This is a genomic window from Campylobacter concisus (assembly GCF_002913745.1).
In the GTDB taxonomy this organism is placed as follows: Bacteria; Campylobacterota; Campylobacteria; order Campylobacterales; family Campylobacteraceae; genus Campylobacter_A; species Campylobacter_A concisus_R.
In genome coordinates this window covers 1-56,707 of the sequence record NZ_PPCG01000073.1, presented here as the reverse complement: position 1 = coordinate 56,707, position 56,707 = coordinate 1, and the positions used below count along the sequence as shown (strand labels likewise).

Sequence of the window (56,707 nt, the reverse complement as noted above, 5' to 3'; positions counted from 1 at the left end):
ATTTTGCATTTACGATAGATACAAAGCCTGAGCAGTCGCCCCCTGCTCTAGTATTTAAGTATTTTTTAAAAAATGAACCAAATTCTTTATCTGCTCTGCCGTCATCTTCGTCTAAAAGCTCACTTGAAGTTTGTCTGCTAAAGTCACCATTTGTAGAGGCGGTTTGATTGTAGTCATTTTGTGGGATTTTAGGCTCGTTTGAAGTGAAAGAACAACCTGTAAAAAGTGCAACGCATAGTGCAAAAAATATTCTTTTGTTTATTAAACTTAACATATTTTTATCCAAAATAATTAATTTTCGTAATTTTAACTCTTAAATGTAAATAGAGCGAAAATAGCGCCCTGTTTTCTTTACTCTAAGTTTAAAAACAATATAATCGGCAAAAAATATATTTTCTTAAGGCAAAAAATAATGATGCACTATCTAAAAATAGAAGGCAATGCCAAATTAAGCGGCGAAGTAAAGATCAGCGGAGCCAAAAATGCCGCCCTACCTATCATCGCCCTAACCCTACTTGCTAAAAATAAGATAAATTTAACAAATATCCCAAATGTCGCTGACATAAAGACGCTTTGCCAGTTGCTTGTTAATCTTGGAGCAAAGTGCGAATTTAAAGATGAAAACTCACTAAGTATCGACACAAGCAGCGTAAATTCAACCACGGCAAACTACGACATCGTTAGAAAGATGCGCGCTTCTATCTTGACGCTTGGTCCGCTTTTAGCGCGCTTTGGACACTGTGAAGTGAGCCTTCCTGGAGGCTGTGCGATCGGACAAAGACCAATAGATCTACATCTAAGCGCACTTGAGAAAATGGGCGCAAATATCGAGATAAAGCAAGGCTACGTTGTCGCAACCGCGCCAAATGGACTAAAAGGTGCAAAGATAGTTTTTGACAAGATCACCGTAACTGGCAGCGAAAACATCATCATGGCAGCAGCGCTAGCGCACGGCACGACAGAGCTTTTTAATGTCGCGCTTGAGCCTGAAGTGGTGCAAATTTGTGAAATTTTGGCTCAAAGTGGCGTTAAGATCGAAGGCATAGGCACGAGCGAGCTAAAGATCACTGGTAGTGGTCAAAAACTACTTGAAATTTGCGATATCGAAGTCATCCCTGATAGGATCGAGGCTGGCACATACCTTTGCGCTGGAGCTATCACAAATAGCAAAATTTCAGTCACAAGGGCGAATGCTGCGCACATGACAGCCATTTTAAATAAATTTGAAGAGATGGGCTTTGGCATCGAAATAGACGGCGATAAGATCACGATTTTGCCGACAAATGAGATAAAACCAGTCGAGATAAGAACGACTGAATATCCAGGCTTTCCAACCGATATGCAGGCTCAGTTTATGGCACTTTGTCTAGCAGCAAACGGCGTTAGCACGATAGATGAGAGGCTTTTTGAAAACCGATTTATGCACGTTAGTGAGCTAGCTAGAATGGGCGCTGATATCCGCCTAAACGGCCATATCGCAAGCGTTTATGCCCCTGCAAATTTAAATGCAGCTGATGTCATGGCGACTGACCTTAGAGCAAGCTCAGCGCTGATACTAGCCGCTCTCATCGCAAATGGCGAGAGCTTAGTGCATAGAATTTACCACCTTGATAGAGGTTATGAGAGGCTGGAGGAGAAATTTAAAAGCCTTGGGGCGAAAATAGTTAGGCTTGAGGAGTAAAAATGCTAGTAAATGACGCACTTGAGGCTTTAAAAGCTAAATTTAAACCAAAAAATGAGAGTGAAATTTTACCCATTAGTGAGGCTCTTGGCAAAACCTTGGCAAATGACGTGATAGCGGTCAAAGACCTGCCCTGCTTTGATAACTCAGCGCTTGATGGATTTGCGGTTAAATTTGATGAAAAAGATGAGCCTTATAAGATCATCGCAAGTGCCTTTGCAGGCGATAAAGAGCAGCTAGCTATCGGCAAAAACGAATGCGTGAAGATAATGACTGGCGCAAAGATGCCAAAGGGTGCTGACACGGTCATGAGATTTGAAGACTGCGTCGTTGAGGGTGAGTTTGTAAAAGCGCCAGCTAAGCTTAAAAAAGGCGAAGCTTACCGCTTTAAAGGCGAAGAGACAAAAGTTGGTGAAATTTTACTAAAAAGTGGCGAAATTTTAAACACAAGAAGTGTGATGATGCTTGCAGCTCAGGGCATAAGCTTTATAGAAGTTAAAAAGCAGCCTAGTGTTGGAATTTACTCGAGCGGAAACGAGATCATCGAGCCTTGGCAAAGAGCGAGCGAGGATGAAATTTACAATGCAAATGCACTTGGCATCACCGCACTTTTAAGCTCAATCGGTCAAAAAAGCTCATATCTTGGCATCATAAAAGATGAGCTAAGCGCTGTAAAACAGGCATTTTTAAACGCTGCAAACTACGACATTGTTATCTGCTCTGGTGGAGCAAGCGCTGGTGAGGCTGACTTTATGAAGATAGCCCTAAGCGAGCTTGGATACAACGAAATTTTCTCGCACCTTGACATAAGACCTGGCAGACCTTGCAAGGCTTATGAAAAAGATGGCAGGCTTGTTTTTATCTTGCCTGGCAACCCTATGGCTGCTTATCTTTGCACGATGATGCTTGTTTTGCCACTTCTAAAAAGTGAGTGTTTTGTGACGCAAAAAGCTATAAATAGCGAAAATTTAAAGGTAAAATCAGGCAGAGCAAATGCGGTATTTGGCAATGTAGCTAATGGCAAATTTATAGCAACTGACGGCGGAAAATATGGCTCAGGCATGATAAATCATATATTAAAGAGTGATTTTGTGCTGATAACTAGCCCTGATCAAGGTGAAATTTTACAAAATAGTGAAATTTCACTTATAAAACTTCCATAATCCTTGACAAATGAAAAACAATCTGATAAAATGCGGACTTCATTTTGATTGCGGGAATAGCTCAGGGGTAGAGCACAACCTTGCCAAGGTTGGGGTCGCGAGTTCGAATCTCGTTTCCCGCTCCATCTTTTTTATACTCATTTTTTTATTTTCCACAAAACTTTTTGCAAATGAAGTCAGCATCTATCCGATGTATTGCGTCGTAAATGATCAAATTTCACTCAGCACTTTTGGCTTTGAAGGCGAAGACAATGAAATTTTAAACTTAGAGGGCAAAAGAGCTGCCAAGATAGATAGCAAAAAACTCTATGAAATTCTAACAGCAAATTTTAAAACATATAATGACAAAAGCGGCGGCAGCGTAGCTTTTGTGAAAAACTGCTCTATCATGGATGAAATTCAGATGCAGTTTCTAAGAGAGATCAGCAACGAGTATCCAGGCATCAGCGTGAGCGATCTTAGCATCAGCCCGCAAAACAAACTACCTGCAAATTTTAAAGACTTAGTTTTTAAAAATATCTTTCTAAACGATCAAAATAGCCAAAAAGGCGTCTTTAGAGCCTCATTTGAGGACGTTGATCTAAGCTTAAAAAGTCTTTATTTTAAATTTAGCTTTAACGCCAAAATGCCAGTTTTTATCGCTATAAATTCAATGAATACAAATCACATTTTAAGCTTGCTTGACTACCAACCAACGATGATCGAGTTTAGCAAATGGCCGCGTGACGCACTCTTTGGACTTAGCGCCTCAACTCTTGTCACAAAAGTGCAGATAAGAAGCGGTGAAATTTTAACCAAACGTCAGTTTAATGCCATTAGTTTAGTCAAAAAAGGTCAAATGCTAAATGCGGTTTTAAGCGAAGGTGGTGTCAAGATAATCGCTGAAGTAAAGGCGCTTGAAGATGGAAATTTAGGCGATATGATAAAGATAAGAACGAGAGAAAATAAAATTTTACAGGCCACAGTTTCAGGCAAAGACGAGGCAGTTATTAGATGAAAAAGGTAGTTTTTGCAGCCACTGGAGCAAGCGGGGCTGGGCTTTTTCTAAAGCTAGTAAGTGCCGCCAAAGATAGCTGTGAGGCGCATGTCATAGTTAGTAAAAATGCTATGAAAGTTTTAGAGGCTGAAGAAAATTTGAGGCTAAATTTAGATGAGCTTGGCGTAAAAATTTATGATGATCAAGACCTTAGCGCTGGCCCAGCCTCAGGCTCGTTTGGCACGGATGCTATGATCATAGCACCCTGCTCTACTAATACTTTGGCAAAAGTTGCAAACGGCATAAGCGACACGCTCATCACAAGAGCTGCAAGTGTCGCGCTAAAAGAGAGACAAGCCCTAGTTTTGGGCGTTAGAGAGATGCCATTTTCTGCGATCACACTCTCTCAGATGCAGCTGCTCTCATCTCTTGGAGCCATCATCGCACCACCAGTTTTAGGCTACTACGCAGGCATAAAGAGCCTTCTTGATATGGAAAATTTCATCATCGGCAAGTGGCTTGATGCCTTAAAAATCCAAAATAATCTTTACAAAAGGTGGCAAATTTGAAAAAATCTTGCATCTATCCAGGGACCTTTGACCCCATAACAAACGGCCATTTAGACGTCATCATAAGAGCTACAAAAATTTTTGACAAGGTAATCGTCGCAGTTGCAAAAAGTGATAGCAAGCAGCCAATGTTCGCACATGAAAAGCGCATAGAGATGGCAAAAGAGGCAGTTTGTGAGCTAAAAAATGTAAGCGTTCTTGGCTTTGATAACTTGCTTGTTGATTTTGCTAAATCGCACGGCATAAACACCGTCATCAGGGGGCTTCGCGCGGTTAGTGACTTCGAGTATGAGCTACAAATCGGCTACGCAAACGCCGCACTTTGGGACGAATTTGAGACGGTTTATCTTATGCCAAGCTTAAATAACGCCTTCATCTCAAGCTCGATCGTCCGCTCAGTCTTGCGCCACGACGGCGACGTGAGCAACCTAGTGCCAGCAAAAATTCTTAAAAATTTAAAGGCGTAAAATGTATGTTTTGTTTGAAGGCATTGACGGCGTTGGCAAGAGCACGCAGATAGAAATTTTAGCTTCTAAATTTAGTGATGCCATCGTCACAAAAGAGCCAGGCGGCACGCAGCTTGGTGTAAATTTACGAGAAATTTTACTAAGCTCAAGCATAAAAATAGGCAAAAGGGCTGAAATTTTACTCTTTTTAGCTGATAGGGCTGAGCATTTTGAAAAGCTAGTCGCTCCAAATTTAAGTAAGCTCATTTTAAGCGACAGAGGCTTTATCTCAGGCATCGCCTACGCTTTGGCAAATGATGAAAACTTAGATGAAAACGTGCTTTTAGAACTTAATAAATTTGCACTAAATGATAAATTTGCAGATAAGATAGTCTTTTTTGAAGCAAGCCGTGAGCTTATAAGCTCGCGCCTAAAAGCAAGAGGCACAAGCGATAAGATCGAGGCTCGTGGGCTAGAGTATCTTTTAAAAGTGCAAAGTTTGATGAAGCAAATTCTTATCAAAAATGGCTTTGAAACGCTTTTTATAGACGCATCTAAAAGCATAGAGCTAATTTCAAAAGAGATAGAAAATTTTATAAATTTTAAGTAAAATCACAAAAAATAAAAAGGATAATGCGATGATAACGGCACTTCGTGGCATGAAAGATATGCTTCCAGCTCGCGCAAAACTTTACGCACAGATAATCAAAACCTGCGAGGAAGTCGCAAAAAACTACGGATATGAGCAAATTTTAACCCCGCACCTCGAGGAGACGGCGCTTTTTAAAAGAAGTGTCGGCGAGAGCAGTGACATCGTGGGCAAGGAGATGTATCAGTTTGAAGACAAGGGCGGTAATGACGTTTGTTTGCGTCCTGAGGGCACGGCTGGCGTGGTTAGAGCCTTTATCGAGGCAAAGCTTGACAGGGCAAACGTGACAAAGCGCTGCTTTTATCATGGCTCGATGTTTCGCTACGAGCGCCCACAAAAAGGCCGCTTGAGAGAATTTCACCAGTTTGGCTGTGAGTGCTTTGGCGAGGGCAGTGTCTATGAGGATGCGAGCATTATCTTGATGGTGAGCGAAATTTTTAACAGACTAAATATAAAAACAACCCTAAAAATAAACTCACTTGGCGACGAGAGCTCGATGAAGTCTTACAAAGAAAAACTTGTTAAATTTCTAGATGAAAATGACGATAAAATTTGCGAAGACTGCAAAAGACGCAAGCTTTTAAACCCTATCCGCGTGCTTGACTGCAAGGTCGAGAGCTGTCAAGAAATTTACAAAAATGCTCCAGTTATCACTGATAGCTTAAGCGATGAGGCGCAGGCTGATTTTGCAAAACTGCAAGAAATTTTAACGGCAAATGGCGTTAAATTTGAGATAGACACCAAGCTCGTTCGTGGGCTGGACTACTACTGCAAGACGGCGTTTGAGTTTATCAGCAACGAGATCGGCTCACAAAGCGCAGTCGCTGGTGGCGGCAGATACGATAGGCTCGTTGAATATCTTGGCGGTAGAGCCAGTTACGGCGTTGGCTTTGCGATGGGCGTTGAGAGGATAATGGAAATTTTAGGTGAAGCTGGAGATGAGCGAAACGGAGTTTATCTTTGTGCGCTTGATGCGACGAATGTTGATTTTATCTATAATCTTGGCTCAAAACTTCGCAAAAAATATCAGGTTGAAATTTCTTATGAAGCTAAAAAACTTCAAAAACATCTGCAAAATGCCGACAATAAAAATGCAAAAATTTTCCTTTGCGTGGGCGAAAATGAGATGAAAGAGAATAAAATTTGGTATAAAAATTTAGAAACCAAAGACGAAAAAACGATAAATTTAGATGAGCTTGAAAAGGAGCTGGGATGAATGATTTTGGACTTAGCATTTGGGGCAATTCAAATTTTGTGATAGAAGATGGCAAAGTCTGCATAAACGAAGCTAGCAAGCCAGCGATCATAGACATCGTAAAAGAGATAAGAGACGATGGCTACAGAGGGCCGCTACTACTTCGCTTTCCGCACCTTATCCAAAAGCAGATCGAGCAGATCCACGCAAGCTTTGCAAAGGCAAAGAAAGAGTTTGCCTACAAAGGCAGCTTTAATGCTGTTTTTCCGCTTAAGGTCAATCAATATCCAGGCTTTGTAAAAAACCTAGTACGCCTTGGCAAGCCCTACAACTACGGCCTCGAGGCTGGTAGCAAGGCTGAGCTACTTCTAACTATGGCTTACAACAACGATAAAGCGCCTATAACGGTAAATGGCTTTAAAGACAAAGAGATGATAAACATAGGCTTTATCGCTGCTGAAATGGGGCATAACATCACGCTAACTATCGAGGGCTTAAACGAGCTTGAAGCAATAATCGCCATCGCAAAAGAGCGCTTTAAACCAAAGCCAAAGATCGGACTTAGGGTAAGACTGCACTCGACAGGCTCGGGACTCTGGGCAAAAAGTGGAGGCATACACTCTAAATTTGGCCTAACATCAACCGAGCTAATAGAAGCTGTAAAGATGCTAAAAAAGGCAAATTTACTTGAAAACTTCACGATGATACACTTTCACATCGGCTCTCAAATAAGCGAGATCCATCCGCTCAAAAAAGCACTCATCGAGGCTGGCAACATCTACGCTGAGCTTAGAAAAATGGGCGCCTCAAATTTAAAAGCTATAAATTTAGGTGGCGGCCTTGCGATCGAGTACTCGCAGTTTAAAGAAGAGAGCAGCAGAAATTATACATTAAACGAATACGCAAACGACGTTGTTTATATGCTTAAAACCATAAGCGAGCAAAAAAAGGAGATCGAGCCAGATATCTTCATAGAGTCAGGTCGCTACATCGCCGCTTCTCACGCGCTTTTGGTCGCTCCTGTGCTTGAGCTATTTTCTCAAGAATACACCGAAGAGAAGCTAAATTTAAAAAAAAACAATCCAAATTTAATAACCGAGCTAGTTGATCTTTATAAGTCAATCAAGCCTTCAAACGCCCTAGAATACCTGCACGACGCCATCCACCACACCGAGAGCATCCTCACGCTTTTTGATCTAGGTTATGTCGATCTACAAGATAGGTCAAACGCAGAGGTGCTTTTAAGGCTCATTAGTAAAAAGGCTGTCGTGATGCTTGGCAACAAGAGCAACTCAAGCGATCTAACTAAAATTCAAAAAGAGGTTCAAGAGAGATACCTGCTAAATTTCTCGATCTTTCAAAGCTTGCCAGACTTTTGGGGACTAAAGCAAAATTTCCCTATCATGCCGCTTGACAGGCTAGATGAGCGCCCTACTCTGCCAGCTTCGATCTGGGACATCACCTGCGATAGTGACGGCGAAATCAGCTATGATGACGAGAAAAACCCACTGCTTTTGCACGACGTGGATGTGGAGAAGGAGGATTATTTCTTGGGATTTTTCCTAGTTGGCGCATATCAAGAGGTGATCGGCATGAAGCATAATCTCTTTACTCATCCAACAGAAGCCACGATAGAAATAACAAGCGATGGCTACAAGGTTACAAATTTACTAGAGAGCCAGTCTATCCTTGATATCATGGAGGATATGGACTACGATATCTACGAGATCCAAGACACTCTAAATGAGCGCTTAGAAAAATCAACTCTGATAAACGAAACACAAAAGAAGCAAATTTTGGGCGAACTTTATCTATTTTTAAATGATAATAGCTACTTAAAGACAATCAACTAAAAAGGACGAAAATGCAACTAGCAAACAGAATGCAAACATTGAGCGAATCAATCACAATCGCGATCAGCACAAAGGCCAAAGAGATGAAGGCTGCTGGCATCGACGTGATCTCACTTTCAGCTGGTGAGCCTGACTTTATGACTCCAAAAAAGATAAGAGAAACTGTAAAAAACGCACTTGATAACGATAGCAAAAGTGGCAAATACACGCCAGTGCCGGGCCTGCCTGAGGTCATAGAGGCCATTAGAGCAAAGCTAAAAAGAGATAACGGACTTGACTACAAAGCAAATCAAATCGTCACAAATATCGGCGCAAAACACTCACTTTTTAATGTATTTCAAGCGCTTATCAACCCAGGCGACGAGGTCATCATCCCATCTCCATACTGGGTGAGCTACCCTGAGATCGTTAAATTTTGTGGTGGCGTGCCTATCTTTATCGAGGCGGATGAGAGCACAAATTTCAAAGTCACAGCCGAACAGCTAAAAAAAGCGATCACACCAAAAACAAAAGTCTTTTCGCTAAATCATCCGACAAACCCAACTGGAGCCGTATATACAAAAGAGGAGATCGCGGCATTTGGCGAGGTTTTAAAGGACACTGACATCATCATTACAAGCGATGAAATTTATGAAAAAGTGATCTACGGCAAGAAATTTCACGCAGTAGCCTCAGTGAGCGAGGATCTTTTTAAAAGAACGGTCACGATAAATGGCCTAAGCAAGTGCGGCGCGATGCCTGGCTGGAGATTTGGCTATATCGCAAGCTCGATGGACTGGCTAATTGCTGGTATCAAAAAGCTTCAAAGCCAAAGCACAAGTAACATTAGCTCAATCGTGCAAATAGGCGCTATCCCGTCACTTCTTGGAGAAACCGACGACGATATCGAAAACATGAGAAAAGAGTATGAGAGAAGACGCGACGTGGCAGTTGAGATGATAAACGCTATCCCTGGGCTAAGCGTAGTTAAGCCTGATGGCGCGTTTTATCTATTTGTAAAATGCAAAGATGTAGATAGCGACTCACTTAGATTTTGTAAAAAAATGCTTGAAGAGGCGAACGTAGCGACCGTGCCAGGTATGGGCTTTGGCATGGATGGATATTTTAGAATTTCTTTTGCGACAGACATCGAGAGCATAAAAAAAGCGATCGAGAGGATCGCAAATTTTGTAAAAAGCTACAAAATTTAATGATCAAATTTAGAGTAAATGGCAAAATTTTCGAGCTTGAAAACGATATAAATGTTTATGAATTTTTAGCTCAAAATGGCTATGAGCTTAAATTTATAGCCCTTGAGCGAGACGGAGAAATTTTGCCAAAAAAGCTTTGGAGTGAGCGCTTCATGAGTGAAGGCAAAGCTTATGAGATCGTCACTTTAGTTGGCGGTGGATGAGGAGAAAATGATAGAGATTGTATTAAACGGCGCAAATTTTAAGGTGCCAGTAAAAAGCCTTAGCGAGCTAAAAGAGCTTGCGCTTGGCGATAAAGAGAGTGAAATTTATAAATTTTTAGAGAAATTTAACGCGACAAAGCCAGACATTTTTATCGTTGATGGCTTTGCCATAAAAGAAGATAGCAAGCTAAAAGATGGCTCAAACGTCGTATTTATAAGGCGTGGCGTGATGCCTGAGCGTGAAGTTTTACGCGCGATGATCGCCTCACGAAACAGCCCTGAACTAAATTTAGCCCTAAGTAAAGCGGTGATCGGCGTGGCTGGACTTGGCGGTCTTGGCTCAAATATCGCGCTAAGTCTTGCAAGAGTTGGCGTAAAAAAGTTAGTGCTTGCCGACTTTGACGTCGTTGAGCCAAGCAATCTAAACCGCCAGCAGTATTTTGTCCGCCACATCGGCTTGAAAAAGACGCAGGCGCTTAAAGAGCTGATAAATGACGTCAATCCCTTTGTTGAGGTCGAAACTCACGATATATTTTTAGATGAAAAAAACGTGGCTAGCGTCTTTGGCGAGTGTGAAATTTTATGCGAAGCCTTTGACAACGTCGCTGGCAAGGCGATGATACTAAATGAGGCAGGTGCCAGCCTAAAAGATAAAAAGATCATCGGCGCCTCTGGCATGGCTGGATACTTTAGCTCAAATCTCATAAAAACCATAAAATTTGCTAAAAATGTCTATCTTTGCGGCGACCTCACAAACGAGGCAAAGATCGGTCAAGGGCTCATGGCGCCGCGCGTCGCAGTCTGCGCAAACCACGAGGCAAATTTAGCCATTAGACTGCTTATGGGCTTGGAGGCGTAAGTGCAAAGTGATAGTTTGATCCTTGGCGGTAAGGAGTTTCAAAGCCGCTTTATCCTTGGCTCTGGCAAGTATTCGCACGAGCTCATCGACTCAGCCATAAACGAAGCTGGAGCGCAAATTCTAACCCTTGCTCTTAGGCGCATAAACGAGAGCAAAGAGCGAAATATACTTGACTTTATTCCAAAAGGCGTGACGCTTTTGCCAAACACAAGTGGCGCTAGAAATGCCAAAGAGGCCGTTCGTATCGCACAGCTTGCACGTGAGCTTGGATGCGGCGAGCTTGTTAAGATAGAGATCATAACTGACTCTAAATTTCTCTTTCCAGACAACGCCGAAACGATAAAAGCGTGCGAAGCTTTGGCAAATGACGGCTTTGTGCCAATGCCATATATGTTCCCTGATCTAAATGCCGCAAGAGCGATGCTAAGCGCAGGAGCAAGCTGTATAATGCCTCTAGCTGCGCCCATTGGCTCAAACCAAGGGCTAGTTTTTAAAGATATCATTGAAATTTTGATAAACGAGCTTGATACGCAAATCATCGTTGATGCTGGCATAGGTAGGCCATCACAAGCGTGCGAAGCGATGGAGATGGGAGCAGCTGCGATCATGGCAAACACAGCCATCGCCTCATCTAAAAATATCCCGCTCATGGCAAGAGCTTTCAAAGAGGCGATCATCGCTGGTCGCAACGCCTATCTAGCAGGCCTTGGCGCAAAGAGCAAAAGTGCAAACGCCTCATCACCGCTCACTGGATTTTTAGACTGATGAAATTTACTAGAACCGACCACATGCAGCTACTACCTCACATGCAGGATGTTGGCAGTGAGATCATGGATGAAATTTTAAAAGAGCGAGCGAACTATAAGCCAGAAATTTACAGCGAGGCTGACGTAAAAGCAGCTCTTAATGCAAAGCACTGCTCACTTGAAAATTTAAAAGCCCTGCTCTCGCCTGCTGCAGCGCCATTTTTAGAGCAAATAGCCCAACTAGCTCAGGCAAAGACAAGGGCAAATTTTGGCTCAAACATCACGCTTTTTACCCCGCTTTACATAGCAAACTACTGCGATAACCTCTGTGTTTATTGCGGTTTTAACGCTAAAAATAATATAAAAAGAGCAAAGCTAAGCGACGAAGAGATCACAAGGGAGTTAAGAGAAATTTCAAAGAGTGGCTTAGAAGAAATTTTGATCCTAACTGGCGAGAGCGAGACTAACTCAAGTGTCGCTTACATCGCAAATGCCTGCGCTTTGGCAAAGAAATTTTTTAAAGTCGTTGGGGTTGAAATTTACCCATTAAATTCAGATGGCTACGCCCTGCTTCACAAAAGTGGCGCAGACTACGTGACCGTCTTTCAAGAGACCTACAATCCCACAAAATATGAAAAAATCCACCTTGGTGGCAATAAAAGAATTTTCCCATACCGCTTAAATGCGCAAGAGCGAGCGCTTCTTGGAGGCATGAGAGGAGTCGGTTTTGCCGCACTTCTTGGCATAGATGACTTTAGACTTGACGCCTTTGCTACGGCACTTCACGCAAGCTTAGTTCAAAAAAAGTATCCGCACGCCGAGATCGCGTTTTCATGCCCAAGACTTCGCCCTATCATAAATAACGACCGCATCAACCCACGCGACGTTGGCGAGCGCGAGCTTTTACAAGTGATCTGCGCTTATAGAATTTTCATGCCAACAGCTAGCATAACGATCTCGACCAGAGAAAAGGCGAAATTTCGCGATAACGCCGTAAAGATCGCCGCAAATAAGATAAGCGCTGGCGTAAAAGTAAGCATCGGCGCTCACGGCGAAGAGAAAAAGGGCGACGAGCAGTTTGAGATAAGTGATGGCAGAAGCGTGGATGAGATAAAAGCAATGATAAAAGCAAACGGCCTAGAGCCCTTGATGAGCGAGTATGTCTATGTTTAAAATTCTCTGCGTGGCCGACTTTGAAAGCTATGAGGGCGATGATTTTTTAAAGAGGATAGAGCTACTTTGCAAGGCTGGCGTGGATGAAATTTTGCTTCGTGCAAAGGGGCTAAACGAGGCTAATTTTTATGATCTTGCTAGGGTTGTGGCTCAAATTTGTGAAAACTACCGCAAGAAATTTATCATTAATCAATTTTTTGACGTAGCTTGCAAGCTAAAGAGCGATTTTTGGCTCACTTCGGCACAGCTTGAATTTTTTAAAAATCACGGCGTTTTTTTAGATGAATTTAGAAAAACAGCTAAAATTTACGCCCCAGCTCACGACCTAGAGCAAGCTAAAATTTCAGCCTCAATCGCCGATGTACTCGTTGCTTCTCATATATTTGCCACCTCTTGCAAGGCGGGCTTAGAGCCAAAAGGAGTAAATTTTATAAGCGAGCTAAAAAGTTTTGATAAAGAAATTTACGCACTTGGCGGACTAGACAACAAAAACTACAAAGAGGCCATAAAAGCTGGCGCAAACGGCATTTGCTTTATGAGTTTAGCAATGAACGGCGATATGGAGCTTATAAAAAAGATAACAAAGAGCAAAAACGAGCAAATTTAGCTTTATTTGCATAAAATTTTACATATTATTTTATGCAAATTTGGCAAATTTGATCTAATTTTAGCTAATGGAGCTTGCCTTTTAAATTTTCTTTTATTAAATTTATTAAACATTGCTTTGCAACTCTAGCTTATTTCATCATCTTTTTTTGTATAAATTTAGAGTTTTATCAAATTTAAAATTTGCTCTAAATTTTGCAGTTTTTACCGAAAAACCTGCCCTATTTTTTGTAAAATTTGACATTAGCAAAGTGCAAAATAGCAAATTTCACATACATATATTATTTGCTAAATTTATCACTGATGTGGCGATCTGTTTTACTAAAAACACTTGCATAAATTTAGCACTTCCAAAAATATAGCTTTTTCCACTTAGTGCGCCAGCCAGCCTATCATCGTTGGTTATTGCAATGTTCTACTAAATTTTATTATTTGCAGTTAAATTTGAATATATAAATTTAAAATAGTAAGTAAAAACCTAAATTTGACTACCACCAAAGATGGCTAGCTTAAATTTAGGCTCTACTGTGAATTAAATTTAAGAGATTTTCTTTTGTTTTGGACGGAAAACTTTCATCACATTTTCATCAGTCTCGATAAACGCACCCTCTATAAGATCAATGCAGTATGGCACCGCTGGAAATACCGGCTCTAAGCACTCTTTTATCGCCTTTGGCTGTCCTGGTAAATTTATGATGAGCGCATGGCCTCTTATGCCTGCTGTTTGGCGTGATAGGATCGCTGTTGGGACGTATTGCAAGCTTGCAGCTCTCATTAGCTCGCCAAAGCCTGGCATCATCTTCTCGCAAACTGCCTCAGTAGCCTCTGGGGTGACATCTCTCACTGCTGGTCCTGTGCCTCCAGTCGTTAGTACAAGGTCGCATCCTAGCACATCTATCATGTGCACGAGCCTCTCTTTTATGAGATCAAGCTCATCAGGGATCACCTCGTAAAAATACTCTCTCTCGCTTACTATCCAGCCGTCAAGCACCTCTTTAATCGCTGGGCCTGATTTATCCTCGTATGTGCCTTCGCTTGCGCGATCTGACATAGTTAGAATTCCTATTTTTGCTTTCATTTTTTCTCCTTTATTAGTAGTTTTCATTTAAAATTTTAGCAAGCGTCTCTTTATCTACGCTCTCATAAGCAAGCAGATATGAGCTTATCCTTGCGATTTGCTCGTTTGTGCCCTTTAAAAATGAGATTATCTCATCTTTTGCTTGTTTTAAAATTTCTTCCACATCGTTTGGATTTGGCACGAAAGAATTTCCCATGCCATACTCATAAACCATCTTTGAAGCGATCTCTTTTGCCAAATTTAGATCGTTGCTTGAGTTTGAAAAGATGTCGTTCTCATCTATCTCGAGCTTGCACATGCCAGAGATTAAAACCTTTATGCGTGAGAGCATCTGTGACTTTGACTCGATCTCTTGCTCAGTCGCCATAAAGCGGTCTTCAATGAGCGAAATTTTTTCAAATTTCACATCAAACCAGTAAGCACTTAGCGCCTTTGCACCTTGGTAGATGGCTTGAATTTTCTTCTCGCTCTCGCTGTAGCTTAGCACCTTTTTCTTGCCGAGCAAGACCTTGTTTAAAACAGCCTCAAAATCCCTCATTCTAAGCACGCTTTCGCCGTTTCTTAGAGCGTTTATCGCTGCTTCATTTACAAGCGTGCTAAGTGCCGCACCAGAAAAGCCAATGCTCATTCTAGCGATATCCTCGGCTGACACTTCGCAGTTTTTATCTCTTAGATATGTGTTTAGGATCGCCACCCTGTCGTTATAATCAGGCATTGATAAAAATATACGCCTATCAAAGCGCCCTGATCTAAGTAGCGCCTCGTCGATCATCTCGATCCTATTTGTTGCAGCTATGACGATGACGCCTGAGTTATCTTCAAAGCCGTCCATCTCGGTTAGCAGCTGATTAAGCGTGGCTTCTCGCTCGTCGTTTCTAGTGCCACCCCTGCTCTTGCCGACAGCGTCTATCTCGTCGATAAAGATGATTGATGGTGCGTAAGACTTTGCCCTACTAAAGAGCTCTCTAACTCTTTTTGCGCCCATGCCGACGTAAATTTGCACAAAGCTTGCGCCATTTTGATAAAAAAACGGCACATTTGCCTCGCCAGCGACTGCCTTTGCCACAAGCGTCTTACCAACTCCTGGAGGGCCGATCATTAGCACGCCTTTTGGCATTTTGATACCAAAATTTCTATATTTTTGCGGATTTTTAAGAAAATCAACTATCTCGCTAAGCTCGCTTTTGACCTCACTAATGCCAGCCACATCGCTAAATCTCACATTTGAGATGACTGGCATCGCATTTTGATTTAGCACGCTTTCTATCTCAAAAGCGCCGTCCTTTTTGCTTAAAAGGCTCTCCTCTTTTTTCTTGATAGCCCTAAAAATATATGCATACCAAAGCACAAGACAAACAAAAATGATGCTCCCCCAAACCATGCCTGGCGTGATATATTGCACGCTTCGCTCGACTGGGACCTTTTTGATGAGTTCTTTTATGTCTATGCCCTCTTTTATGATGGCAAAGCGGTTATTTTGCGCATAGAGGATGACCTCATCTTCGTCGATGACCGCTTTATCGATGAAATTTCCATCCATTAGTTGCATATATTGCGAGTAGGTGATGTTTCGTGGCTCTTTGCTCACAGCAAAAAGTAGCGCAATTATCAGAGCCATAGCGGCTATTATCAGGATATTTTTCTTGTTAAATTTAAATTTTTGCATAATTGGCATCTGGCTTAATTTCATATTCGCTTACCTCCAACCACTCTTTTGTTATGTCGTTTTGACTAGAAATTTTAGCTTTGTTGTAAAACTGATCAAAGCCTTCGTAAAAGTCGCCGTTTTTTTGCTCGACTAAAATTTTTAAAGTTTCGTTATATTTTTTTCTAAAATTTTCATTGTTTTTAAAAGCAATGCCTTGTAAAACCTTTAGCCTTGCCTTTGCCACATCGCCACTAACGTCGCTCTTTAGCGTCGCTGAGTGCGTATCACGCCTAGGCGAATAGACAAAAGCGTGCAGATGTGTGATAGGAAATTTCTTGAAATTTTCCACCGCTTCTGCCCAAATTTTTTCACTCTCACCTGGATGACCCACTATATAGTCAGTCCCCAAAGCAAAACCAAGAGAGCTTAGCTCATTAAAGAGCTCTAGGTCGCTAAATGCGTTATTTCGCCTGCGCATGATCTTTAGCATCGCCTCGCTCGTGTGCTGAAGTGCGATGTGAAGATGACGCTCCAGCCACTCCTCTTTTAAAATTTCTCTAAAGCTCTCATCTATCTGGCTTGGCTCGATACTGCCAAGTCTTATGCGTCTGATACCTGAAATTTTGCCTAAATTTGCTAGCAATTTGCCAAGAGAGCTATTTGTATCTTTGCCGTAACTGCCTATGTTTGTGCCAGTTAAAACGAGCTCATTATAGCCATTTTGAGCTAAAATTCTAGCTTCTTTTAGTATCGTCGCCTCATCCATGCTCCTAGCTCTGCCACGCACTGAAGGGATGATGCAGTAGCTGCAGTTAAAGTTGCAGCCCTCTTGAATTTTTATAAAGGCCTTTGTGTGATTTTCGTAGTTTGTAACGATGTTTTTATCGACTGAGTTTAAATTTCCAAGCTCAAAAAATGGCTTTTCTTGCTTTAAAAGCTCGTTTAAATCACTCTTTTTACTAGCTCCTAGCACGCCAAAGACGCCGCTACTAAAAAGCTCCCTGCCCTTACTAACCGCGCCACATCCTGTTAGTATGACCTTTGCCCCACGTCTTTTTACGCCGTTTATATAGTTTCTAACGCCGCTATCAGCCGAATTTGTCACGGTGCATGAGTTTATGACTACGATATCAGCGACCTCTTCGTCATTTGTGATCTCGTAGTCTTTGATGTAGCTCTTTAAAAGCTCGGTGTCATAGATGTTTGTGCGGCATCCAAATGTTTTAAAAAATATCTTTTGCATTAGATATTTTCGCCCTCTTGCTCAGCGTGAGCTACGTGATCGCTTGGCGTTTCTTTTTTGCCTATAAACATAGTTTGTGTTGGGTAAGCTATCTTTATATCATCATGAGCCAAAAATGCCTCTATAATCTCAGCACTTATCGTGCTTCTAAGAGCGAGCGTGGCGTATGAGTTTGACATAAACCAGCATGAGATATTTATGCCGTAAGGCTCAAAAAATGTATAAATTCTTGGCTCTACGTTTGGATTTTTGATGCTGTACTGGCTTCTTAGCTTGTTCATCTGACGTTTTGCGATATCAGTGTAGCCTTTTGAATATTTTTTTACTATATTTTTTGCTAGATAGGCGGCCTTTTTGTGATTGCTATCAAAGCTTATCACGACATCTATGCCATCCCAAACGGTCTTCATGCCGTAGTGCGAGTAGTTTGCGATGAGGTCTGTAAAGATGTAGTTATTTGGCACAAAGATGATCCTACCTGCACGGCGGTTTGTCTTATAAGTTGAGTAGCTAACATCTTCAAAAACGGTTAAGCGAAGCAGTGAAATGTCTATCACATCGCCCACAAATTCGCTACCGTCGTGATAGACTCTGACGCGGTCGCCCACGTGGATCGTGCCACCAAACATGATAACCATCCAGCCAAGCATACTCATAAACATATCTTTCATCGCGATAGCGATACCAGCTGAGGCAAAACCTAGCACGGTTACTAGATATGTGACGTTTTCGATGTATGAAAAGAGCAGGATTATGATGATAACGGTGATGTTTAGCACGTTTAAGAATTTATTGACCGTGTAAAATCTCTCGTTATCCGTGATCGTTCTTTTAACTATAAATTTAGCGATAAATGTTAGTCCGATCGTTAAAAGGATGACGATGGCTGTGTAGCCCATGCTTAAAAACTGAGCCTTGATGTCAGAGGTCGTCATATTTACCGCTTCATCTGCCCTTTTTTCATAGACGCTATAAGTGGTATCAGCGATCTGTTTTGCCGCTTTGAAGTCGCCTATCTCTTGCTTTGCAAGATTTAGACTTGCTCTATTTTGCTCGCTATCATCTATCAAATTTAGTCTATTTAGCAAATTCTCTTTTGCCTCAAGCTTCTCAAGCAAGGTGTCAAGCTCTTTGATGTGTCTTTGGTATTCGATCTTGTCGCTTCTTATCTTTTTGATGTATGAAAAGCCAGATACCAGCGCCACTGGGCTATTTATCCTAGGTGGTGTCTCCATTTCTGGGGCTGCTAGCATATTTGAAAATGGCGTTTTCTCATACTCTTTTAGCAAATTTATCTGCTCTTTTAGAGTTTGACTTCTCTTTATGAGATCGCCACCTCTTTTTGAGCCTTTATCGAGCTTTTTAAGCTCATTTTCATTTTGCTCTAGCTCATCAAGAAGCTTTTGATAGGTGTTATAGTTGGCGTATCTTGTGATCCAGATGTTGTTTTTTAGGGAGTTATCTAAGTTTGAAATTTCTTTTATAAGCTCGCTATTTTGCAAATTTTGTGAGACATTTTGCTCAAGTGTAGCGTTTTCTTCAGCATAAAGTGCAAAGCAAAAAAGTAGAAAAACTAGGATCTTTTTCATTTAAATTCTCTCAAAGTTTCTAAAACGTCCTCTTTTTTGACGTCATTTTTGATGAACGCACTGCCGATTTTATCTGCGATGATGAAATTTATCTTATCGCCTTTTGTCTTTTTATCCATAAAAAACGCCTCGTAAAATACATATTCATTTTCTATTTTATAGCTTACAGGCAGATCAAATTTCTCTAAAACCTGCTTGATCTCCTCTGCCTGCGCCTCGCTCATGAGACCCAGTCTAACGCTTAGGCGATTTGCCATATTCATACCTATCGCCACTGCTTCGCCGTGTAAAAATTCTTTATAGTTTGTCTCATTTTCGATTACGTGAGCAAAGGTGTGTCCGTAGTTTAGGATGGCTCTTAGCCCCTTTTCTTTCTCGTCTTGCTCGACCACCCTAGCCTTTAAATTTATCGACTTTTCAACTAGCTTTGCTAAATTTTCATCATCTAAATTTACGCTCTTTAGCCAGTTAAACATCTCTTTATCAAAGGTTATCGCCATCTTTAAAGCCTCAGCCACACCAGCTGCAAATTCTCTCTTTGGCAATGTTTTTAAGAAATTTATCTCACAAAAAACTGCCTTTGGCTGATAAAATGAGCCAATTAAATTTTTGCCAAATTTGTTATTTACCCCAGTTTTTCCGCCCACACTAGCATCGACTTGTGCTAGAAGCGTGGTTGGGATATTTATAAAGCTTATCCCTCTTTCATATATGCTTGCCGCAAAGCCAGTCATATCGCTGATGACGCCACCACCAAGAGCTATGAGCGTAGATGAGCGGTCAAATTTACTAACAAAAAGCTGCTCTAAAATTTGCTCTATCGTCTCAAGATTTTTATACTCCTCGCCGTCTGGCACGCTTATGATAAATTTCTCATCGCACTTTAAAACGCTAAGTAGCTTTTCAAGGTGAAGCCCCGCCACTTTGGCATTTGTGACGATGCCGACCTTGCCCTTTAGCTCTAATCTCTCAAGCTCATTTATATAAATTTTATAGCTTGACGCCTTTTCCTTAAGGTTTAAATTTATCTGCATTTTCTACTCACTTACTGGCACAAAAAGCTGTGCGTTTTGGCTTAGTTTTTTATAAAGTCTATTTAAATTTGTCGATAAAAAGGCAAAAGCGCTGCCATTTGCCACGTTTTTAGTAAACATCACAAAATGAAGCAGATCATTTGTGCCTTTTAGCTTTACAAGCGGGTTTTTCAGGCTGTGATTTTCTATCTTTATGCGCTTTGAAAAGAGCGTGCTAATGCTCTCAAAGTGCTCTTTTAGCGCCTCATCGTCGCTATGCTTGTTATCAAAATAGTAAAATCTCATCTCCAAATCAAGCTGCGCGCAGCAGTCTGTAATGACGGCTGATTGATTTTCGACCTCTTGGCTTTGATCGCCAAGTATCACGCCCTCTTTTACCTTTGAGAGCAAAATTTTGCCCGTTTTTAGCACTGGAATTTTAAGCTCATAAAATAACTTTTGAAATTTAAAAAAGTACCTATCGTCGCTTATGATTAGTCCGATGTCGTGTTTTAAAACGTCATCTTTTATCGATTTATTGTCGCTGTTAAAATAATCCATCAAAACAAGGATATTTTTCTCTTTGATAGCCTTTAGCGTCTCTAAATTTTCGCCCAAAGTTGGGTTTATCACCCTAAAGATAAGGCGTTTGTTATTTAGCTTTGAATGCACATATAGACTATCTTTTATGAGCTTGCTAACTCGCTCTTTACTCATTGATCTCATATCGATTAGCGTGTAGATGTTGCTGCCAAATGGACTTGGAAACTGCCCACTTTCGCGTTTTATCGAGCGATAAACGTTTTGAAGCACGTTTGGATCGCCAACGATTAGCAAGATATCGCTTGGCTGGATCATTGTATTTGGCTTTGGCAAGATGATCTCAGCACCCCTGTAAATAAGCGCTATCCGCCATCTTTTTTGAGCGATCGAGCTTACATGGCGATACATATATGAGCTGCCAATAGGCACCTTAACCTCCATGATCTCGCCCTCGCTAAAGCCGATATTATCAGCATATACAGGCATGTCTGGCAGATAGTCCATGAGCCTTGAAGCTGCGATATCTCTTATATCAACCACGCTTAGGTGCTTATCGCTTGCAAAAGTCTCCTTGCACTTTTCATCAAGCTCCCACGAGTTCATAAAAATGGTCTCAGTCTTTGTGCTGATCTGTCTTAAATTTTCATAAACAGCAACCGCTTCATTTTTGTTCTCACTCACGATACAAAACTGGCTAAAATAGCCATCGCTTATGCTCTTTAGCTTTGAAAGACTAGTTGGATCAAACTGATAAAATGTGAAATTTTCGTAATTTGCCTTTTGGCTGTGATCTTCGTTTGAAACAACGATATAGTGGTGTAAATTTGACTTTGCTCCAAGAAGTCTATCTAAAAAATTTCTTGCAAAAGCTCCACCAGCGATTATTAAAATTTTCTTCATTAATTCTCCGTATTTTAAAGCCGCATTATAACAAAAGGTCTTTAAAATAAGCTATTTTTGGCTGTAAATTTAAGCTTTCACAGCCAAAAAATTTAAGAAAATTTTAGTAGATTATTTCAGAGATTAAAGTATCGATAGCTGAGTTTGCAGCCTTGTTTATCGTCTCAAAAATGGTGCTTGAGCTTGGGCCTGGGCAGAAAATTTCTTTTGTGATCATGCCTGATTTTAGCGATGTGTTTGCGTTAAATAGCTCATAAGCTAGCGAAACTTCGGCTTTGTCGCCTCTTATTTGAAGTGAGATGATGCTAACTTTTAGCCTAAGATCCTTTGCATTTGGCGAAAATATCGGCTTTGCAGAGCAGTTTGAGTAAAGCCCTTTTACAAGCGACTTATAGATCATCTCGCTTGGCTCAGAGACAAATTTAGCGTCTGTCAAATATCTTATCTTATTGTTTTCAGCGACGATTAAAATTTTTCTGGTATCGACCATATCAAGGGCGCTTACGTTTTCTATGAAGACATTTTTTAGCTCTTTTTGCTTGTTTTCAGCTGAGCACTCTTTGTTTGAGTAGTGAATTTCATACATAGTTGCCACTGGCACGTCGGTCTTTAGCGAGCAGCCAAAAAATAAAAATGCAGCTGCTAGAAAGATTAAATTTCTCATTTTTTATCTCCTTTGTCATTTGGCACTGGATTTGTGAAGAAGAACTCGTAAGGATTGTCCTCAAGCCTTTGAAGCGCGCCTCTAAACTCACGTAGCGTCTTGTCAAATCCATTTAAAAACTCGCTAGCCTCTCTAAGAAGTGGAGAGACCGTGTTTCTAAGGTCATACTCGCCGTTTTTTACCTTTTGAGTGATGATATCTTGAAGCGAACTATATCCAGTGACGGCTGAATTTGCTGATTTGAAAACTGAATTTGCACTTGCGATTAGCGTGTTTAAATTTTTAGCAAGCTCTTTTGTGTCTGTTTTATTTAGGCTGTCGGTGAAATTTTTTACATTTTTAACGATGCTATCAACCTCGCTTAAGCCATTTTCATCGGTTAAAACCTGAGTAAATTTATCAATATTTCTTAGGATTGACTCGATGTGAGAGATATTTTCAGCTGAGAAAAAGCCATCAACTTTATCAAGGGTTTGATTTATCTTTAAAGTGATGTTCTCAGCGTTGTTTCCAAGCTTTGAAAGAAGGCTCTCTTCAAGCTTTAAGATAGGCTTATCGCCTGGTTTAAAATCCTTCGTGCCTCGGCTTATATTGATACTAGCCACACCGCTAATCGCCTGAACTTCGATGCTAGCCACGCTATCAGCCTTGATAGGTAGATCCTCTCTTATCTTCATTGTGATATTTATAAGAGCATTTTTGTCATCGACAAAATTTATATCGCTAACACTTCCAGCTGGCACGCCGATAAATTTAACCGTAGAATCAACCTTTAGCCCGCTTGGCAGCTCGCTTGTGTGGATGTAATACTCTTTAAAATCAACCTTTGTGTTATTTTTGCTAGTCATCCACCAGATAAATATGGCAAACGCTGTAAGGCAGGCTATGAAAAACATGCCGACAATGGTATAAGAATTTCTATTTTCCATCTACTTTTTCCTCATTTTAAATAGCTCTTCAAGCGGGTTGTTTTCAAGATGCTCAAGCTCTTTTATATCTCCCTCAAAGGCTATCTTTTTGTTATCTATTATCAAAAATCTATCCAAAATATCAAAAATACTATCCGCATCATGTGTCACCATGACGACAGTTACACCGATGCTATCACGAAGCTCTTTTATGAGCGCGTCCATCTGGCGTGAGCTAATTGGATCAAGGCCGCTGTTTGGCTCATCCAAAAATAGCACCCTAGGACTTAACACCAAGGCTCTTGCTAGTGCGGCTCTTTTTTTCATACCGCCACTTAGCTCGCTTGGATAGAGCATTGAAACCTCTTTTTTAAGCCCCACCTTTTGTATCCAAAACATCGCTATCTCATCGATCTGGCGCTTGTTAAATTTAGAGTATTCATGGAGCAAAACGCCCACGTTATCAAGGATCGTCATCGAGCTATAAAGCGCTCCAAACTGAAACATCGTCCCACTTTTTAGCTTTATCTCTTGCTGCTCCTCTTGACTACTTTTCCACATATTGACGCCATCAAAAAATATATCGCCCTTGCTTGGCTTTTTTAGATATATCATCGTCTTCATTAGCGTCGTTTTACCAGCGCCACTGCCGCCTAAAAAGCCGTAAATTTCAGCCTCTTTGACGCTCCAGCTCACATTATCGTGCATTATCTTGTCGCCATAACTTGTCGTTATGTTTTTTCCAACTATTATCTCGTTCATATCTTTAGCCACATAAAAATTATCGCGAAAAATGCATCAAGCGCAATGACCCAAAATATCGCATTTACAACGCTAACGGTTGTCATCGCTCCAAGGCTTTGGGCGTTTTGACTAACGCCAAATCCCCTCATGCAGCCAATGATCGCTATCACCGCGCCAAAAAACGGAGCCTTTATCATGCCAACAGCAAAGTGCCTAAGCTCGACCATTTCGCGAAATCTATTAAGATAGTCGCTAAAGCTGATATCAAGTATCGTTTGGCAAATGATCATCTGCCCTAAGATGCTTATGCTATCAGCTATAAAGATGATGACAGGCACGCAAAGCACCATGGCGATGATGCGCGGCAAGACCAAGAAGTTAAAAGGCTCAAAGCCCATCGTCTTCATCGCGTCTATCTCCTCAGTTAGCTTCATCGCGCCAATTTGCGCGGTAAAGCTAGAGGCTGATCTACCCGCCACGACGATAGCAGCGATGAGCGGGGCCACCTCTCTAAGCGTTAGCATGCCCATGATCTCAACTATAAATATACTTGCCCCAAAGCTTGCGAGCATCGCACTACCAAGATATGCAAGCACTACGCCTATCAAAAAAGCGGTGAGCGAGACGATGAAAACAGCATTTACGCCACCATCTTTTATGTAGTTGCTAAATTCTCTAAATCTTAAATTTGCAGGATTAAATAAAATCCTCACGCTCTTTATCAAAAACTCACCCAAAAACGAGCCAAACTCGAGCAAATTTACAAATCCCTCGCAAATTTTCTCTCCTAAGCGCGAGAAGAAATTTAGACTATTGTGCGGCGGCATATAGTTAAAGTCGATCTTCTCGTCATTTAAAAGATCGCTCATCGCCTTTATCTTCTCATCATTTGTGATGATCTCAAATTTCTTGCCATTTAGCGTGTTTTTTAAAAGGATCAAAACAGCATAATCAATGCTCTTTAGCTCGCTAAAGTCAAATTTAACATTGCCGTTAAGCTTTTGGATTTTTTTAAAAATGCTTTGTAAATTTTTAGACTCTTTGTAGCTAAACTCGCCTGCAAATTTTATGGTCGCAGTGCCGTTTGCTTCGGTAAAAACGATATCATTTCTTTTTTGCAAAAAGTTCCTTTGCCTTAAAATTTCTGGATTATATTATAAATTTTGTTAAAATAAAAAATCAAAAATTTTAAGGACTTAGATGAAATTTGAAGTTATAAAAAAAGATGGCAACGCAAGACGTGGCGTCCTAACAACCGCTCACAGCGTGATACAAACGCCAGTTTTTATGCCAGTTGGCACTGTTGGCGCAGTTAAAAGCCTAGACGCCTTTGATATGAGTGAAATTTTAGACGCAAAGATAATCTTAGCAAACACCTACCACATGTATCTGCGCCCTGGCAGCAAGGTTGTGCGTGAGTTTGGCGGACTTCATGGCTTTTCTAAATTTGAGCGCTCATTTTTAACTGATAGCGGCGGATTTCAGGCATTTTCGCTTAGGTCAAACACCAAAAACGATGATGGCGGGATAAAATTTAAAAGCCACATCGACGGCAGCACGCACTACTTCACGCCAAGATCCGTCCTTGACACACAGTATGAGCTTGGCAGCGACATCATGATGATACTTGATGATCTAGTCGCCCTGCCCGCTGAGCCAAAAAGGATAGATCTAAGCATAAAACGAACGATAAAATGGGCAAAAGAGGCGATTGATTATCACAAATTTATGCAAAGCAAGGGCGTTGGCTTGCAGCAAAATATCTTTGGTATCGTCCAAGGCGGCACCGACTATGAGGCACGTAAATTTTGCGCTGAAGCCTTAAACGAGATGCCATTTGACGGCCTTGCCATAGGAGGTCTTAGTGTTGGCGAGAGCAATGAGGCGATGTATGACACGGTTGAGGCGGTTATGCCGTTTATGGATGAGCTTAGACCTCGCTATCTAATGGGTATTGGCACACCTGAAGACCTAGTTGAAAACGTGGAGCGAGGCGTTGATATGTTTGACTGCGTCATGCCAACAAGAAATGCAAGAAACGGCACACTATTTACTAGCTTTGGCAAGATAAATATAAAATCAGCCAAATTTATAAACGACCACGCGCCGATAGACCCAGCTTGCCAGTGCTACACCTGCAAGCGTTACTCCAGAGGCTATCTAAACCACCTTTTTAAGGCTAGAGAGCTAACATTTTTTAGACTAGCAAGCCTTCACAACCTGCACTACTATCTAAATTTAATGAAAGAGATGAGAGAGGCGATAGAGATCGGCGAATTTACTAAATTTAAAAGAAATTTCTACGCAAAAAGGAGCGTAGATGAGCTATAAAAGCGCACTTTGTGGATATTTTTATGGAGATGCATTTGACTACATCACGCTCATCTCATCATCGCAAAAGCAAGTTTTTAAATTTTTATTCAAAGATGGCAAAATTTACAAAGAAGATCTTGAGCATGAATGTGATAAAAGCTCCTTTGAAGCAGCTATTAAGGGGATTTGTAACGAATATGCAAATAAAATTTTAGAGCACCAAGACGAGCTAAATGAGTATGAGAAAATTTATGCAAGTCAGAAAAATTTTGACAAATTTATAAAAAGACACCACTTTTTAAAGTATGAGATCAGGAAATTTCAAAATAGCATTTCTCACTTTTACGAAGCACTTGCAATATGTCAAAGTGAGCAACAAGGTCTTAAAAAAGAGCTTAAAAACAGCATCCACGAAGCAAGTGTCTTTAAAACAATAGCCAACGAATATGCCTGCAGGGTTGAAGATATCTATACATTTATACAAAGTGCCAAAAACGACAAGATAAATAAAAATATCTATCTCTTGACGCTCATTTCGGCTCTATTTTTGCCGCTAAATTTCATCACTGGCTTTTTTGGTATGAATACAAATGGCATGTTTTTAAGCTCATTTAAAGACGGCACATTGATAGTTTTTGCCTTTGTAGCGATGCTTTGTGTGCTATTTTTTATATTTTATTACAGATCAAATAAGGATATTAGTTAAATTTATGCGAGGCTTGGCAAGTTGATCCAACCTGCCAAGTAAATTTGAAGTTATTTTTTATTAATAATAATCTCATCGCCACATTATTGCAATTTAGAAAATTAAACCTACTAAATCCAATTTTAGTTTTTTCTAAAAAATCTAATCATCTTAGCTTGGATTTTAAACATCTCTGAAAGCTCCATTATCGGATAGGCTCCAGCGTATTTTTTGCCACCAGGCAGGTCTTTGCTAACGCCTCCGCGTGCCGCGATCTGAGCAAAGTCGCCCACTTTTACGTGTCCAGCTGAGCCACTTTGTCCACCCATTACGACATTTCTGCCTAGAACTGTTGAGCCAGCAAGTCCAGTTTGTGAGACGATGAGGCAGCCATTTCCAAGCTCGCAGTTGTGACCTATTTGAACAAGATTATCTATCTTTGTGTAGTTTGCGATCATTGTGCTTTCAAAGACGCCACGATCTATCGTCGTGCAAGCGCCGATCTCGACAAAATCGCCCAAAACAACATTGCCATTGTGATAAATTTTCACATGCTCGCCAGTTTTTGTATGCGCATAACCAAAGCCGTCGCTGCCTATAACGCAGTTTGCTAGCAGGTGACACTCATTGCCGATGACGCAGTCATTATAGATGACGACGTTTGGGTGGATGATGCAGTTTTTACCGATAGTTACATTATCACCCAAAAATGCCCCAGCCATTACTACCGTATTTTCACCTACGCTCACATTTGAGCCGATATAGACATTTGGCATTATCTTTGCACTCTGGGCGATATTTGATGGCTTTGGCTCACAAAAAAGCGGCTTAGCATAATCTTTACTAAGCAAGGCAAATGCAAGGTGTGGGTTATCACACACGAGTGCGACCATACCAGCTGGCACCAAGTCTAAAAGCGATTTTGTCACCAAGATGGCTCCAGCATTTGAGTTGCTTATAAATTTTGCATTTTTCTCGCCGTCACAATATGTTAGCTCAGCTTTATTTGCATTTTTTAAAGAATTTAGAGCAAAAATTTCAAGATCTTCTCCACTAAAAGTAGCATTTACTTTTAAGGCTATTTCACTTAGTTTCATCATATATCCATTATCACAGATCCGCCACGTACGACGTCAACTGGGTTAAATTTCTTTATCGATTTTAAAAAGCTCTCGATCCTACTCGCATCGTCAGCTACCATGACAACGATGTAGTTTTCATTTGTGTTTGTCACGATACCGTTGTATGCCTTTAGTATCGCCTCAAGACCAGCAAAATTTTCACCAAGCGGAATTTTCACAAGAGCCATCTCTTTTTCGACAAATTCGCCACTTTCTATGACTTTATACGTTGGTATGAGCTTGTGAAGCTGTTTTACGATCTGCTCTAAAACTCTCTCGTCGCCACTTGTTACGATACTTAGCCTTGAGAAGTTGCTCTCAGGTATCGGAGCAACGGTGAGCGTATCGATGTTGTAGCCCCTGCCCGCAAAAAGCCCAGAAATTCTAGCTAAAACGCCGTGTTCATTTAAAACTATAACCGAAATCGTTCTTCTGATACTCATTTTTCTTCCTTGCTCTTTAATATCATATTATAAATCGCGGCTCCAGCTGGAACCATAGGAAGCACATCCTCAAAGCGGTCGATCCTAACGTCGATCATCGCTGATTTTTTGCTATCGATCGCTTCTTTTAAAGCCTTTCTAAACTCATCCTTGCTCTTGCAAACAAAGCCAACTCCGCCAAATCCTTCAGCAATCTTTACAAAATCAGGCTGCAAGCTAAGATCAGTCGATGAGTAGCGTTTTTCATAGAAAAATGTCTGCCACTGGCGCACCATGCCCAAGAAATTGTTATTTAAAATGATGTTTATAACGGGCATATTTATCTCATGAGCAGTCATTAATTCTTGGATATTCATAAGTATTGAGCCATCGCCTGTAAAATTTATAACAAGATTGTCTGGTTTTGCACATTTTGCGCCGATCGCTGCAGGGAGGCCGTATCCCATTGTGCCAAGTCCGCCACTTGTGACAAGCTGTCTTGCTCGGTTAAACTGATAAAACTGTGCCACCCACATTTGATGCTGTCCGACGTCTGTTGAGATTATCGCATCAGCTCCTGCTATCTTTGCGGTCTCTTCGATGACCCATTGCGGTTTTAAGACCTTGTCGCTATCTGTGTAGCCAAGTGGATTTAGTTTAGAATATCTATCTAAAATTTCTCTCCAAGGTGCGTAGTTTTCAGGCTTTGCATTGACTTCTTCATAAAGCTCAGTTAGCACGTTTGTAAGATCACCAACAATTGGATAGTGAGCGTTTATGATCTTTGAGATAGAGCTTGGATCGATGTCGATATGAATTATCTTTGCATGTTTGGCAAACTCGTCTGTCCTGCCAGTGATCCTGTCACAAAATCTAGCTCCAAGCGAGATGAGAAGGTCGCACTCGCTAAGTGCCATATTCGAAGCGTAGCTACCATGCATGCCTGCCATGCCTAAATTTAGCTCATCTTTTGCGTCAAGTACACCAAGAGCCATAAGCGTCTCGACCGCTGGGATGCCTGTTTTTTTCATAAATTTACGTATGATCTCGCTTGCATTTGATGCGACTGCACCGCCACCGATGTAAAGAAGTGGTCTTTTTGCTTCGTTTATCGCAGCTGCGGCTTTTTTGATCTGCTTAGAGTTGCCTTTATATGTCGGCTTGTAGCTTGGAATAGAAATTTCTTTTGGATAGACAAAGTCGCCAAGCCTTGAAGTGACGTTTTTTGGGATATCGATATGAACTGGTCCTGGGCGGCCTGATCTTGCGATGTAAAACGCCTCTTTTATGATGCGAGGTAGCTCCTCGACGCTATTAACCAAGAAGTTATGCTTGACACAGGGGCGTGAAATGCCGACTGCATCGATCTCTTGAAAGGCATCTGTGCCGATCATAAAGGTTGGTACTTGACCGCTTATAAGCACAACTGGGATGCTATCGCTGTAAGCTGTGGCAAGACCAGTGACCGCGTTTGTAAAGCCAGGACCGCTTGTCACAAAAGCTACGCCAACTTTGCCGCTAACCCTAGCGTATCCGTCTGCTGCGTGAACGGCTGCTTGCTCGTGGCGAACCAAGATGTGCTTAAAATAAGTTTGTTTATATGTCTCGTCGTAGATATTTAAAGCTGCACCGCCAGGATAGCCAAAAACTATCTCAACGCCCTCTTCGTGCAAGGCTTCGCTTATCATCTGTGAACCAGAAATTTGTTTTATCATCACTTTAGCCTTTTGATAAATTTATCGCAAATTATATCCCAAAGCATTTTAAATCCATTTTAACTTTTTAGCGAAATTTGGGCGTTATCTTAAATTTTTTGAAAAATTTTTGAGTTAAAAAAGCAAAAAATACAAAATATTTTACATATATTTATGTATATTATTTTTAGTATTTTTGATAAATTTGGCAAATTTAGAAAATAGGTAGAGGGGCGCCAATCCAGCCAACCAAGATAAACAGATAAACAGATAAATTTAACTAGAAAATTTATGCAGTGATATAAAAACAGCCTTAAACTAAGCCATTTTTAAGCGCAAAAGGTGATCTTTTTAAGCATAAAAAACAAATTTGCCAAGCACAAAAAGGCTAAATTTAGAGGTGAAATTTACCAAAACAAAGCGCCAAAAGGATTTAAAATTTCGACTTAGTCCTTATCAAATTTAGCTTTTTTACAGCCTCTTCAAAGTCGTCAGAGCTTACAAAAACATCAATGTTTTCATTTTTCTTATAGACCTTGTCGTAGTATTTTGTGAGTAAAATTTCAGCCACTTTGGTGATGTCGTTTTCGTTAAATTTAGCCACCGCCTCATCTCTGGCCTCTTTGTCGATAAAGGGCGAAATTTTCTTTATGCACTCATCAAAAAAGGCTTTATCTACGCTTTTATAGTCGCTTGTTATGCAAGAAATTCTATTTTCCAAGCTCGCACTAACCTCGACACAGATACCGCAACGCATCGCCTCATAAAGGCTTTTAGGGAGTGTTAGCGAGCCAATCCTTCTGCTCTCGCCCTCGATAAAGCAAATTTGATCTTTTAGTGTGATGAGCTTTTCAAAGAGCGCATCCTCAAAGCTTTTTTGGCTAGGCTGTGCGCCGTTTATCGCGCCAAAGACTGAGCCTAAGTGATTTGCCATCGCTTCAAGGTCGATTGACGGCGAGAGTGCCCTTATTAGCTTACTTTTAAAGCAGCCAGTGTTGCCAAAAAGAGTGATAAATTTCGTACTTAAAGGACGCTCTAAAAATTCTAAAACGTGATTTCTATAAGCCTTGTAGCCGCCATTTAGTCTATAAATTCTATACCCGATCATGCTTAGCACATAGGCAACTGAGCTTGATCTAAGTCCGCCCTTTGCGCAGTAGATGCCAACCGCTGAGCCAACCTTGGCTCTTTTATAGACCTCATCGATGATATTTTGTAAATTTTTGCAGATGTATTTTGCGCCAAGGCTCTTGGCTAGGGCTCTGTCACTTTTGTAAATCGTGCCTACCTCTTTGTGCTCAGCGTCATCAAGTGCATATAAATTTAGAGCATCTTTTATATGTGAGTAGGCATATTCGTGTGGCGATCTAGCGTCTATCAGGACTTCAAACTCGCCTCTTTTTTCAAGCCACTGCTCTATATTAAGCTCAAATAACGCCACTAAAAGCCTTTTTTAGCTTTTGATAAAGCGGATGAAACGGCGTGCCATTTACCCTGACATCGGCGATCGTTGTGATGAAATTTGTATCCCCGCTCCATCTTGGCACAAGGTGATAATGCACGTGCTCAGCTATGCCAGCGCCTGCTGCCTTGCCTAAATTCATACCGATATTTACGCCTTGCGCGTGAAGCTCGCGCTTTAAAATTTCAACCCCAAGCCTTACAAATTTACTCATCTCAAACCACGTCTGCTCGTCAAGCTCCTCGATCTTGTCGGTGTGGTGATTTGGTATGATCATAAAGTGACCTGGCGAATATGGGTATAAATTCATGATCCCAAAGCAGTGCTTAGCACGAAAAAGCACGCCATTTTTCTCGTCGTCCTCTTTTGAATTTATGATCTCGCAAAAGACACAACTATCTTTTTTTGCGCTGAAATACTCGCTTCTCCAAGGGGCACAAAGGTGCTGCATCACTCGCCCTCCTTTATCTTTTTAACGGCATTTTTTATATCATCTTGTCTCATAAAATGCTCTCCTATCAAGAAGGCATCAACTCCGATCTTGTTTAGCTCACAAAGCTGCTCATGCTCGTAAAGACCGCTTTCAGCAACTATTATCTTGCCGTTTGGCAAAAGCGGCACGAGCTTCTCGCAAAGGCTCATATCCATCGTAAAATCATCTAAATTTCTATGATTTATCCCTATTATATTTGCTCCTGCAAAGACCGCTTTTTTCACATCGCTCGCGTCATGGGTCTCTACTAAGACCTCAAGCCCCAAGTGGTGCGCGTATTCAAGTAGCTCTTTTAGCTCACCTTGAGTTAGCGCCTTGGCGATGAGCAGGATAAAGTCCGCTCCATAAACAAGTGCTTCTAAAATTTGATACTTATCAACGATAAAGTCTTTTCGTAGGATAGGCCTTGAAGCGTAGCGACGAACTTGCGTGATGTACTCGATGTCGCCCTTAAACCAGTGAGGCTCTGTTAGGATACTAAAAGCATTTGCGTACTGCTCGTACTCCTGCGCGATCTTGATCGGCTCGAAGTCCTCTCTTATCACGCCCTTGCTTGGGCTTGCTTTTTTTATCTCGGCTATGATCTTTATAGACTCATCTTTGCTTGATCTAAGTGCGCCCAAAACGTCTCTTGGCACGTATGGGTTGTATGCGAGCGAGCGACCTAGCCACTCTTGCGGATAGTCAGCTTTTCGCTTTTTTAGATCCTCTTTTGTCTTTTTTATGATCTCATCAAGTATCATTTTTTAAGCCTTTTATTTAAATTTATTATGCAGCGCTCGATTAGATGCAGGTGCTCTTTTGCCTCTTTTGAAGTCCTAAAATCAACATCTTTCATCGCGTGACTCATTATGCCCTTTGCCTTTTTACACTCGCCAAGCTTGAAGTATCCCCACGCTAGTGAGTCCTCGTAGTAAGGTGAGTCAGGCGATATCTCAAGTGCTTTTTGCACCATCTCCACGCCCTTTCTAGGGTCTATCTCGTGATCAATGAGCAAGTAGCCGTAGTAGTTAAAAAACATATCGTTATTAAGCTTTGGCACGCTTGCTTCAAATTTATCTAAGATATCAGTGATCTTTTTCTCATCTAGGCTATCTTTGTTCATCTCATACTCGTAAATGGCGGCCTTTGCTAAGAAATTTAGATCCCTGCTGTCATTATAAATTTTAACCGCCAAAACGTATGCATCGCCAAAATTTCCAGTCGCAGCGTAAAGATCCATAAGCGTGGCGTCGTTGTAGCCATATTTTTTCAAAATTTCAATAGCCGCTTTGTAATTTTTAGCATAGACAAAATACTGCACGATCTTGTCAAGATAAGAGGTGTCGTGAGTGATGTCGTAGATCTCTTCAAAAAGTTCGATCACCTTTGGGAAATTTCTTTGCTGAGAGTAAATTTCAGCCAAAAGCTCGCATGTCTTTTGAGTGCAGCCCTGCTCCTCGCGGAATTTCTCGAGGTATTTTGTCGCATCATTTACATTATCCATGCGGTTTAAAAGTATATCAACGATGCGGAGTAAATTCTCCTCTTCAGGCTTTAGCGAGTATGCCTCTTCAAAGTATTTTAGCGCCGTTACCGTATCATTTTTCATCATGCAAATAGTGCCAAGCATGAGCAAATTTTGGGCGTTTGGCTCTTTTGTGGCAAGCTCTTGCATCAGCTCTTTTGCCTCGTTTAGCTTAGAGAGATTGACCAAATTTGCAACCTTGATCCTGATAAAATCGCTATCATCTTTTAAACTCTTCTCGCCCTCAGCCATGAGGCTATCTAAATTTTCATTTTTTGTAGCAAAGGCTAGCTTGATCGCCTCTTTTAGATAGGTCTTTTGATTTGTCTCTTTAAAAAGCCCAAGATAGGTCTGGATGCTAGCATTTACATCGCCACTATCTTGCGAGATGAGAGCTTGCATTAGGCGTAAATTTACACTTTTGTTATCATCTGCAAGCAGATGTGTGCTAAAAAATACGCTTATAAAAATTATTAAAATTTTACGCCAATGCATTCTGCTCTTAGCTCCTTTAAATTTTTTTTAAAATAATCCCAAAACGGAAATGTCCTGCACTGTTTAGGTCTTAGCTCATAGACCGAGCAGTTTTTGCTCTTCTCATCAAAAAATATGCAAGCAAAACCGTCATCATAAGGCTTTTCTTTGATGCTTTGCCTAAGCCCGACACGTATTAAAAATTTGCTCTCAAACTCATCTTTTGGCATATCAAAAGCGGCACAAAATTTTAAAATTTCACCCTCATCTATCCAGATGTAGCCGCTCTCGCCAGTGCAGCATTTGCCTCCGCAACCCTCGCAAAAGCTAGGATCAAACTCATAGCTAAAACCATCAGCCCTCACGCTATCTCCTTGTAAGAGACGCTGTTTGTATCAGCTTTTTTAAAGATCTCGCTTGCCTCTTTCGTGTGCGAGCCATCCTCGCTCATCACAAGAGGCGGCAGGACTTTTAGCTTTGAGTTTGAGTTGTTTCGCACTTCAAGCAAAGCCAAATTTGCTGGCTTATCCTTTTTGGTATGGACAAATTTTAAGCTCACCAAATTTAGTTTATACTCTTTTAAGCATGCCGCTATCTCGCTAAGATCATCTGGTGCATAGCAAAAAAACGCCCTTTTATGTGGCTTTAAATTTACGCTTATGCCTCTTATAAAATCCTTTAAATTTAGCGAGCTTGCGTATCTGCTAACTTTTATGTGCTCATTTTGGCTTTTTGTAACACCGTCATGATAAAAGGGCGGATTTGAGATGATTAGATCAAATTTCTCACTATCTTTAAAATTTGCAAAATCAGCCGTTATAGCTCTAGCCTCTAAGCAGTTGCTCTTTGCGTTAAAGCTTGAAATTTCGCTATTTAGCTCCAAAAGATCAAGCATGCTTAGATCTATCTTTTTAAAGTCACGCTTAAGCAAAAGTCCAAGTATCCCGCACCCTGCTCCAACGTCCAAAACTCTACCAGAAATTTCGCCAAAGCTCGCGCGAATAAAATCATAAAGAACGAGCGTATCGCTGTTGTAGCGATAGCCATTTTCAAGCTGGGCTAAGATCATCTATAAACCTTGATGATAAAGCCGCGCGTCACATCTTTTACGATCACTTCAGAGCTAAAGCTGATCCTTGCAAAGTCGCCGAATTCCTCTTTTATAAGCTCAGCCGCAGCCTTTGCACGCTCTTTGCCAACGCCGTAATTTACGTAGTTATTTAGCTTGCCGAGATCATCTTTTTTGATATTTTGAGCGACATTTGATGGGATGACAAAATTTTTCTTATCCACGATCGGGATGATCTCATACATGTAGTTTGAGTTAAATCTCTGCAAAAACTCGCTCACTCTGTTTTTGCACATTATGCTCACCTTGTCCTTTGCGTCCATGTCGTCACACTCGATGCTAGAGATGAGGACGAGCTTTGTTGGGGTCTCAGGCTTGGTCGTAGCTTGCAAGATATTTTTTAAATTTACATTTTCATTTTCAAGCTCGTCTTGTCTGTTTAAATTTTGCTCGATATCTTTTTGAAGCTCGATGATCTGGGCATTTACAGCTCCGCCTTTATGACCGCTCGAGCTTAGCTCACTTATCTTTGAATTTAGCCGCTCGATCGTCTTGTTGCTCTCGTTTAGCTTTTGCTTTGCATTTTCTAGTTCATTTTGCAAGCTTAGTAAATTTTTGCCGCCACTTTTGTTGTTATCGGTTAAAAAGGTTGAGGTATCAACTATCTTTTTTTGTAGCATATTTATCTGCTGGCGCAAAATTTCATAGTTTTGCATATCGATCTTTAGCGTTCTTTTTTGCGTTTCTAGCTCGTTTTGCTTAGAGAGGAGCATCTGGCTTGTCTTTGTGACATTTTCTTCAAGCTCTTTTATCTTCGCATCTTTTAGATCAAGTTTTGAGCTTAAATTCTTTAGCTCGCTCTCGTTTGAGCCAAGTTTTTGTGACTGCAAAGAGATAGTTTGGTTTTGATCAAATAGTGTTTTTATAAATTTAGTTGTCTTTGTATCGAGTGCTTTTAGCTCTTCTTGGCTCTTCTTAAAGCTCTCTTCGCTTAAACTTAGCTTTTTACTTAGCTCATTTAGAGTTGAGTTTGCGTCTAAATTTTGCTTTTCAAGCTTTTTATTTAGAGCATTCGCCCTCTCAAGCTCTTTTTTAAGCGAGCTTATATTTTCATTTGCAAGCTTATTCTCTTGCTCGCTTTTTAAACTCTTTTGCTTTAGATCATCAAAGCTTTTATGAAGTGCTGCAAGCGAGGCATTTAGCTCTAAATTTTTGCCATTATAGCTTTGTGCCATTAGATCTTTTGAATTTAGATTTTTCTTGATCTCTTCAAGCTCGTAAATTCTATCTTTTAGTGCAGTCTTGTTTGACTCAAGAGCCTCCTGCAGATCAATTATCTTGTTTGCCTTTTTAGAAAGCTCATCCTCCATAACGCTCTTTTGCGTCTCAAAGCCATCATTTAGCGCATTTATCTCTTTTTCGTAGCTAAATTTCTGAGTGTCGGCGTCATTTTTAACTCGCTCGATCTCCTCTTTTAAAAGCAAAATTTCTTTTTTCTCGCCTCTATCTTTTTCGTTTTGAGCTTTTTCATACTCTTTTATAAGAGCTTCCTTTTGTGCAAGTGTCGCATTTAGCTCGTTATTTTGCTCTTTTAAAGCAGTGTAGTTTGCTTCAAAACTCTCTTTAAATTTATTAAAGCTGGCCTTGGCATCTTTAAGTTTGCTCTCATCGCCATTTCTAGCATCATTTATCGCATTTTCAAGGTCGATTATCTTTTTCTCATAGGCTTTTGAGCTCTCTATCATATCAGCTTGCGCTTCATTTAGGCGCTTTGTCAAAGCTTGGATATTTTCAAAGTGTTGCGCCTCAAGCTCGCCAAGAGCCTTTTGATTTTTTTCTACTATCTCGTTTTTTTCATTTTCGATATTTCTTTTCATCTCTGAAATTTTGCTTATGAAGTCTAAATTTTTCTCGCTCATATCGACATTATCAGCGGCTAAAATTTCATTTTTTTTGCTTAGCTCGCGCACTTGCTCTTGAAGCTCTTTTACATTGTTTGATAAATTTAGATCCTTGTCATCAACAAAATTTTGCATGTAGCTCTTTGGCGTGATATAGCCGCCATACTCGTAAAGATCGTCTTTGCTTACATATCTTTGCTTCTCTTCTTCGGGGAGATCATCAAAATTTATAGAATAAATCGTTTGATTAGTATCTTTTGGTGCCTCGTCCTCTTTTTGAAATTTCAAAAACGAGAGAGAAAAGCCAGCTATCAGACAAACAATAGCTAGTGCGATTTTATTTATCAAGCTTGTGCCTTGCCTTTTAAGATATCTTTGATAACGCTATGAGCGTGATTTAGTCCGACCACGATAGAGCCACCATTTTTTAAAACGATGTCGCCTCCCACATATAGTCCTGGCACGCTACTTTGGTAATTGCTATCAACTATCGGGGTGCCTTTCTCATCAGTTTTTATCTGACATTTTTGTAAAAAATCAACCGGACTTGAGCCACCGATCGCATAGACAACCCTGTCATAGACACGAATTTTGCCATTTTCATAATGCACTCTTACCTTGCCTGATTCATTATCGATCTCGGTTATATCGTGATTTAGTCTTACTTTTATCTTATTATGCTTCTCAAGCTCCCAAAGTGCGCTTAAATTTGTCTCATTTACACGGCTAAATTTATCTTTTCTGTAAGCGATCGTAGTTTTGTTATACTGACAAAGCTCGATAGCATACTCAACTGCAGAGTTGCCACCACCCACAACTAGCACTTTTTCGCCGTTTGTGCAGTTATCAAGGTTAAAATTTACAACTGAATTTAGTGATGGCGGTATCTTATAGTCAGGTTTGTTTGGTCGTCCCATTTTGCCGATAGAGACCATCACGTTTTTGGCTTCATAGACAGCTTTTGAGGTAGTTACTTTAAAAATTTCTCCCTCTTTTTTTACGCTTTCGACCTCAGAGTTAAAAAAAGCCTCGATATTCTCAGAGTCAAGTAGCTTGTCAAAATAATCAAGCGTGCTCTCTTTTGTGCCATCTTCAAACGAAACTAGCCCATGTATCGTACTATCTTGCCCTTTATACTCTTTATCAACGCGTTTATTATCTTTATAAAATTTTCTGATCGTTTGGCTGTGATTGTCGCCTTTTTCAAGGAGCAAAACATTACTTAAGCCATTTCTTTTAGCCTCCACTACACTAGCTATGCCACAAGGTCCGCCACCAACCACTATTAGATCATAAATATTTGCCATATTTTTCTCCAAATTTTATAAATTTTAAGCTTTTTTAACTAGATCAGCCATCAAAAATGCAAGTTCTAAAGCCTGATCAGCATTTAGTCTTGGATCGCACTGCGTCTCATATCTCTCTTTTAGCGAGCTTTCAGTGATGTTTAGCGCGCCACCGGTGCACTCTGTCACATCTTTGCCAGTCATCTCAAGATGCACGCCGCCAGCTCTTGTGCCCTCAGCTTTGTGAATTTCAAAAAAGCTTCTAACCTCACTTAAGACCTTGTCAAATTCTCGAGTTTTGTAGTTATTTGAGGTCTTGACGGTGTTGCCGTGCATTGGATCGATACTATAAACGATATTTAGCCCCTCGCGCTTTAGCTCTCTTAAAATTTTTGGTAAATTTTCGCCGATCTTATCAGCGCCCATTCTGATTATCACATTTAGTCTGCCAGCTTCATTCTCTGGATTTAGCTTACTTGCAAGAGCAATGACGTCTTCTGCTTTCGCACTTGGTCCGATCTTTACGCCGATAGGATTTTTAACGCCACTTAAAAAATGCACGTGAGCGTCGTTTACGCCGCGTGTTCTCTCGCCTATCCAAAGCATATGAGCCGAGCAGTCGTACCACTCACGACTAAGGCTATCAACCCTAGTTAGCGCCTCTTCATAAGGCAAAAGTAGTGCCTCGTGAGATGTATAGACTGCGGTTTGATTTATCGCTGGCGTATTTGCCGAAGTGATACCACAAGCCGCCATGAAAGATAGCGTTTTAGTTAGATCATCGGCTAGTTTTGCGTACTGCTCGCTGATCTCTGGCTTTTTAACAAAGCCTAGATTCCACTTATGCACCTGATGAAGGTCAGCCAAACCGCCTCTTGAAAAGGCCCTAAGTAGGTTCATCGTCGATGCGCTTTGATAGTAGGCCTCTATCATGCGTTTTGGGTCGGCAACTCTAGCCTTTTCGTCAAATTCAAAGCCATTTATGATGTCGCCCCTATAGCTTGGCAGCTTAACGCCATTTACCTCTTCATAGTCGCTACTTCTAGGCTTTGCAAACTGCCCTGCCACACGGCCTACTTTGACCACTGGACAGCCGCCTGCAAATGTCAAAACTATCGCCATTTGAAGCAGGACCTTAAACATATCTCTGATGTTGTTTGCATTAAAATTTGTAAAGCTCTCAGCGCAGTCGCCACCTTGAAGCAAAAATGCCTCGCCGTTGCAAACTTTTGCAAGCTCATCTTTAAGACTTCTAGCCTCGCCAGCAAAGACCAAAGGCGGAAGTGTTTTTAGCTTTTCTTCAGTCTCTTTTAGCTCTTGTAAATTTGGATAAGTTGGTTGTTGTAAGATGTTAAATTCTCTCCAGCTATCTCGGTTCCAAGTCATACGTTTTCCCTATCTTTTTACCTTAATATGGCGCAGATTATATCACGGCAAACTTAAAAAATAAAAGCCATTAATGGGTTATTAAAGATATTTTGCATACAATCGCTACTTTAAATTTACCCAAAAAAAGAGAAGATTTTTTTCATGATAAAAGGCATATTTTATTCGCTTTTAGCCTCAGTTTTATTTAACTGCATCTACTACATGTCAGTGCTCATGAACCCCATCAGCACACAAGCTCTTATTGGATACCGCATGATCTTTGCCATGCCTTTTGTCATCGCCGCCATTTTTTTGTTAAAACAGCAGCGAAATTTCAAATTTTTACTTCTGAAAATAAAGCTAAAACCTAAAATTTTACTAGTTTTGCTTGCTACCTCGCTCATCGTCTCATTTCAGATGTGGCTCTATCTCTGGGCTCCAAGTAACGGCGCAGCGCTAAAAGTCTCGATAGGCTACCTCATCATGCCAATAGTCATGGTCCTTTTTGGACGGCTATTTTTCAAAGAGCACCTCTCTAAAACAAAGTTAGCATCGATATTTTTCGCTGCCCTTGGCGTCTTTAGCACAGCAGTCATTAGCGGTGGCATCTCGTGGGAGAGCGCTGTAGTTTTTTGCCTTTATCCAGTCTATTTTACCATTAGAAAGTACTACAACCTTGCAAATTTCTCAAGCTTTGTTATCGAGATAATTTTTATGTTTTTATTCTCATTTTATTTTGCGATCACGGCTGATATGGACTACGTGATGAGCCAAAATCCAAACATCTACTATCTACTCATCTTGCTTGGTGCTATCAGCGGCATAGCCCTCATCGCCCAGATCCTCTCAAGCACGCTCGTGCCGATAAATGTACTTGGTCTGCTTACATATTTTGAGCCTATAATGATGCTTTTTGTCTCATTTGCTATCGGCGAGAGACTGGAGAAAAGCTCATACTTTTTGATGATCTGCCTTGCTATCTCGGTCACACTTTTGATGATAGATAGTATAAATTCTATAAAAGGCGACAAAAATACCAAGACTAAATGAGAGCCAAAAAGGCATTATTCTCGCGCTTAGCGCCTTTTTTATGTGGGGATTTTTGGCGGTTTATTTCAATCTATTTAGCAAAGATGTCGATGCTTATGAAATTTTAGCCCACAGGATCATCTGGTCGTTTTTTCTAATGGCAGCGGTCATATATCTTAGCGGCAAAATGAATGAAATTTTGACCCTGCTTAAAGACATAGGCTCGCTCAAAGCACTATTTTTAAGCGGCACGCTCATTAGCATAAACTGGGGCGTCTACGTCTATGCAGTTGGCAATGGCAAAATTTTAGATACCAGCATCGGCTACTTTATCAATCCTTTGATAAACATGCTTCTTGGCGTCATCGTCTTTAAAGAACGCCTTGGCAAAAGTGGTGTCGTAGCCGTTTGTATCGTCATGGTCGCAGTTTTTGTGCAAATTTACTTTCAAGGTGGCCTGCCACTTGTCTCTATCATCTTGCCACTATCCTTTGGGCTTTACGGTGTGGTTAGAAAAAAGGCAAAGATCAGCGCATTTAACGGGCTTTTTATCGAAACACTCTTTATTTTTCCATTTGCCTTTGGCTACGTTTTGTGGTTAGTTTTTCACTCGCAAAGCCACTTTGGACTAAACAAGGACTCGGTTTTGATGATCGCCTCAAGCCTCGTCACCATCGTGCCGCTAGTCGCTTTTAACGCAGCTGCTACAAGGATAAATTTAACCACTATCGGCTACTTGCAATACATCTCACCAACCATCGCGATCCTTTGCGCGGTCTTCATTTATGGCGAAATTTTAGATGGCTACAAAGTCATCTCATTTTGTATGATCTGGCTGGCGCTTGCGATAATTAGCGTAGATAAATTTAGAAAAAGGAGTAAAAATGAATAGCGTTACGATTTATTTGCTGCTTGCGTTTTTTGCGGCGCTTATTTTATATTTTCAGATACAAAAACTAACCAAAAAACTTGACGAAGAAGGAGCGGTGCCTGCATATCAAAAGGCTGCGCAAGAGGTTTTGCAAAATTTAAATAACACTGAGAAATACCCTAAATTTTGCAATGTCATACAAAAAAAGATAAACGCTCTAAGACAAGACATGCTCTTTGAAGATGCGCTAAATGGGGCTGGCGACAAGGACAAAGCGCTTGATACCTTAGAGCAGATAAGAGATAAGGTCGAGGCGCTTTTAAAGCAAGAAAGTGCAAACTGGGAGAGCGAACTAGTTGAGATTTTAGACGAGATCGATGGCTTTGTAAAGGCAAATTTCAAAAACGGCGAAGATAGAGCCGAGGAGCTAAGGGACGAACTAAAGAAAGAGTTTGATGGGTTGTGAAAGTGACTTTGGTATTTTTAGCAAATTCTAAATTTTGTGTCCAAACTATTAAATTTTTACTCAAATTTACATTTTTTAATTGAGTAAATTTAAACTAATTAGTATAAATTTAAAGTTTCGCTTTTAGAGCCATTATCCTCTTATATGATGCGTCTATCTGCTCTTTACTGATCTTTTTCTCATTTACAGCATCCACTATGATCTGAGTGACTAGATCGGCCGTTCTTTGGTTGTTTATCTTAAACTCGCTAAATAGCAAGATATCGCCACCAGCGTTTATAAATTTCACCACTTTTTGCGCTAAAGCTTCGTCTCCAACACCTTTCATGAGCATATCATCGCTGATGACTACGCCATTAAATTTAAGCTCATTGCGAAGTAGATCGGTTATTATTTTTTTAGAAAGTGTGGCTGGATTGTCCTCGTCTATGCCCTTTACAAAAAGGTGCCCGACCATGATGATCTGCGCTCTACCGGTGCTTATGGCGTCTTTGTATGGTAGTAGCGCGTCTTTACTTAGTGTGACCTCGCTCTTATTTTTATGTGAGTCCTCTTTTGAGCTACCATGTCCTGGGAAGTGCTTAAGTGTCGTTAGGATGCCCTGCTCTTTAAATGCGTCCATAAAGGCATCAGCGTAGATCACCACCTTGCTTGCATACTCGCTAAACGCCCTTTGCTTAGCGGCGATGATGGGCGAGTTTTCATCGTGCAGATCGACCACTGGGGCGAAATTTAAATTTATGCCACACTCTTTTAAATTTATAGCCATTTTTGAGTAGAGATCATATGCACTTTTGATATCAAGCGTGCTTGCGACCTCGTATGCGCTAGGATATGGACCATCAAAGCTCTTGTCCTTCATGCGACTTACGTTGCCGCCCTCTTCGTCAATAGCGATGAAAATTTTAGGGCTTTTCTCTTTGATCGCCTTTATGCTAGCTTTTAGCTGGGCTTTGCTGGTGACATTTCTGCCAAGTAGCATCACACCGCCAAATCTCTCGTACCCAGCATCGCTTAACATCGCGCGAAACGCAGCGTCTTTTGTGCTAGCGCCGTTAAAGCCAACCATTATCATCTGCGATACCTTGGCTCTTAGGCTCACCTCTGCGCCGTTTAGCCCGATAGCAAAAATAGCTACAAAAAGTATAAATTGAAAAGCTCTCATCTTCTTCCCAAAAGCGATTTAACGCTCTCAAAAACGTCTTTGCCATTTAGCATATTTTCAACCTCACTGGCTATTGGCACATATATGCTCTTTTCTTTAGCGATCTTGCTAATAGCCCTTGCAGTATCTACGCCCTCTGCCACCTCGCCAAGCTCATTTAAAATTTTCTCTAGTCTCTCGTGCCTTGCAATACCAAGACCTACGCGGTAGTTGCGCGAGAGTATCGACGAAGCGGTTAAAAACAGGTCACCTGCACCACTTAGTCCCATAAATGTCTCATCTTTTGCGCCAAAAAATTTGCCAAATCTAGCCATCTCGACAAGCCCACGTGAAATGAGGCTCGCCCTTGCGTTGTTGCCAAGACCAAGTCCGTCACAAATTCCGCCAGCTATGGCGATCACATTTTTATAGGCCCCGCACACCTCAGCGCCGATCACATCATCAGAAGTGTAGGCTTTCATATAGCTTGGGAAAAATGAGGCAAATTTTAAAGCTAAATTTTGATTTTTAGAATTTACTACCAAAGCGCAAGGCAACTTTTGCATGATCTCTTTTGCAAATGTTGGCCCAGAAAGAAAGGCCAAATTTTCACTATCCACAAAATCCTCGTAAATTTCATTTAAAAATTTAAGATTTGCCGTGTCTATGCCCTTGCTGGCGACTAAGATCTTTTGACCTTTGTTTTTGTAGTTTTGCTTTAGCCATAAATTTGTAGCTTGCGTTGGGATCGTGCAGACTAGGTACTCGCACTCCAAAGCTTCATCTAAGCTTACAAAATTTGGCATCTCTCTTGGCGTTCTTGAGCTGATGACGCACTCGTTATTCTCACTAAAAGCGTGAAAAAGCGCACTGCCCCACTTGCCAGCTCCAATGACTGCTATGCTCATTTTAGCCCTTTTTTTAGCCTATTTTGGCCTTTAAAAGCTCATTGACCTTGCCTGGGTTAAAGGCACCTTTGCCCTCTTTCATCACCTGACCAACAAAGAAGCCAAACATCTTCTCTTTGCCGTTTTTATACTCTTCTACCTTATCGGCGTTTGCAGCCAAAATTTGATCTATGATGGCAACGATCGCCGAGTCGTCGCTCACTTGTTTTAAACCAAGCTTTTTGATGACGCTATCAACGTCCGCGTCATTTTCCATAAGGTAGTCTAGCACCTCTTTTGCAGCCTTGCCGCTTATCGTGCCATCTTCTATGCGTTTTAGTAAATTTATCATCTTAGCGCTACTAACTGGGCTTGTCTCGATCGTTACACCGTTATTTAAGCGGCCAAGAAGCTCAACTATGAGCCACGTAGTAGCAAGCTTTGGAGAAATTCCAGCAGCGATTAGCTCTTCAAAATATCTAGCCATCTCAACGCTTTGAGTTAAATTTAAGGCATCGCTCTCTTTTACGCCTAGCTCGCTAACGTATCTTGCGACCTTTTGCTCGGCAAGCTCTGGAATTTTGATCGCTTCGTTATACATCTCTTCTGGCACTTCAACAGGGAGCAAGTCAGGGTCAGGAAAGTACCTATACTCTGCGCTATCCTCTTTGCCACGCATAGATCTTGTTACTAAATTTGTCGTGTCAAAGAGCCTTGTCTCTTGATAGACCTCTTCGTCATATTTGCCATCTTCCCACGCTGCACTTTGGCGCTCTACCTCGTAGTCGATCGCTTTTTGAATAAATTTAAATGAGTTTAGGTTTTTTATCTCAACCCTTGTGTAAAGCTTTGTATCACCTTTTGGACGGATAGAGACGTTTGCGTCGCAGCGAAAGCTTCCTTCTTGCATATTTGCGTCGCTGATGTTTAAAAAGCGAAGGATCGAGTGCAGTTTTTTAAGATAAGCCACCGCCTCGTCGCTACTTCTAAGGTCTGGCTCGCTAACTATCTCAAGAAGCGGCGTGCCGGCTCTGTTTAGATCGACCAAACTCTCGTTTTCTTCGTGGATATTTTTGCCTGCATCTTCTTCAAGGTGCGCTCTGGTTACACCGATGCGTTTTTTAGTGCCGTTTACGTCGATGATGAGCTCGCCACCTTCCACGATAGGAATTTCAAACTGTGAAATTTGATATGCCTTTGGAAGGTCTGGATAGAAGTAGTTTTTTCTATTAAAGACTGATTTTTTATTGATTTTAGCGTTTATCGCCGTGCCAAAGCTGATCGCCTTTTTGACCGCCTCTTTATTTAGCACAGGTAGCGCTCCAGGTAGCGCTAGGCAGGTCGGACAAACATGAGTGTTCGCCTCGTCGCCAAAGCTAGTCGAGCAAGAGCAGAAAATTTTAGTTTTTGTATTAAGCTGAGTATGAACTTCTAAACCGATAACGACTTCAAACATATTTTTACCTTTAAATTTATGCAAATTTTTAGTGCGTATTTTAGCGATACTTTCTTTTAAAATATCTAAAGAGGAGCTTTGGTGATCTATTTATATAGTTTAAAAAGGTTTTTGGAGAATAAATTTAAAAGAGAAAAGCCATATAAAAATATGGCTTTAAATTTTAATGCTCGTGCTCGCTAATAGCGACTGCGCCAGCTAGATAAACGTAAGTTAGCATCATGAAGATAAATGTTTGCAAAACAGCCATAAGTGTTAGAAGTGCAAAGGCTGGAAGTGGAGCAAACCATGGTGCAAGTGTAAGCATCGCAAGTAAGAACAAGTCATCGCCCTTGATGTTACCAAAAAGACGGAAAGATAGCGAAACTACACGTGAAAGATGTGAGATGACTTCGACTGGAAACATTATAGGAGCTAGAAATTTGTTTGGTCCCATGAAGTGTCCAAAGTATTTGAAAAAGCCATTTTCTCTAATGCCCTCAAAGTTGTAATAAATAAATACAACCAAAGCCAAAACTAGAGTTAAATTTAAGCTTGAGCTTGGTGACTCAAAGCCAGGGATGATGCCGATGACGTTTGAGAAAAATACGATAAAGCCAATAGTTGCGACAAGTGGAAGGTATTTTCTAGCTAGCTTTTCGCTACCTAAAGTATCCTTGCCCATAGAGATAACGCCCTCTAAATAAGCCTCAACTATGTTTTGAAGGCCTCTTGGCACAAGCTGCATTTTACTCCTTGCGATGTAAGCAACGATGAGGATGATCAAAGCTACAAGGCAAAAGTGAAACGCATAGACAAAGGCATGTGAATGGTTTAGCAAATTTGAGAATAGAAACAAATCTTTCATTGATTTACCTTAGATTTAGAATTTTGCGTGATTGTAACAAAATTATTGTTAAAACATTTTTAATTTTAAGCCTTGAAGTAGTCAAAAAGTAGTTTGCAAATGGTCGCTGCGACAACTATCAAAAACATCGTTCTAATAAATTTGACCTCTTTTTTGATGACTAAATTTGAGCCAAAATATGCTCCTAAAATTTGCCCCACAGCCATCAAAAAGCCAACTAGCCAAAGTATCTGTCCGCCAGCTATAAAAACGCCAAGTGCTACGATGTTGCTGGTGAAATTTAAAGCTTTTGTGTGAGCGACCGCCTTTTTTAAATTTAGCCCAATTAAAGCCACCATCGCAAACATCCAAAACGAGCCTGCTCCTGGGCCAAAAAAGCCATCATAAAAGCCAAGAATTAGTCCAAAAACGACGTAAAATAGCCTCTCATTCATCTTTGCAGCCCTGTCGCTCTCGCCTATTTTTGGCATAAAAAGCGTGTAGATGAAGATGGCGATTAGCAAAAATGGGATGATTATTTTTAAGAAATTTGCATTTAAAAATAAGATGAGCGTTGCGCCAATGAGGGCTCCAATAAATGTAAAAACTATGCCAACAAAGCACTCTTTGTAATTAATCAGTCCTTTTTTAGTGAAATTTAGCGTTGCCGTGAAGCTGCCAAAGACGCCTTGAAGCTTGTTTGTGCCAAGGGCTAAATGAGGTGGCACGCCCATAGCCATGATGGCTGGCAAAGTGATCAGTCCGCCGCCTCCTGCGATCGCGTCGATAAAACCACCCAAAAACGCGGCGATAAAAAAGACAGTGTAGCTAAGTAGGTCAAATTCCATTTTTGTTCTTTGTAAATTTAAGTTAAAAAGCGGATTGTAGTTTAAAATTTTGAAATTTCATCTTAGAAATGGAGGTTAAATTTGAGCGCAAAATTTAAAAAAGCCTTTAAACATTAAATTTAAAGGCTTTTTGTGGGGCTTTATTACTTAATAACGCCGCAAAGCATTCTAGCGCCACCGCCGCCAAGTGCTTTTGGCTGGTCGCTGTGGTTGTCACCACCGACGTGAACCATTAGTGAGTGACCTTTTAGCTCGTCAAGGTTTTTTATCTTTGGAGCTAGCACTGGGTAGTTTGCATTGCCCTCAGCATCTACGTAAAGCGCTGGTAGATCGCCTTTGTGACCCTTATCGTCCCATGCAAATGAGTGCATCTTTGTTTCAGCTGGATCCCAGTGACCGCCTGCTTTCATGCCTAGACCTTTTTCGGTCGCGCCACAATCGGCATTTTGGTGAACGTGAAAACCGTGAAGTCCTGCAGGAAGACCTTTTAAATTTGGAAAAAACGCAACGCCGTAGTTTGTCTTAATAGCTACTACTTCGCCAACGCTCTTATCGCCCTTTTCGCTTAGCTCATTAACAGGTATGACTAGATGTTCGCCAGCCTTTGGATCAAAGTGATGACCCTCGTGAGCAAAAAGCAAAGTTCCTAAAACTGCACTTAGTAAAACGATTTTTTTCATACAAGCTCCTTATGGATAAAATTGTATGGTAAGTCTACCCAAAATTTAAAAATTTAGCAATAATTTTTATTTTTTAAGATTTTTTACGATAGTTTCTAGCTCTTTGCTCTGCCCTATCCTGTAAAGCGCAAAGTCGTATTTTATCGGGTCTAGCTCGTCAAATTCTCTAAGTTTTTTTGTAAGCTCCATCACTGCTTTAAAATCGTAGCTCTTTCTATTTATAAGTCCTAAATTTAATGAAACCCTATGCGTATGCACGTCAAGTGGCATCAAAAGTCTATCTTTTGGCAGATTTTTAAATAGTCCAAGGTCGATGTCGCTATCTCGCACCATCCAGCGAAGATACATATTGTAGCGTTTATATGGACTTTGAGGCTCTTTACTAAAGCTCTTGCCAAAGAAAAACTCATAGCCATCTGAGCGGTAAGAATTTAGTCCGTAAATAAATTTGATAAGCTCATTTACGCCCTCTATCATCTCGCCGTTTTTTGCAAGACCTTGGCGCAAAATTTCTTCTATGTTGCCCTCTTTTTTCAGGCGCGAAAGCGTGATAAAAATTTCTCTCACATCATTTTCATTTTGAAAGCGGTACTTGAAATTTGATAAATTTTTCTTGATATTTTGCTCGCTCTCATCAAGCAGGCTAAATTCAAGCGAATTTAGAAATTTCACTATCATTTTTGCGTTGCCATAGGCAAATAACGCACAAATGAGCGCTATGTTTGGCTCTTTAAATTTAGTAGCTACTTGGAGTGGGTCCGGGGCGTCAAATAGCCCCGAATTTGTATTTTTACTAAGTACGTGTGCGTCTAAAAGGCTCTTTAGTTCGCTCATTGTTTTAGTGAAAGAAGCGTGTCTAGCATCTGATCAACGGTTGTAATGATCTTTGCTGCTGCGCCGTAGCTTGCTTGAAAGCGGATTAGGTTTGTAAGCTCTTCGTTGGTATCTACGCCGCTTGTTGATTGAAATTCCTCTTCAGCAGTCCTTTGCAAAGATGTGTTTGTGTCGTGGATAGTGTTGTTCGCCTCGGTATCGCTCGCCATATCGGTCGTGAAATAGCGATAATACCCCTCGATCGTCTCATCTCTATCAAGCGCAGTGCCACTTGAGTAAAATGTCTGCTTTTGGTACTGAAGCTGGATCATCTTGTTTGCAACTTCGTTATTACCCACGACTGGCTTTGAGTAAGCACGAAGCTTTGTATGATCTTGAGTGAAATTTTGATTGATGCCTATTGTATTTGAGTTTGTGCCAGAGAAAAATCTATTGATACCAACAACGCCTGGGAAATTTGTACCGTGATCGACTATTGAGATGCTATAAAGCCCTTGAGCTTGCTTTGGTATGAGCGCAAATGTGCCTTGATGCGTGTTTTTATCATAAAAATACGACGCTTCAAAGAAGTCATCAACGTCATTTAACATGTTGTTGTCGTTATTATCGTCTGAATTTGAGTTAAAATCCTGCACAACAGAGTTGCCGTATTTTGTATCATTCATCGTCGTTGTGCCGTTTATCTCGATGGTCTTTTTGGCTACTACGTTACCCTTATTGTCATAAACGATAGCATCAAAACTGCCGTTTCTTATGCTGTTGTCGTGGTTCATCAGCGTCTTGTCATTTTCTAGGTAGCTGATCGGATCTGAGTTTGAAATTTCAACCGCAGACTCGGCATAGACGTTATTTGTGCTAGTTATTAAAGTTTTTGAAAATGTATTTAGATTGTCGATATATTTTTGGATGATACCATCGCTAAATTTATCATTATCTGGCTCGTAGTTGCGGCCTCTAAGATCAAGCGCGGCACCTATCTTGCCATTTGTGATCTTCTCCTCCATAGGGATGCGTCTGCCATCTTCTCTTTCATAATAAATTTTTGTGTATTGCCCACTCTCGGTTGAGCTCATAGAAATTTCATGAAAATTTACGCCATCAACGATGCTCACACCGCCGATATTTAGGTTGTAGTATCTTCCTTGATCGCTTATGCCTGTATCTATCCTTGACTCGCTTTTTAGATCGCTTTTATAAACAGCTGTATTTACTAGCTTTGACATAGCAAGCTCGAGCTCATCACGCTTGTCACGAAGATCGTTTGCATTTATCTTGATGCCAGCGTCTGCGCCAGATTCAACTCTTTGAATTTGTTTATTGATATTTGCTATTTGCTTGCCAAGTGAGTTTATCTCGTTTATATTTATCTTTATAGTCTCATCTATCTGCGTGTGCATATCATAAAGCATCTTTGATGAGCGATTGATGCTAGCTGTTAAAACGCTAGCTTTGTTTATCAAATTTACCTTTTGAGCGCCCTCGTCTGGGTTTGAAGCGAAGTTATTCCACGCTGCAAAATACTCCTGTATATCTTTTACCATGCCGTTATCTTTTAGGTCTGGGAAGTATTTTGTCGCCTCTTGTAAAATTCTTTGCTTATAGCCTGTATTTTCTAAATTTGATGATGAATATTTTAATCTTGAATAGGCAAACTCATCGTGAAGCCTTGTCACGGTATCTACTTGCGTACCTGTGCCAACGCCACCAGGAACAGTGTTCATCGCTGGAGATGCAGACTGGACTACACGTTGTCTTGTGTAGTAGTTACTATCGGCGTTTGTGATGTTGTTTCCGGTTGTGCTTATTTGCACTTGGGCTGCATTTAGCCCTGAAACGCCTGTACCTAATGACATAAAGATATTAGCCATTTGTTAAACCCTTGATTTGTAAAAATTATTATCTGTGCCGCTGCCGTCTTGTCCGTATTCATTAGTCTGAGTACCAAAGACTTTTTTGCTAAGCGAGTCAAAAAATTCCTTAATAACAACGACGTGTCTTGCATATTCTTTATTTACTTTATGCAAAATTTCAAGCTTTGAACGCATAAGCACTAGCTTTGACTTCACTTCATCATCTAAAACATTTGCAAGTGTCGTAGTGCCACTCTCTTTTGAAACCCTTAAAAGCTCTTTATCCAAAGCTCTTTTAGTATCTTCAAAAGCGCGCACGAGAGCATTTTTCTTCTTCACACTCTCATCAACGCTTGAGTGCTTCGCCTCTTTTATATTGGCGATATCTTGCATCGTTAAATTTATAAGCTCGTCTAGCTCGCCTATGGCCTCGTCCAAAAGCTTCTTTATCATTTAAATTCCTTTAAATTTATAGCAACGCATCAGCCACAGCTTTTGCTGTTTTAGAGATATCTACCTGATAGGTGCCATTTGCTATTGCATCAGCTATCTCTTTTACCTTTGCGTTTTCGTTTGTTTTTACTTCTTTGTTTTCATTTTCAACTCTAGCATCGCTATTTTTATTTAGCGTATTTGCCTGGTAGTTTGGTCTTTGGTTCAAAGGAGTTATCATATCCATACCTCTTAAAATAAAATGTTTATATCACTACATCGGCAAAATATAAATTTACTTAAGAGTCTCTCTTCAAAAAATCGTATAAAAGTTCTGAAAAACCTAAATTTCCACTCAAAGCTTTGCTCATAGCGTCGTTATACATAGACCTGTAAATGTCACTGCCAGCGGCTTTTGGATAGAGTGAGTTCTTGTCATCTTCTTTTAAAGCGATATCAAGAACAGCTTTTACCATAAATGCTTCAAAAGCATCAGTTTGCTCTTTCAAAAGTGCATCTTGTTTGGTATTTGCATTTTTTATCTTGTTTGCTGAGATGTCACTATATGAATTTAGTGCTAGGGTGTTGTCTATTTGCATTATATTATCTCCAGATCGACTTGTATCGCGCCAACTCGTTTTAAATTTTCAAGTATCGAGATGATGTCGCTTGGTGTTGCACCAAGCTTGTTTAGCGCTCTTGTCACGTTTGCAACGGTTGTTTTCTCGCCTGAAATTTTAAGTAAATTTTGACTAGGAGCCACCGAAGTGTCGCTACCTATATTTACATCATTTTGCGCTGCCTCTTCGTAGCTATTTGGCTCTATCTTTATAGTTATAGCGCCATGAGTTATCACGACTGGACTAACTACCGCGTTTATACCGCTAACTATCGTGCCAGTTCTCTCATCAACTACGATCTTCTCATCTGGCTTATACTCGACATCAAGATCAAGCACAGCGCTTGCAAGCTCGATGATGCTAACATCATCTGGCTTTTTAACGATAACCGTTCTTGGATCGATCGCCTTTGCTGTATCGTCTGAGATGTTTGCATTTATGGCGTTTTGGATATCAAGAGCGGTTTTAAAATTTGTATCTTTTAGGCTTAGTTTGATGCTGTCTTGGTTGTAGATATCGTAAGTGACTTCACGCTCCACAAGGGCGCCATTTAAGATAGTGCCAACGGTTGGGTGGTTGCCACCACTTCTTCCTGCGCTCTTGCCACCGATACTTAGAGGTCCTTGAGCCAAAGCGTAGATATCGCCATCAACGCCTTTTAGTGGGGTCATAAGAAGGGTGCCACCTTGCAAGCTTTTTGCATCGCCGATAGATGATATCTCTATATCAAGCTTGTCGCCATGTCTTGCAAATGCAGGCAATTTTGCTGTCACCATAACAGCAGCTGCGTTTTTAGACTTGATATCATCTGGATTTATCTTGACATTTACGCCTTGAAGCATGTTTGATAGCGACTGGATCGTAAATTTTGACGTTGAGCCATCTCCTGTGCCGTTTAGTCCGACGACTAAACCATAGCCTATTAGCTGGTTATCCCTTACGCCAACGATGTTTGCAAGCTCTTTTATCTGCGTAGCAAAGGCTGAAGTAGCTATCACTGAAGCTGCTACAAAAGATAAAAATTTATTCATATTTTTTCCTAAAATTTAGCTATTTTAGGTTTTTAAAGCAAAAGATGTTCCAAATTTTTACTGAAAATAAGAGAGAGAAGTAGCTCCAAATTTTTTAAATTTAACAAGCTTATACGCAGAAATTTCATCTCCAAATTTAAAGTCGCTGTTATGCTCAAAAACTATCATATAAATTTTCTCTTTTTTTAGCTGTGAGATCAAATTTACGAGCTTTTCGTAGATAACATCAAAGCCAGCCCTTATGTCAAATGGCGGATCAAGATAGAGTAAAACCTTGCCATTTTGCGAATTTACAAGATCCGGCAAAAGCGCAAAGCTGTCGCCATTTATAGATTTTAAATTTGGACTTTGCAGGCTTGCAAGATTACTTTGCGTGATCTTAAAAGCGGCTCTATCTTTTTCGATAGCGATAGCCTCGCGCGCTCCGTTGCTAACAGCCTCGCTTGCCATCACGCCGCTTCCGCCAAAGCCCTCTATAAATGTAAGTGCGTAAATTTCATCTCTAATGACGTTAAAAAAGGACTCTTTTACGATGCTTTTTGTGCTTCTAGTCGTGCTTAGACTTGGTAGCTCAAGCCTTTTGCCTTTAAATTTACCACTTGAAATTTTGGTATAAAGCTTCACTGATTTGCCCTTAAAATTTCAAGCAGATCAGCTTTAAATTTATCTATTAAAAGTGATACTTTTTGCTCCAAACTCTTTTCATTTACTATCTGATCTGGCTCTTTTGCCTTTGAAATTTGCGTGGCTGAGTAAAACTCCTCGAGAGTATCAAGAAGAGTGGCTCTTGTGAATGGATGAGAAAGGTGAGCGTCCTTACCTATTATAAATAGCGGTTTTTTTGTGACGATCTCTCGGTCACTTACTACAAAATCACAATCCTTATGATGAGCGGCTAAATTTCCACAAAAAAGCAGCAAGGTCTTTTGCAGCAAAATGCAGTCGCATTCAAATGAAATTTTCATATCCCGTCCTATAAATTTTGCTAGATTTTAACCTAAATAATCAAAAATTTATATAAATACTAAAGGAATTTAAAATTTTACCGATGTAGGAGCTAGCGTAAGTTTTAAGGAGCAAAACTATGGAAATTTTTAAAGCAGCGGCAAATCAAACACTTGATGCAAATATGAGCACGTCGGCTCAGCGTCAGATAGACAGCAGACCTATCGAGCACTCTGATGTCAAAGTAAATGCCGACAAAAATGGCAAATCAAAGGATGCTAACGAGCTTGACGAACTTAGCAACGAGGATCTTGCTAAAAAAACAAGAGAGGTCACTGATAGGCTAAACTATCAGATGCAGCAGCTCGATACTAATGTAAGATTTGCTTACAACGAGAAGTTAAATTTAATGGTAGTGCAAGTAAAAGACGCCAAAACAGGCGAAGAAATAACACAGCTTCCGAGCAAAGAAGCTATAAAAATCAGCGAGTATTTCAAAGAAAGTATCGGAATACTTTTTGACAAGGAGAGTTAAAAATGGCAGTAGGTAACGTAACAAATTTAGGCATCGGTACAAAAAATAGCGGCCTAAACGACGAGCTTATCAAGAAACTAAAAGAGGCTGATGAGGCTGGACAGATCAAACCACTTACAACAAGGCTGGAGAAAAATGAGCTTAAGCAAAAGGACCTTGCGGCTCTAAAAACTCTTGTTAGCAACGTAAATGTTAGTGGCAAAACACTTGGCGGCGAGGCACTCTATCTAAAAAGAAATACAAATAACGCTGGCAAAAGCGTCACAGCTTCTGCTGCAAACGGCGTTAGCGTGCAAAGCTTTAGTATCGACGTGCAAAAACTTGCTCAAAAAGATACATTTCAAAGCACGAATTTCAAAAATTCTTCAAGCATGGTGGGTGCGACAAATACTGGCTCGTTTGATGTTGAGATCGATGGACAAAAATTCTCTATCGGCGTGACAAGATCTACAACGTATCAAGATATCGTTGATAAGATAAATGACGTAAGTGGCGGTAAATTGCAAGCTAGAATTTTAAATGTTGGTGGCGATAAACCAAATCAAATAATGCTTCAATCAGGCAGCACTGGCGCTACACAGACTATCAAAATTTCAAACGACACAGCTGGCATTTTAGACAAGCTTGGCTGGGATGATACGCAGTTTCAAGATACAGACGAGCACGGCACAGCGCTAACAAATCCTGATGGCTCGCCAAAGATGACATCAAATTTGGAGAAAAATAGAATTCTAAAAGCGCAAGATGCGGAATTTACATATAACGGCGTAAATATCAAAAGAGATAAAAACAGCTTTGATGATCTAAGACCGGGTGTAAATATCACGCTAAACGAGACTGGCAAGACAAACGTAAGCATCTCTCAAAACACTGAAGAGGTCGTAAAAGCGGTTGAAGAGTTTATAAAAGACTACAACTTAATGACTATGAACCTTGAGATCGCTACAAAATATGACGAAGAAAAAGGTGCTGGCACTTTCCAAGGTGTGAGCGAAATTTCAAGCCTTAGATCAAACATCGGACGTCTAGTAAATGGTCAAGATAGCGAAGGCAAAGCGCTAAGTAAATTTGGCATAGTGCCAGATAAAGACGGTCAGCTTCAGCTTGATCTAAATAAATTTAACGCAGCTCTTAGCAAAGATCCGGAAGAAATTCAGAAATTTTTTATGGGTTCAAGCAAGACTGAGCCGATAAGCTACATGGGTAACTCAACCGTTAGCGCAGGTGCGTTAAATATCCAAGCTGGCGATCTTACGATAAATGGTAAGTCAGTTATATTTTCAACCGCAGCTGGCGGGGCGCCAGAGGACAACGCTCTAAAGCTTCAACAAGCTATCAATGACGCTGGCATCGACGGTGTCACAGCTAGCCTTGATCAAAGCGGCAAGAGGATCATCTTAAAAAGAAGCGATGGCGAAAATATCGAGGTAAAAGGCAAAGCTTCTGCACTAGCAACTCTTGGTATGAGCGAAGCCACTGTAAATCCAGTGACTAAAAAAACTGACGGTCTTTTTACAAAGCTAGCTAATATGCTTGATGGCGCTGTTGGTAAGAAAGGCACTATGATCGCTATGCAAAATCAGCTAAAAGACGAGAGTGAATCTATCACTAAAAATAAAGAGAGCACTCAAAAGCTTTTAGATGAGAAATATACAACGATGCAAGAGCGCTTCATCAAGTATAACTCTATCATCGCAAGTTTAGAAAATCAGTTCTCAACTCTAAAATCAATGATAGATGCTGAGATAAACAGTAGAAAATAAGAGAGAAAAATGAATCAAAGTGCATATAGTGCATACGCACAGTCGAGTTTCGGGGGCATCGAGTCCCCGACTAAATTAATAGAAATGCTTTATGACGGAATTTTGAAATTTATATTTCGCACCAAAAAAGCGATCGAAGCTGGAGATATAGAGAAAAAAGTCTATTATATAAACAGAGCAAACGCTATCTTTGTCGAGCTTTTAAACTCGCTTGATTATTCTCAAGGCGACGTGGCTCACTACCTTAGCGGACTTTATACAAGGCAGATGCAGCTTCTTGCTATGGCAAATATCCAAAATGATATTAACGCGCTAAATGAAGTAACAAATGTCGTAAAGCAGTTATCAGAAGCATGGAGGGAGGTAACATCAGGTGAATAGCTGGATCAATGAATTTAAGCTAGCGTTAATAAACGAAGATACAAGAAAGCTAGCTGCACTATCACAAAGCTTTAGCAAAGATATGTTTAAAAGCTTAGCTTCGGCTCAAGAAGCACAAGCGCTAATAGGCGGTGCGATAGAGCTTTTTAAAACTAAATCTTCACACATCCAAAACGAGCTTACAAAACTACAAAAAGCTCAAAAATACGTAAAAAACTAATCTAATACCAAACTTTCAAGGCACGGCAAATTTGCCGGTTTTGTCTTGAAAATATTTCAAATTTACTAACTAATTAAAATTTACTCTAAATTTAGGGGGGGGGCACGGCGTTAAGCCGAGTTCTGTCTTGAGCGATCATTTATCTACGCTTGCTTTTACAAACAAGCTCTAGCGAAGGGTTTTAATATAAGACCAAAACCATCCCTTCTTACTGCAAGTTGGGTTTATATGGCCACGCAAGTTACCAAGCGTGCCGGTGGGCTCTTACCCCGCCGTTTCACCTTTACCGCCAAGGCGGAAGTTTGCTTTCTGTTACACTATCCCTTAGGTTTCCCTAGCCATCCGTTAGATGGAACTTTGTCTTATCGCAGCTCGGACTTTCCTCTTTTGCAAGATGCAAAAGCGACCGCTTACCGTGCCAGAGCGTGATTATATTTAAAAATATATAAATTTAC

At 40.6% G+C, this 56,707-nt stretch carries 61 protein-coding genes, 1 tRNA gene and 1 other RNA gene (1 of these 63 cut by a window edge); 25 read left to right on the top strand and 38 right to left on the bottom strand.

Translation table 11 applies throughout. The features are described 5' to 3' along the window. Positions 1-274, bottom strand: partial view of an NlpC/P60 family protein gene (locus tag CYO90_RS09060; protein WP_009293799.1) — the 5' end (the start) only. The gene continues 407 nt to the left of window position 1, outside the view; only the first 274 of its 681 coding nucleotides appear in the window; the start codon lies at positions 272-274; its stop codon lies beyond the left edge, outside the window. A gap of 138 nt (positions 275-412) precedes the next feature. Here CYO90_RS09060 and murA point away from each other — a divergent pair, with 138 nt between their 5' ends. The 16 genes from murA to CYO90_RS08980 all read left to right on the top strand — a co-directional run bounded on the left by murA (position 413) and on the right by CYO90_RS08980 (position 13,671). Then, positions 413-1,681: a UDP-N-acetylglucosamine 1-carboxyvinyltransferase gene (gene murA, locus CYO90_RS09055; protein WP_103579258.1), complete on the top strand. Its 1,269-nt coding sequence runs from the start codon at positions 413-415 to the stop codon at positions 1,679-1,681. 2 nt (positions 1,682-1,683) lie between these two features. Beyond that, positions 1,684-2,844: a molybdopterin molybdotransferase MoeA gene (locus CYO90_RS09050; RefSeq protein WP_103579257.1), complete on the top strand. Its 1,161-nt coding sequence runs from the start codon at positions 1,684-1,686 to the stop codon at positions 2,842-2,844. 50 nt (positions 2,845-2,894) lie between these two features. Then, positions 2,895-2,969, top strand: a tRNA-Gly gene (locus tag CYO90_RS09045). A gap of 65 nt (positions 2,970-3,034) precedes the next feature. Beyond that, positions 3,035-3,841 (top strand): flagellar basal body P-ring formation chaperone FlgA, encoded by an 807-nt coding sequence (flgA, locus tag CYO90_RS09040; protein ID WP_021089076.1) that lies wholly within the window; start codon positions 3,035-3,037, stop codon positions 3,839-3,841. Then, on the top strand, positions 3,838-4,389 hold the full coding sequence (locus tag CYO90_RS09035) for a UbiX family flavin prenyltransferase (RefSeq protein ID WP_103579256.1): 552 nt from the start codon (positions 3,838-3,840) through the stop codon (positions 4,387-4,389). Before flgA ends, CYO90_RS09035 begins: the two co-directional genes overlap by 4 nt. Continuing rightward, a complete protein-coding gene (coaD, locus tag CYO90_RS09030; RefSeq protein WP_012001782.1) occupies positions 4,386-4,856 on the top strand; it encodes a pantetheine-phosphate adenylyltransferase in 471 nt (156 codons plus the stop codon). Before CYO90_RS09035 ends, coaD begins: the two co-directional genes overlap by 4 nt. Before the next feature lies 1 nt (position 4,857). After that, positions 4,858-5,445 carry a dTMP kinase gene (tmk, locus tag CYO90_RS09025; protein ID WP_103579255.1) on the top strand — a complete coding sequence of 196 codons (588 nt, stop codon included), beginning with the start codon at positions 4,858-4,860 and terminating at the stop codon, positions 5,443-5,445. A gap of 28 nt (positions 5,446-5,473) precedes the next feature. Next, entirely contained in the window at positions 5,474-6,700 is a 1,227-nt protein-coding gene (hisS, locus tag CYO90_RS09020) for a histidine--tRNA ligase (protein WP_103579254.1), read from the top strand. Further along, positions 6,697-8,532, top strand: a complete 1,836-nt coding sequence (speA, locus tag CYO90_RS09015) for a biosynthetic arginine decarboxylase (protein WP_103579253.1) — start codon at positions 6,697-6,699, stop codon at positions 8,530-8,532. Before hisS ends, speA begins: the two co-directional genes overlap by 4 nt. 11 nt (positions 8,533-8,543) lie before the next feature. Beyond that, positions 8,544-9,722, top strand: coding sequence for a pyridoxal phosphate-dependent aminotransferase (locus CYO90_RS09010; RefSeq protein WP_103579252.1), 1,179 nt, complete (start codon positions 8,544-8,546; stop codon positions 9,720-9,722). Then, positions 9,722-9,925: a sulfur carrier protein ThiS gene (gene thiS, locus CYO90_RS09005; protein ID WP_103579251.1), complete on the top strand. Its 204-nt coding sequence runs from the start codon at positions 9,722-9,724 to the stop codon at positions 9,923-9,925. Before CYO90_RS09010 ends, thiS begins: the two co-directional genes overlap by 1 nt. A gap of 7 nt (positions 9,926-9,932) precedes the next feature. Beyond that, positions 9,933-10,784 (top strand): sulfur carrier protein ThiS adenylyltransferase ThiF, encoded by an 852-nt coding sequence (thiF, locus tag CYO90_RS09000; protein ID WP_103579302.1) that lies wholly within the window; start codon positions 9,933-9,935, stop codon positions 10,782-10,784. After that, the gene (locus tag CYO90_RS08995) at positions 10,785-11,549 is read left to right on the top strand and encodes a thiazole synthase (RefSeq protein WP_021084623.1); all 765 of its coding nucleotides are present in this window, start codon (positions 10,785-10,787) and stop codon (positions 11,547-11,549) included. Continuing rightward, positions 11,549-12,703, top strand: a complete 1,155-nt coding sequence (gene thiH / locus CYO90_RS08990; protein ID WP_103579250.1) for a 2-iminoacetate synthase ThiH — start codon at positions 11,549-11,551, stop codon at positions 12,701-12,703. Before CYO90_RS08995 ends, thiH begins: the two co-directional genes overlap by 1 nt. Next, positions 12,696-13,310, top strand: coding sequence for a thiamine phosphate synthase (locus CYO90_RS08985; RefSeq protein ID WP_103579249.1), 615 nt, complete (start codon positions 12,696-12,698; stop codon positions 13,308-13,310). Before thiH ends, CYO90_RS08985 begins: the two co-directional genes overlap by 8 nt. Before the next feature lie 148 nt (positions 13,311-13,458). Beyond that, the gene (locus CYO90_RS08980) at positions 13,459-13,671 is read left to right on the top strand and encodes a hypothetical protein (protein WP_141090553.1); all 213 of its coding nucleotides are present in this window, start codon (positions 13,459-13,461) and stop codon (positions 13,669-13,671) included. Positions 13,672-13,847: 176 nt separating this feature from the next. Here CYO90_RS08980 and mog read toward each other — a convergent pair whose 3' ends face one another. The 10 genes from mog to CYO90_RS08930 form a co-directional block, all read right to left on the bottom strand. Then, positions 13,848-14,387: a molybdopterin adenylyltransferase gene (gene mog / locus CYO90_RS08975; RefSeq protein WP_002940911.1), complete on the bottom strand. Its 540-nt coding sequence runs from the start codon at positions 14,385-14,387 to the stop codon at positions 13,848-13,850. A 13-nt stretch (positions 14,388-14,400) separates the two neighbouring features. Next, complete coding sequence (locus tag CYO90_RS08970) at positions 14,401-16,053, bottom strand: ATP-dependent metallopeptidase FtsH/Yme1/Tma family protein (protein ID WP_103579301.1); 1,653 nt, start codon at positions 16,051-16,053, stop codon at positions 14,401-14,403. Further along, entirely contained in the window at positions 16,040-17,278 is a 1,239-nt protein-coding gene (gene mtaB, locus CYO90_RS08965; protein ID WP_103579247.1) for a tRNA (N(6)-L-threonylcarbamoyladenosine(37)-C(2))-methylthiotransferase MtaB, read from the bottom strand. The genes CYO90_RS08970 and mtaB overlap by 14 nt, the downstream gene beginning before the upstream one ends. Next, on the bottom strand, positions 17,278-18,867 hold the full coding sequence (locus CYO90_RS08960) for a mechanosensitive ion channel domain-containing protein (protein WP_021084642.1): 1,590 nt from the start codon (positions 18,865-18,867) through the stop codon (positions 17,278-17,280). Before CYO90_RS08960 ends, mtaB begins: the two co-directional genes overlap by 1 nt. Then, positions 18,864-19,901 carry a 3-dehydroquinate synthase gene (gene aroB / locus CYO90_RS08955; RefSeq protein WP_103579246.1) on the bottom strand — a complete coding sequence of 346 codons (1,038 nt, stop codon included), beginning with the start codon at positions 19,899-19,901 and terminating at the stop codon, positions 18,864-18,866. Before aroB ends, CYO90_RS08960 begins: the two co-directional genes overlap by 4 nt. Before the next feature lie 3 nt (positions 19,902-19,904). After that, positions 19,905-21,323 carry a COG3400 family protein gene (locus tag CYO90_RS08950; RefSeq protein WP_021092346.1) on the bottom strand — a complete coding sequence of 473 codons (1,419 nt, stop codon included), beginning with the start codon at positions 21,321-21,323 and terminating at the stop codon, positions 19,905-19,907. 103 nt (positions 21,324-21,426) lie between these two features. Further along, a complete protein-coding gene (locus CYO90_RS08945; RefSeq protein WP_103579245.1) occupies positions 21,427-21,987 on the bottom strand; it encodes an ABC-type transport auxiliary lipoprotein family protein in 561 nt (186 codons plus the stop codon). Further along, complete coding sequence (locus tag CYO90_RS08940; RefSeq protein WP_002940905.1) at positions 21,984-22,916, bottom strand: MlaD family protein; 933 nt, start codon at positions 22,914-22,916, stop codon at positions 21,984-21,986. The genes CYO90_RS08945 and CYO90_RS08940 overlap by 4 nt, the downstream gene beginning before the upstream one ends. Continuing rightward, the gene (locus CYO90_RS08935) at positions 22,917-23,657 is read right to left on the bottom strand and encodes an ABC transporter ATP-binding protein (protein WP_103579244.1); all 741 of its coding nucleotides are present in this window, start codon (positions 23,655-23,657) and stop codon (positions 22,917-22,919) included. Next, the gene (locus CYO90_RS08930; protein ID WP_103579243.1) at positions 23,654-24,760 is read right to left on the bottom strand and encodes an MlaE family ABC transporter permease; all 1,107 of its coding nucleotides are present in this window, start codon (positions 24,758-24,760) and stop codon (positions 23,654-23,656) included. The genes CYO90_RS08935 and CYO90_RS08930 overlap by 4 nt, the downstream gene beginning before the upstream one ends. Positions 24,761-24,839: 79 nt before the next feature. On the opposite strand from CYO90_RS08930, the gene tgt reads away from it, so the two are divergent. Further along, positions 24,840-25,970: a tRNA guanosine(34) transglycosylase Tgt gene (gene tgt / locus CYO90_RS08925; protein ID WP_103579242.1), complete on the top strand. Its 1,131-nt coding sequence runs from the start codon at positions 24,840-24,842 to the stop codon at positions 25,968-25,970. After that, the gene (locus CYO90_RS08920; protein WP_103579241.1) at positions 25,960-26,658 is read left to right on the top strand and encodes a CorA family divalent cation transporter; all 699 of its coding nucleotides are present in this window, start codon (positions 25,960-25,962) and stop codon (positions 26,656-26,658) included. The genes tgt and CYO90_RS08920 overlap by 11 nt, the downstream gene beginning before the upstream one ends. Positions 26,659-26,780: 122 nt before the next feature. Here the strand turns inward: CYO90_RS08920 and lpxD are convergent, their stop codons facing one another. The 12 genes from lpxD to CYO90_RS08860 form a co-directional block, all read right to left on the bottom strand. Next, a complete protein-coding gene (lpxD, locus tag CYO90_RS08915; protein ID WP_103579240.1) occupies positions 26,781-27,734 on the bottom strand; it encodes a UDP-3-O-(3-hydroxymyristoyl)glucosamine N-acyltransferase in 954 nt (317 codons plus the stop codon). Continuing rightward, a complete protein-coding gene (ilvN, locus tag CYO90_RS08910; protein ID WP_223154400.1) occupies positions 27,734-28,195 on the bottom strand; it encodes an acetolactate synthase small subunit in 462 nt (153 codons plus the stop codon). The genes lpxD and ilvN overlap by 1 nt, the downstream gene beginning before the upstream one ends. A 2-nt stretch (positions 28,196-28,197) precedes the next feature. After that, positions 28,198-29,892 (bottom strand): acetolactate synthase large subunit, encoded by a 1,695-nt coding sequence (locus CYO90_RS08905; protein WP_258030716.1) that lies wholly within the window; start codon positions 29,890-29,892, stop codon positions 28,198-28,200. A 415-nt stretch (positions 29,893-30,307) separates the two neighbouring features. Then, a complete protein-coding gene (gene mnmH, locus CYO90_RS08900; protein ID WP_103579238.1) occupies positions 30,308-31,315 on the bottom strand; it encodes a tRNA 2-selenouridine(34) synthase MnmH in 1,008 nt (335 codons plus the stop codon). Then, complete coding sequence (locus CYO90_RS08895; RefSeq protein ID WP_087582184.1) at positions 31,302-31,787, bottom strand: HIT family protein; 486 nt, start codon at positions 31,785-31,787, stop codon at positions 31,302-31,304. The genes mnmH and CYO90_RS08895 overlap by 14 nt, the downstream gene beginning before the upstream one ends. Further along, a complete protein-coding gene (gene trpC, locus CYO90_RS08890) occupies positions 31,787-32,572 on the bottom strand; it encodes an indole-3-glycerol phosphate synthase TrpC (protein ID WP_103579237.1) in 786 nt (261 codons plus the stop codon). The genes CYO90_RS08895 and trpC overlap by 1 nt, the downstream gene beginning before the upstream one ends. After that, on the bottom strand, positions 32,569-33,831 hold the full coding sequence (locus CYO90_RS08885) for a tetratricopeptide repeat protein (protein ID WP_103579236.1): 1,263 nt from the start codon (positions 33,829-33,831) through the stop codon (positions 32,569-32,571). The genes trpC and CYO90_RS08885 overlap by 4 nt, the downstream gene beginning before the upstream one ends. Then, positions 33,810-34,175, bottom strand: coding sequence for a YkgJ family cysteine cluster protein (locus CYO90_RS08880; RefSeq protein WP_103579235.1), 366 nt, complete (start codon positions 34,173-34,175; stop codon positions 33,810-33,812). Before CYO90_RS08880 ends, CYO90_RS08885 begins: the two co-directional genes overlap by 22 nt. Further along, positions 34,172-34,879 (bottom strand): tRNA1(Val) (adenine(37)-N6)-methyltransferase, encoded by a 708-nt coding sequence (locus tag CYO90_RS08875; RefSeq protein ID WP_103579234.1) that lies wholly within the window; start codon positions 34,877-34,879, stop codon positions 34,172-34,174. Before CYO90_RS08875 ends, CYO90_RS08880 begins: the two co-directional genes overlap by 4 nt. Next, positions 34,876-37,128 (bottom strand): vesicular transport factor Uso1p, encoded by a 2,253-nt coding sequence (locus CYO90_RS08870; protein ID WP_103579233.1) that lies wholly within the window; start codon positions 37,126-37,128, stop codon positions 34,876-34,878. The genes CYO90_RS08875 and CYO90_RS08870 overlap by 4 nt, the downstream gene beginning before the upstream one ends. Next, entirely contained in the window at positions 37,125-38,087 is a 963-nt protein-coding gene (locus CYO90_RS08865) for an NAD(P)/FAD-dependent oxidoreductase (RefSeq protein WP_002942343.1), read from the bottom strand. The genes CYO90_RS08870 and CYO90_RS08865 overlap by 4 nt, the downstream gene beginning before the upstream one ends. 24 nt (positions 38,088-38,111) lie before the next feature. Continuing rightward, positions 38,112-39,452, bottom strand: a complete 1,341-nt coding sequence (locus tag CYO90_RS08860; RefSeq protein ID WP_103579232.1) for a class II 3-deoxy-7-phosphoheptulonate synthase — start codon at positions 39,450-39,452, stop codon at positions 38,112-38,114. Positions 39,453-39,596: 144 nt separating this feature from the next. Here CYO90_RS08860 and rarD (CYO90_RS08855) point away from each other — a divergent pair, with 144 nt between their 5' ends. Genes rarD (CYO90_RS08855) through CYO90_RS08845 form a run of 3 tightly spaced genes read left to right on the top strand, consistent with a single transcriptional unit; the run spans position 39,597 to position 41,800 of the window. Further along, on the top strand, positions 39,597-40,484 hold the full coding sequence (gene rarD, locus CYO90_RS08855; protein ID WP_103579231.1) for an EamA family transporter RarD: 888 nt from the start codon (positions 39,597-39,599) through the stop codon (positions 40,482-40,484). Beyond that, on the top strand, positions 40,468-41,355 hold the full coding sequence (gene rarD / locus CYO90_RS08850; protein WP_103579230.1) for an EamA family transporter RarD: 888 nt from the start codon (positions 40,468-40,470) through the stop codon (positions 41,353-41,355). Before rarD (CYO90_RS08855) ends, rarD (CYO90_RS08850) begins: the two co-directional genes overlap by 17 nt. Further along, entirely contained in the window at positions 41,348-41,800 is a 453-nt protein-coding gene (locus CYO90_RS08845) for an aryl-sulfate sulfotransferase (protein ID WP_103579229.1), read from the top strand. The genes rarD (CYO90_RS08850) and CYO90_RS08845 overlap by 8 nt, the downstream gene beginning before the upstream one ends. A gap of 109 nt (positions 41,801-41,909) precedes the next feature. Here CYO90_RS08845 and CYO90_RS08840 read toward each other — a convergent pair whose 3' ends face one another. The 14 genes from CYO90_RS08840 to CYO90_RS08775 all read right to left on the bottom strand — a co-directional run bounded on the left by CYO90_RS08840 (position 41,910) and on the right by CYO90_RS08775 (position 53,373). Then, complete coding sequence (locus CYO90_RS08840; protein ID WP_103579228.1) at positions 41,910-42,965, bottom strand: glycoside hydrolase family 3 N-terminal domain-containing protein; 1,056 nt, start codon at positions 42,963-42,965, stop codon at positions 41,910-41,912. Further along, on the bottom strand, positions 42,962-43,852 hold the full coding sequence (locus CYO90_RS08835) for an NAD(P)H-dependent glycerol-3-phosphate dehydrogenase (protein ID WP_103579227.1): 891 nt from the start codon (positions 43,850-43,852) through the stop codon (positions 42,962-42,964). Before CYO90_RS08835 ends, CYO90_RS08840 begins: the two co-directional genes overlap by 4 nt. 13 nt (positions 43,853-43,865) lie before the next feature. Further along, entirely contained in the window at positions 43,866-45,287 is a 1,422-nt protein-coding gene (gene gatB / locus CYO90_RS08830) for an Asp-tRNA(Asn)/Glu-tRNA(Gln) amidotransferase subunit GatB (RefSeq protein ID WP_103579226.1), read from the bottom strand. A gap of 163 nt (positions 45,288-45,450) precedes the next feature. Continuing rightward, the gene (locus CYO90_RS08825; protein WP_002942300.1) at positions 45,451-46,134 is read right to left on the bottom strand and encodes a F0F1 ATP synthase subunit A; all 684 of its coding nucleotides are present in this window, start codon (positions 46,132-46,134) and stop codon (positions 45,451-45,453) included. A gap of 65 nt (positions 46,135-46,199) precedes the next feature. Then, the gene (locus tag CYO90_RS08820; protein ID WP_103579225.1) at positions 46,200-46,961 is read right to left on the bottom strand and encodes a TSUP family transporter; all 762 of its coding nucleotides are present in this window, start codon (positions 46,959-46,961) and stop codon (positions 46,200-46,202) included. 143 nt (positions 46,962-47,104) lie between these two features. After that, a complete protein-coding gene (locus tag CYO90_RS08815; protein ID WP_103579224.1) occupies positions 47,105-47,641 on the bottom strand; it encodes a superoxide dismutase family protein in 537 nt (178 codons plus the stop codon). A 66-nt stretch (positions 47,642-47,707) separates the two neighbouring features. Then, a complete protein-coding gene (locus tag CYO90_RS08810) occupies positions 47,708-48,475 on the bottom strand; it encodes a TIGR02757 family protein (protein ID WP_103579223.1) in 768 nt (255 codons plus the stop codon). Beyond that, entirely contained in the window at positions 48,472-50,343 is a 1,872-nt protein-coding gene (gene flgK, locus CYO90_RS08805) for a flagellar hook-associated protein FlgK (protein WP_002942291.1), read from the bottom strand. The genes CYO90_RS08810 and flgK overlap by 4 nt, the downstream gene beginning before the upstream one ends. Positions 50,344-50,346: 3 nt before the next feature. Continuing rightward, entirely contained in the window at positions 50,347-50,778 is a 432-nt protein-coding gene (locus CYO90_RS08800) for a flagellar export chaperone FlgN (protein ID WP_103579222.1), read from the bottom strand. A 16-nt stretch (positions 50,779-50,794) separates the two neighbouring features. Continuing rightward, positions 50,795-50,998 carry a flagellar biosynthesis anti-sigma factor FlgM gene (locus CYO90_RS08795; protein ID WP_035142939.1) on the bottom strand — a complete coding sequence of 68 codons (204 nt, stop codon included), beginning with the start codon at positions 50,996-50,998 and terminating at the stop codon, positions 50,795-50,797. Between the two features lie 58 nt (positions 50,999-51,056). Beyond that, positions 51,057-51,356, bottom strand: coding sequence for a rod-binding protein (locus CYO90_RS08790; protein ID WP_103579221.1), 300 nt, complete (start codon positions 51,354-51,356; stop codon positions 51,057-51,059). Then, positions 51,356-52,408 carry a flagellar basal body P-ring protein FlgI gene (locus tag CYO90_RS08785; RefSeq protein WP_002942326.1) on the bottom strand — a complete coding sequence of 351 codons (1,053 nt, stop codon included), beginning with the start codon at positions 52,406-52,408 and terminating at the stop codon, positions 51,356-51,358. The genes CYO90_RS08790 and CYO90_RS08785 overlap by 1 nt, the downstream gene beginning before the upstream one ends. Positions 52,409-52,465: 57 nt before the next feature. Next, the gene (rsmD, locus tag CYO90_RS08780; protein ID WP_103579220.1) at positions 52,466-53,032 is read right to left on the bottom strand and encodes a 16S rRNA (guanine(966)-N(2))-methyltransferase RsmD; all 567 of its coding nucleotides are present in this window, start codon (positions 53,030-53,032) and stop codon (positions 52,466-52,468) included. Further along, entirely contained in the window at positions 53,029-53,373 is a 345-nt protein-coding gene (locus tag CYO90_RS08775; RefSeq protein ID WP_103571901.1) for an ornithine carbamoyltransferase, read from the bottom strand. Before CYO90_RS08775 ends, rsmD begins: the two co-directional genes overlap by 4 nt. A gap of 119 nt (positions 53,374-53,492) precedes the next feature. Here CYO90_RS08775 and CYO90_RS08770 point away from each other — a divergent pair, with 119 nt between their 5' ends. The 4 genes from CYO90_RS08770 to CYO90_RS08755 are packed head-to-tail and all read left to right on the top strand — an operon-like array spanning position 53,493 to position 56,252. Next, on the top strand, positions 53,493-53,888 hold the full coding sequence (locus tag CYO90_RS08770; RefSeq protein ID WP_103579219.1) for a FlaG family protein: 396 nt from the start codon (positions 53,493-53,495) through the stop codon (positions 53,886-53,888). A 2-nt stretch (positions 53,889-53,890) separates the two neighbouring features. Continuing rightward, positions 53,891-55,651, top strand: a complete 1,761-nt coding sequence (gene fliD / locus CYO90_RS08765; protein WP_103579218.1) for a flagellar filament capping protein FliD — start codon at positions 53,891-53,893, stop codon at positions 55,649-55,651. Between the two features lie 9 nt (positions 55,652-55,660). After that, positions 55,661-56,032: a flagellar export chaperone FliS gene (gene fliS / locus CYO90_RS08760; protein ID WP_009293744.1), complete on the top strand. Its 372-nt coding sequence runs from the start codon at positions 55,661-55,663 to the stop codon at positions 56,030-56,032. Continuing rightward, complete coding sequence (locus CYO90_RS08755) at positions 56,025-56,252, top strand: hypothetical protein (protein WP_009293743.1); 228 nt, start codon at positions 56,025-56,027, stop codon at positions 56,250-56,252. Before fliS ends, CYO90_RS08755 begins: the two co-directional genes overlap by 8 nt. 95 nt (positions 56,253-56,347) lie before the next feature. Here CYO90_RS08755 and rnpB read toward each other — a convergent pair. Next, positions 56,348-56,674: RNase P RNA component class A (rnpB, locus tag CYO90_RS08750), an RNA gene on the bottom strand. Between the last annotated feature and the right edge of the window lie 33 nt (positions 56,675-56,707).

Excerpts from the sequence above, each read along its gene's own strand:
- mtaB (WP_103579247.1), bottom strand. The coding sequence starts at position 17,278 with ATGCAAAAGATATTTTTTAAAACATTTGGATGCCGCACAAACATCTAT.
- tgt (WP_103579242.1), top strand. The coding sequence starts at position 24,840 with ATGAAATTTGAAGTTATAAAAAAAGATGGCAACGCAAGACGTGGCGTC.
- gatB (WP_103579226.1), bottom strand. The coding sequence starts at position 45,287 with ATGTTTGAAGTCGTTATCGGTTTAGAAGTTCATACTCAGCTTAATACA.
- CYO90_RS08920 (WP_103579241.1), top strand. The coding sequence starts at position 25,960 with ATGAGCTATAAAAGCGCACTTTGTGGATATTTTTATGGAGATGCATTT.
- rarD (WP_103579231.1), top strand. The coding sequence starts at position 39,597 with ATGATAAAAGGCATATTTTATTCGCTTTTAGCCTCAGTTTTATTTAAC.
- CYO90_RS08985 (WP_103579249.1), top strand. The coding sequence starts at position 12,696 with ATGTTTAAAATTCTCTGCGTGGCCGACTTTGAAAGCTATGAGGGCGAT.
- mog (WP_002940911.1), bottom strand. The coding sequence starts at position 14,387 with ATGAAAGCAAAAATAGGAATTCTAACTATGTCAGATCGCGCAAGCGAA.
- trpC (WP_103579237.1), bottom strand. The coding sequence starts at position 32,572 with ATGATACTTGATGAGATCATAAAAAAGACAAAAGAGGATCTAAAAAAG.
- CYO90_RS09050 (WP_103579257.1), top strand. The coding sequence starts at position 1,684 with ATGCTAGTAAATGACGCACTTGAGGCTTTAAAAGCTAAATTTAAACCA.
- CYO90_RS08935 (WP_103579244.1), bottom strand. The coding sequence starts at position 23,657 with ATGAACGAGATAATAGTTGGAAAAAACATAACGACAAGTTATGGCGAC.
- CYO90_RS08840 (WP_103579228.1), bottom strand. The coding sequence starts at position 42,965 with ATGAGAGCTTTTCAATTTATACTTTTTGTAGCTATTTTTGCTATCGGG.
- CYO90_RS09010 (WP_103579252.1), top strand. The coding sequence starts at position 8,544 with ATGCAACTAGCAAACAGAATGCAAACATTGAGCGAATCAATCACAATC.
- CYO90_RS08945 (WP_103579245.1), bottom strand. The coding sequence starts at position 21,987 with ATGAGAAATTTAATCTTTCTAGCAGCTGCATTTTTATTTTTTGGCTGC.
- fliS (WP_009293744.1), top strand. The coding sequence starts at position 55,661 with ATGAATCAAAGTGCATATAGTGCATACGCACAGTCGAGTTTCGGGGGC.
- fliD (WP_103579218.1), top strand. The coding sequence starts at position 53,891 with ATGGCAGTAGGTAACGTAACAAATTTAGGCATCGGTACAAAAAATAGC.
- flgK (WP_002942291.1), bottom strand. The coding sequence starts at position 50,343 with ATGGCTAATATCTTTATGTCATTAGGTACAGGCGTTTCAGGGCTAAAT.
- lpxD (WP_103579240.1), bottom strand. The coding sequence starts at position 27,734 with ATGAAACTAAGTGAAATAGCCTTAAAAGTAAATGCTACTTTTAGTGGA.
- CYO90_RS08770 (WP_103579219.1), top strand. The coding sequence starts at position 53,493 with ATGGAAATTTTTAAAGCAGCGGCAAATCAAACACTTGATGCAAATATG.
- thiS (WP_103579251.1), top strand. The coding sequence starts at position 9,722 with ATGATCAAATTTAGAGTAAATGGCAAAATTTTCGAGCTTGAAAACGAT.
- aroB (WP_103579246.1), bottom strand. The coding sequence starts at position 19,901 with ATGCAGATAAATTTAAACCTTAAGGAAAAGGCGTCAAGCTATAAAATT.
- CYO90_RS08820 (WP_103579225.1), bottom strand. The coding sequence starts at position 46,961 with ATGGAATTTGACCTACTTAGCTACACTGTCTTTTTTATCGCCGCGTTT.
- CYO90_RS08835 (WP_103579227.1), bottom strand. The coding sequence starts at position 43,852 with ATGAGCATAGCAGTCATTGGAGCTGGCAAGTGGGGCAGTGCGCTTTTT.
- hisS (WP_103579254.1), top strand. The coding sequence starts at position 5,474 with ATGATAACGGCACTTCGTGGCATGAAAGATATGCTTCCAGCTCGCGCA.
- CYO90_RS08865 (WP_002942343.1), bottom strand. The coding sequence starts at position 38,087 with ATGGCAAATATTTATGATCTAATAGTGGTTGGTGGCGGACCTTGTGGC.
- CYO90_RS08790 (WP_103579221.1), bottom strand. The coding sequence starts at position 51,356 with ATGCAAATAGACAACACCCTAGCACTAAATTCATATAGTGACATCTCA.
- CYO90_RS08810 (WP_103579223.1), bottom strand. The coding sequence starts at position 48,475 with ATGAGCGAACTAAAGAGCCTTTTAGACGCACACGTACTTAGTAAAAAT.
- CYO90_RS08800 (WP_103579222.1), bottom strand. The coding sequence starts at position 50,778 with ATGATAAAGAAGCTTTTGGACGAGGCCATAGGCGAGCTAGACGAGCTT.
- CYO90_RS08785 (WP_002942326.1), bottom strand. The coding sequence starts at position 52,408 with ATGAATAAATTTTTATCTTTTGTAGCAGCTTCAGTGATAGCTACTTCA.
- CYO90_RS08940 (WP_002940905.1), bottom strand. The coding sequence starts at position 22,916 with ATGGAAAATAGAAATTCTTATACCATTGTCGGCATGTTTTTCATAGCC.
- tmk (WP_103579255.1), top strand. The coding sequence starts at position 4,858 with ATGTATGTTTTGTTTGAAGGCATTGACGGCGTTGGCAAGAGCACGCAG.
- CYO90_RS09035 (WP_103579256.1), top strand. The coding sequence starts at position 3,838 with ATGAAAAAGGTAGTTTTTGCAGCCACTGGAGCAAGCGGGGCTGGGCTT.
- CYO90_RS08845 (WP_103579229.1), top strand. The coding sequence starts at position 41,348 with ATGAATAGCGTTACGATTTATTTGCTGCTTGCGTTTTTTGCGGCGCTT.
- CYO90_RS08885 (WP_103579236.1), bottom strand. The coding sequence starts at position 33,831 with ATGCATTGGCGTAAAATTTTAATAATTTTTATAAGCGTATTTTTTAGC.
- CYO90_RS08825 (WP_002942300.1), bottom strand. The coding sequence starts at position 46,134 with ATGAAAGATTTGTTTCTATTCTCAAATTTGCTAAACCATTCACATGCC.
- CYO90_RS08875 (WP_103579234.1), bottom strand. The coding sequence starts at position 34,879 with ATGATCTTAGCCCAGCTTGAAAATGGCTATCGCTACAACAGCGATACG.
- flgA (WP_021089076.1), top strand. The coding sequence starts at position 3,035 with ATGTATTGCGTCGTAAATGATCAAATTTCACTCAGCACTTTTGGCTTT.
- CYO90_RS08950 (WP_021092346.1), bottom strand. The coding sequence starts at position 21,323 with ATGAAGAAAATTTTAATAATCGCTGGTGGAGCTTTTGCAAGAAATTTT.
- CYO90_RS08775 (WP_103571901.1), bottom strand. The coding sequence starts at position 53,373 with ATGAAAATTTCATTTGAATGCGACTGCATTTTGCTGCAAAAGACCTTG.
- CYO90_RS08860 (WP_103579232.1), bottom strand. The coding sequence starts at position 39,452 with ATGACTTGGAACCGAGATAGCTGGAGAGAATTTAACATCTTACAACAA.
- murA (WP_103579258.1), top strand. The coding sequence starts at position 413 with ATGATGCACTATCTAAAAATAGAAGGCAATGCCAAATTAAGCGGCGAA.
- CYO90_RS08970 (WP_103579301.1), bottom strand. The coding sequence starts at position 16,053 with ATGCAAAAATTTAAATTTAACAAGAAAAATATCCTGATAATAGCCGCT.
- CYO90_RS08795 (WP_035142939.1), bottom strand. The coding sequence starts at position 50,998 with ATGATAACTCCTTTGAACCAAAGACCAAACTACCAGGCAAATACGCTA.
- CYO90_RS08895 (WP_087582184.1), bottom strand. The coding sequence starts at position 31,787 with ATGCAGCACCTTTGTGCCCCTTGGAGAAGCGAGTATTTCAGCGCAAAA.
- thiH (WP_103579250.1), top strand. The coding sequence starts at position 11,549 with ATGAAATTTACTAGAACCGACCACATGCAGCTACTACCTCACATGCAG.
- CYO90_RS08815 (WP_103579224.1), bottom strand. The coding sequence starts at position 47,641 with ATGAAAAAAATCGTTTTACTAAGTGCAGTTTTAGGAACTTTGCTTTTT.
- thiF (WP_103579302.1), top strand. The coding sequence starts at position 9,933 with ATGATAGAGATTGTATTAAACGGCGCAAATTTTAAGGTGCCAGTAAAA.
- CYO90_RS08960 (WP_021084642.1), bottom strand. The coding sequence starts at position 18,867 with ATGAAAAAGATCCTAGTTTTTCTACTTTTTTGCTTTGCACTTTATGCT.
- speA (WP_103579253.1), top strand. The coding sequence starts at position 6,697 with ATGAATGATTTTGGACTTAGCATTTGGGGCAATTCAAATTTTGTGATA.